General features: G+C 57.9%; 56 protein-coding genes and 5 tRNA genes (2 of these 61 cut by a window edge). 31 read left to right on the plus strand and 30 right to left on the minus strand.

From position 1 onward, the window contains the following. Both hypF and NQ230_RS05270 read left to right on the plus strand, forming a co-directional pair. On the plus strand, nt 1-848 hold the 3' end of the coding sequence (hypF, locus tag NQ230_RS05265) for a carbamoyltransferase HypF (protein WP_257260312.1). Its footprint begins 1,369 nt before the window's first position; the window shows 848 of its 2,217 coding nt (coding positions 1,370-2,217); its start codon lies off the left edge, out of view; it ends in the stop codon at nt 846-848. 1 nt (nt 849) lies between these two features. Continuing rightward, complete coding sequence (locus tag NQ230_RS05270) at nt 850-1,872, plus strand: HoxN/HupN/NixA family nickel/cobalt transporter (protein ID WP_257260313.1); 1,023 nt, start codon at nt 850-852, stop codon at nt 1,870-1,872. On the opposite strand, the gene NQ230_RS05275 is transcribed toward NQ230_RS05270, so the two are convergent. The 4 genes from NQ230_RS05275 to norV all read right to left on the minus strand — a co-directional run bounded on the left by NQ230_RS05275 (nt 1,845) and on the right by norV (nt 6,682). After that, nucleotides 1,845-3,509 (minus strand): SgrR family transcriptional regulator, encoded by a 1,665-nt coding sequence (locus tag NQ230_RS05275; RefSeq protein ID WP_257260315.1) that lies wholly within the window; start codon nt 3,507-3,509, stop codon nt 1,845-1,847. The two genes, NQ230_RS05270 and NQ230_RS05275, sit on opposite strands and share 28 nt — an antisense overlap. Nucleotides 3,510-3,670: 161 nt before the next feature. After that, nucleotides 3,671-3,829: a hypothetical protein gene (locus tag NQ230_RS05280; RefSeq protein ID WP_183078912.1), complete on the minus strand. Its 159-nt coding sequence runs from the start codon at nt 3,827-3,829 to the stop codon at nt 3,671-3,673. Nucleotides 3,830-4,106: 277 nt separating this feature from the next. Next, complete coding sequence (gene norW / locus NQ230_RS05285) at nt 4,107-5,240, minus strand: NADH:flavorubredoxin reductase NorW (RefSeq protein ID WP_257260316.1); 1,134 nt, start codon at nt 5,238-5,240, stop codon at nt 4,107-4,109. Continuing rightward, entirely contained in the window at nt 5,237-6,682 is a 1,446-nt protein-coding gene (gene norV / locus NQ230_RS05290) for an anaerobic nitric oxide reductase flavorubredoxin (RefSeq protein WP_193941900.1), read from the minus strand. Before norV ends, norW begins: the two co-directional genes overlap by 4 nt. 186 nt (nt 6,683-6,868) lie before the next feature. On the opposite strand from norV, the gene norR reads away from it, so the two are divergent. Next, nucleotides 6,869-8,383, plus strand: a complete 1,515-nt coding sequence (norR, locus tag NQ230_RS05295) for a nitric oxide reductase transcriptional regulator NorR (protein ID WP_257260319.1) — start codon at nt 6,869-6,871, stop codon at nt 8,381-8,383. On the opposite strand, the gene gutQ is transcribed toward norR, so the two are convergent. The 7 genes from gutQ to srlA all read right to left on the minus strand — a co-directional run bounded on the left by gutQ (nt 8,380) and on the right by srlA (nt 13,317). Beyond that, nucleotides 8,380-9,345, minus strand: coding sequence for an arabinose-5-phosphate isomerase GutQ (gene gutQ, locus NQ230_RS05300; protein WP_029742068.1), 966 nt, complete (start codon nt 9,343-9,345; stop codon nt 8,380-8,382). The genes norR and gutQ overlap by 4 nt on opposite strands. Beyond that, a complete protein-coding gene (srlR, locus tag NQ230_RS05305) occupies nt 9,338-10,111 on the minus strand; it encodes a glucitol operon DNA-binding transcriptional repressor SrlR (protein ID WP_257260322.1) in 774 nt (257 codons plus the stop codon). The genes gutQ and srlR overlap by 8 nt, the downstream gene beginning before the upstream one ends. A gap of 63 nt (nt 10,112-10,174) precedes the next feature. Then, nucleotides 10,175-10,534 carry a transcriptional regulator GutM gene (gene gutM, locus NQ230_RS05310; RefSeq protein WP_032660364.1) on the minus strand — a complete coding sequence of 120 codons (360 nt, stop codon included), beginning with the start codon at nt 10,532-10,534 and terminating at the stop codon, nt 10,175-10,177. Nucleotides 10,535-10,628: 94 nt separating this feature from the next. Then, entirely contained in the window at nt 10,629-11,408 is a 780-nt protein-coding gene (srlD, locus tag NQ230_RS05315; RefSeq protein WP_063144187.1) for a sorbitol-6-phosphate dehydrogenase, read from the minus strand. 14 nt (nt 11,409-11,422) lie between these two features. Beyond that, nucleotides 11,423-11,785: a PTS glucitol/sorbitol transporter subunit IIA gene (srlB, locus tag NQ230_RS05320; RefSeq protein ID WP_023308951.1), complete on the minus strand. Its 363-nt coding sequence runs from the start codon at nt 11,783-11,785 to the stop codon at nt 11,423-11,425. Between the two features lie 12 nt (nt 11,786-11,797). Further along, on the minus strand, nt 11,798-12,757 hold the full coding sequence (srlE, locus tag NQ230_RS05325; protein WP_257260324.1) for a PTS glucitol/sorbitol transporter subunit IIB: 960 nt from the start codon (nt 12,755-12,757) through the stop codon (nt 11,798-11,800). Continuing rightward, nucleotides 12,754-13,317 (minus strand): PTS glucitol/sorbitol transporter subunit IIC, encoded by a 564-nt coding sequence (gene srlA, locus NQ230_RS05330; RefSeq protein ID WP_023333189.1) that lies wholly within the window; start codon nt 13,315-13,317, stop codon nt 12,754-12,756. Before srlA ends, srlE begins: the two co-directional genes overlap by 4 nt. A 252-nt stretch (nt 13,318-13,569) precedes the next feature. Here srlA and mltB point away from each other — a divergent pair, with 252 nt between their 5' ends. From mltB to NQ230_RS05425, 19 genes are all read left to right on the plus strand, one after another. Next, nucleotides 13,570-14,670 carry a lytic murein transglycosylase B gene (mltB, locus tag NQ230_RS05335; RefSeq protein ID WP_201283073.1) on the plus strand — a complete coding sequence of 367 codons (1,101 nt, stop codon included), beginning with the start codon at nt 13,570-13,572 and terminating at the stop codon, nt 14,668-14,670. 301 nt (nt 14,671-14,971) lie between these two features. After that, complete coding sequence (locus NQ230_RS05340; protein WP_257260327.1) at nt 14,972-15,625, plus strand: metal ABC transporter ATP-binding protein; 654 nt, start codon at nt 14,972-14,974, stop codon at nt 15,623-15,625. Next, nucleotides 15,622-16,482: a metal ABC transporter permease gene (locus NQ230_RS05345; protein WP_032660373.1), complete on the plus strand. Its 861-nt coding sequence runs from the start codon at nt 15,622-15,624 to the stop codon at nt 16,480-16,482. Before NQ230_RS05340 ends, NQ230_RS05345 begins: the two co-directional genes overlap by 4 nt. Before the next feature lie 14 nt (nt 16,483-16,496). Beyond that, entirely contained in the window at nt 16,497-17,375 is an 879-nt protein-coding gene (locus NQ230_RS05350) for a metal ABC transporter substrate-binding protein (RefSeq protein WP_257260329.1), read from the plus strand. A 129-nt stretch (nt 17,376-17,504) separates the two neighbouring features. After that, nucleotides 17,505-18,002: a nicotinamide-nucleotide amidase gene (gene pncC, locus NQ230_RS05355; protein WP_023308944.1), complete on the plus strand. Its 498-nt coding sequence runs from the start codon at nt 17,505-17,507 to the stop codon at nt 18,000-18,002. Between the two features lie 89 nt (nt 18,003-18,091). Next, nucleotides 18,092-19,150, plus strand: a complete 1,059-nt coding sequence (recA, locus tag NQ230_RS05360; RefSeq protein ID WP_023308943.1) for a recombinase RecA — start codon at nt 18,092-18,094, stop codon at nt 19,148-19,150. 68 nt (nt 19,151-19,218) lie between these two features. Beyond that, nucleotides 19,219-19,719 carry a recombination regulator RecX gene (gene recX, locus NQ230_RS05365; RefSeq protein WP_257260330.1) on the plus strand — a complete coding sequence of 167 codons (501 nt, stop codon included), beginning with the start codon at nt 19,219-19,221 and terminating at the stop codon, nt 19,717-19,719. Between the two features lie 131 nt (nt 19,720-19,850). After that, nucleotides 19,851-22,478 (plus strand): alanine--tRNA ligase, encoded by a 2,628-nt coding sequence (gene alaS / locus NQ230_RS05370; RefSeq protein ID WP_121424497.1) that lies wholly within the window; start codon nt 19,851-19,853, stop codon nt 22,476-22,478. A gap of 241 nt (nt 22,479-22,719) precedes the next feature. Continuing rightward, nucleotides 22,720-22,905 (plus strand): carbon storage regulator CsrA, encoded by a 186-nt coding sequence (gene csrA / locus NQ230_RS05375; protein ID WP_000906486.1) that lies wholly within the window; start codon nt 22,720-22,722, stop codon nt 22,903-22,905. Between the two features lie 342 nt (nt 22,906-23,247). After that, nucleotides 23,248-23,340, plus strand: a tRNA-Ser gene (locus tag NQ230_RS05380). Between the two features lie 4 nt (nt 23,341-23,344). Next, nucleotides 23,345-23,421: transfer RNA gene (locus tag NQ230_RS05385), tRNA-Arg, on the plus strand. Nucleotides 23,422-23,485: 64 nt separating this feature from the next. Further along, nucleotides 23,486-23,562, plus strand: a tRNA-Arg gene (locus NQ230_RS05390). A 29-nt stretch (nt 23,563-23,591) separates the two neighbouring features. Then, a tRNA-Arg gene (locus NQ230_RS05395) sits at nt 23,592-23,668 on the plus strand. Between the two features lie 160 nt (nt 23,669-23,828). Continuing rightward, a tRNA-Arg gene (locus NQ230_RS05400) sits at nt 23,829-23,905 on the plus strand. Between the two features lie 117 nt (nt 23,906-24,022). Next, entirely contained in the window at nt 24,023-24,589 is a 567-nt protein-coding gene (gene yqaB / locus NQ230_RS05405; RefSeq protein ID WP_032648006.1) for a fructose-1-phosphate/6-phosphogluconate phosphatase, read from the plus strand. After that, nucleotides 24,586-25,014 carry a YqaA family protein gene (locus NQ230_RS05410; RefSeq protein ID WP_008499541.1) on the plus strand — a complete coding sequence of 143 codons (429 nt, stop codon included), beginning with the start codon at nt 24,586-24,588 and terminating at the stop codon, nt 25,012-25,014. The genes yqaB and NQ230_RS05410 overlap by 4 nt, the downstream gene beginning before the upstream one ends. A gap of 83 nt (nt 25,015-25,097) precedes the next feature. After that, complete coding sequence (gene gshA / locus NQ230_RS05415) at nt 25,098-26,642, plus strand: glutamate--cysteine ligase (protein ID WP_213823001.1); 1,545 nt, start codon at nt 25,098-25,100, stop codon at nt 26,640-26,642. Between the two features lie 152 nt (nt 26,643-26,794). Then, nucleotides 26,795-27,310: an S-ribosylhomocysteine lyase gene (gene luxS / locus NQ230_RS05420; RefSeq protein WP_047646219.1), complete on the plus strand. Its 516-nt coding sequence runs from the start codon at nt 26,795-26,797 to the stop codon at nt 27,308-27,310. A gap of 64 nt (nt 27,311-27,374) precedes the next feature. Then, nucleotides 27,375-28,139: an AraC family transcriptional regulator gene (locus tag NQ230_RS05425; protein ID WP_121424818.1), complete on the plus strand. Its 765-nt coding sequence runs from the start codon at nt 27,375-27,377 to the stop codon at nt 28,137-28,139. On the opposite strand, the gene leuA is transcribed toward NQ230_RS05425, so the two are convergent. The 13 genes from leuA to NQ230_RS05490 all read right to left on the minus strand — a co-directional run bounded on the left by leuA (nt 28,126) and on the right by NQ230_RS05490 (nt 42,969). Then, nucleotides 28,126-29,778, minus strand: a complete 1,653-nt coding sequence (gene leuA / locus NQ230_RS05430; protein ID WP_257260335.1) for a 2-isopropylmalate synthase — start codon at nt 29,776-29,778, stop codon at nt 28,126-28,128. The genes NQ230_RS05425 and leuA overlap by 14 nt on opposite strands. A gap of 197 nt (nt 29,779-29,975) precedes the next feature. Beyond that, nucleotides 29,976-31,523, minus strand: a complete 1,548-nt coding sequence (emrB, locus tag NQ230_RS05435) for a multidrug efflux MFS transporter permease subunit EmrB (RefSeq protein ID WP_038417314.1) — start codon at nt 31,521-31,523, stop codon at nt 29,976-29,978. A 16-nt stretch (nt 31,524-31,539) separates the two neighbouring features. Beyond that, complete coding sequence (gene emrA / locus NQ230_RS05440) at nt 31,540-32,712, minus strand: multidrug efflux MFS transporter periplasmic adaptor subunit EmrA (RefSeq protein ID WP_257260337.1); 1,173 nt, start codon at nt 32,710-32,712, stop codon at nt 31,540-31,542. 126 nt (nt 32,713-32,838) lie between these two features. Further along, nucleotides 32,839-33,369 carry a transcriptional repressor MprA gene (gene mprA / locus NQ230_RS05445; protein ID WP_023308933.1) on the minus strand — a complete coding sequence of 177 codons (531 nt, stop codon included), beginning with the start codon at nt 33,367-33,369 and terminating at the stop codon, nt 32,839-32,841. Nucleotides 33,370-33,682: 313 nt separating this feature from the next. Continuing rightward, nucleotides 33,683-34,867: an MFS transporter gene (locus NQ230_RS05450; RefSeq protein WP_257260339.1), complete on the minus strand. Its 1,185-nt coding sequence runs from the start codon at nt 34,865-34,867 to the stop codon at nt 33,683-33,685. Nucleotides 34,868-35,055: 188 nt separating this feature from the next. Further along, nucleotides 35,056-36,051 carry a glycine betaine/L-proline ABC transporter substrate-binding protein ProX gene (gene proX, locus NQ230_RS05455; protein WP_045260894.1) on the minus strand — a complete coding sequence of 332 codons (996 nt, stop codon included), beginning with the start codon at nt 36,049-36,051 and terminating at the stop codon, nt 35,056-35,058. Between the two features lie 9 nt (nt 36,052-36,060). Then, the gene (gene proW / locus NQ230_RS05460; protein ID WP_257260341.1) at nt 36,061-37,131 is read right to left on the minus strand and encodes a glycine betaine/L-proline ABC transporter permease ProW; all 1,071 of its coding nucleotides are present in this window, start codon (nt 37,129-37,131) and stop codon (nt 36,061-36,063) included. Continuing rightward, the gene (gene proV, locus NQ230_RS05465; RefSeq protein WP_257260342.1) at nt 37,115-38,326 is read right to left on the minus strand and encodes a glycine betaine/L-proline ABC transporter ATP-binding protein ProV; all 1,212 of its coding nucleotides are present in this window, start codon (nt 38,324-38,326) and stop codon (nt 37,115-37,117) included. The genes proW and proV overlap by 17 nt, the downstream gene beginning before the upstream one ends. 331 nt (nt 38,327-38,657) lie before the next feature. Continuing rightward, entirely contained in the window at nt 38,658-39,617 is a 960-nt protein-coding gene (nrdF, locus tag NQ230_RS05470; RefSeq protein ID WP_257260343.1) for a class 1b ribonucleoside-diphosphate reductase subunit beta, read from the minus strand. Nucleotides 39,618-39,626: 9 nt separating this feature from the next. Next, nucleotides 39,627-41,771, minus strand: coding sequence for a class 1b ribonucleoside-diphosphate reductase subunit alpha (gene nrdE, locus NQ230_RS05475; protein ID WP_257260348.1), 2,145 nt, complete (start codon nt 41,769-41,771; stop codon nt 39,627-39,629). After that, the gene (nrdI, locus tag NQ230_RS05480; protein WP_021241965.1) at nt 41,744-42,154 is read right to left on the minus strand and encodes a class Ib ribonucleoside-diphosphate reductase assembly flavoprotein NrdI; all 411 of its coding nucleotides are present in this window, start codon (nt 42,152-42,154) and stop codon (nt 41,744-41,746) included. The genes nrdE and nrdI overlap by 28 nt, the downstream gene beginning before the upstream one ends. Next, entirely contained in the window at nt 42,151-42,390 is a 240-nt protein-coding gene (nrdH, locus tag NQ230_RS05485; protein WP_159514764.1) for a glutaredoxin-like protein NrdH, read from the minus strand. The genes nrdI and nrdH overlap by 4 nt, the downstream gene beginning before the upstream one ends. A gap of 252 nt (nt 42,391-42,642) precedes the next feature. Continuing rightward, on the minus strand, nt 42,643-42,969 hold the full coding sequence (locus NQ230_RS05490; protein WP_023333166.1) for an ElaB/YgaM/YqjD family protein: 327 nt from the start codon (nt 42,967-42,969) through the stop codon (nt 42,643-42,645). A gap of 160 nt (nt 42,970-43,129) precedes the next feature. Between NQ230_RS05490 and NQ230_RS05495 the strand changes: the two genes are divergently transcribed. Further along, nucleotides 43,130-43,474, plus strand: a complete 345-nt coding sequence (locus tag NQ230_RS05495; RefSeq protein WP_023308923.1) for a DUF2002 family protein — start codon at nt 43,130-43,132, stop codon at nt 43,472-43,474. A 32-nt stretch (nt 43,475-43,506) separates the two neighbouring features. Here the strand turns inward: NQ230_RS05495 and alaE are convergent, their stop codons facing one another. Next, complete coding sequence (alaE, locus tag NQ230_RS05500) at nt 43,507-43,956, minus strand: L-alanine exporter AlaE (RefSeq protein ID WP_121424489.1); 450 nt, start codon at nt 43,954-43,956, stop codon at nt 43,507-43,509. 494 nt (nt 43,957-44,450) lie between these two features. On the opposite strand from alaE, the gene stpA reads away from it, so the two are divergent. After that, nucleotides 44,451-44,855, plus strand: coding sequence for a DNA-binding protein StpA (stpA, locus tag NQ230_RS05505; RefSeq protein WP_257260352.1), 405 nt, complete (start codon nt 44,451-44,453; stop codon nt 44,853-44,855). 38 nt (nt 44,856-44,893) lie between these two features. On the opposite strand, the gene NQ230_RS05510 is transcribed toward stpA, so the two are convergent. From NQ230_RS05510 to NQ230_RS05525, 4 genes are all read right to left on the minus strand, one after another. Then, nucleotides 44,894-45,073 carry a GDFGVC terminal motif YodC-like protein gene (locus NQ230_RS05510; protein WP_257260354.1) on the minus strand — a complete coding sequence of 60 codons (180 nt, stop codon included), beginning with the start codon at nt 45,071-45,073 and terminating at the stop codon, nt 44,894-44,896. A gap of 79 nt (nt 45,074-45,152) precedes the next feature. Then, nucleotides 45,153-45,674, minus strand: coding sequence for a rhodanese family protein (locus NQ230_RS05515; RefSeq protein WP_159514762.1), 522 nt, complete (start codon nt 45,672-45,674; stop codon nt 45,153-45,155). Nucleotides 45,675-45,683: 9 nt separating this feature from the next. Then, entirely contained in the window at nt 45,684-45,983 is a 300-nt protein-coding gene (locus NQ230_RS05520) for an ArsR/SmtB family transcription factor (protein ID WP_121424485.1), read from the minus strand. A gap of 37 nt (nt 45,984-46,020) precedes the next feature. Further along, a complete protein-coding gene (locus NQ230_RS05525) occupies nt 46,021-46,959 on the minus strand; it encodes a LysR substrate-binding domain-containing protein (RefSeq protein ID WP_148244896.1) in 939 nt (312 codons plus the stop codon). Between the two features lie 320 nt (nt 46,960-47,279). On the opposite strand from NQ230_RS05525, the gene NQ230_RS05530 reads away from it, so the two are divergent. From NQ230_RS05530 to NQ230_RS05560, 7 genes are all read left to right on the plus strand, one after another. Continuing rightward, nucleotides 47,280-47,885 (plus strand): ankyrin repeat domain-containing protein, encoded by a 606-nt coding sequence (locus NQ230_RS05530; protein WP_213823008.1) that lies wholly within the window; start codon nt 47,280-47,282, stop codon nt 47,883-47,885. A 107-nt stretch (nt 47,886-47,992) separates the two neighbouring features. Continuing rightward, nucleotides 47,993-49,534 carry an acyl-CoA synthetase FdrA gene (gene fdrA, locus NQ230_RS05535; protein ID WP_257260355.1) on the plus strand — a complete coding sequence of 514 codons (1,542 nt, stop codon included), beginning with the start codon at nt 47,993-47,995 and terminating at the stop codon, nt 49,532-49,534. Further along, on the plus strand, nt 49,534-50,949 hold the full coding sequence (locus NQ230_RS05540; RefSeq protein WP_257260356.1) for a YlbE family protein: 1,416 nt from the start codon (nt 49,534-49,536) through the stop codon (nt 50,947-50,949). Before fdrA ends, NQ230_RS05540 begins: the two co-directional genes overlap by 1 nt. An 11-nt stretch (nt 50,950-50,960) precedes the next feature. Further along, on the plus strand, nt 50,961-52,505 hold the full coding sequence (locus NQ230_RS05545) for a xanthine permease (RefSeq protein WP_213823011.1): 1,545 nt from the start codon (nt 50,961-50,963) through the stop codon (nt 52,503-52,505). Nucleotides 52,506-52,625: 120 nt separating this feature from the next. Further along, on the plus strand, nt 52,626-53,582 hold the full coding sequence (locus tag NQ230_RS05550) for a carbamate kinase family protein (RefSeq protein ID WP_257260358.1): 957 nt from the start codon (nt 52,626-52,628) through the stop codon (nt 53,580-53,582). Between the two features lies 1 nt (nt 53,583). After that, on the plus strand, nt 53,584-54,963 hold the full coding sequence (locus NQ230_RS05555) for an amidohydrolase family protein (protein WP_257260359.1): 1,380 nt from the start codon (nt 53,584-53,586) through the stop codon (nt 54,961-54,963). Nucleotides 54,964-55,087: 124 nt separating this feature from the next. Next, nucleotides 55,088-55,822, plus strand: coding sequence for a class I SAM-dependent methyltransferase (locus NQ230_RS05560; protein ID WP_257260360.1), 735 nt, complete (start codon nt 55,088-55,090; stop codon nt 55,820-55,822). Here the strand turns inward: NQ230_RS05560 and NQ230_RS05565 are convergent. Next, nucleotides 55,816-56,143, minus strand: the 3' portion of a protein-coding gene (locus NQ230_RS05565) for a short chain dehydrogenase (RefSeq protein ID WP_159514756.1). Its footprint extends 275 nt past the window's final position; only the last 328 of its 603 coding nucleotides appear in the window; its start codon lies off the right edge, out of view — the gene reads right to left on this strand; it ends in the stop codon at nt 55,816-55,818. The two genes, NQ230_RS05560 and NQ230_RS05565, sit on opposite strands and share 7 nt — an antisense overlap.

Genomic DNA, 56,143 nt, shown 5'->3' on the forward strand with positions numbered 1-56,143 from the left:
AACAATGGGCGCAGGCGCAGGGGCTGCCGGTCGAAACCGTACTGCACCATCACGCCCACGCGGCGGCGTGCCTGGCGGAGAACGGCTGGCCGCGTGAGGGCGGAGACGTTATCGCCCTGACGCTGGACGGGATCGGCATGGGCGAGAACGGCGCGCTGTGGGGCGGGGAGTGCCTGCGGGTCAACTATCTCACGTGCGAGCGTCTGGGCGGGCTGCCTGCCGTTGCGCTGCCGGGGGGCGATCTGGCGGCGCGGCAGCCGTGGCGCAACCTGCTCGCCCACTGCCTGGCGTTTGTCCCTGACTGGCAGCAGTATCCGGAAACGCGCGCGGTACAGCGCCAGAACTGGCCGCTGCTGGCGACGGCGATCGAGCGCGGCATCAACGCGCCGCGTGCCTCATCCTGTGGTCGCCTGTTTGATGCCGTCGCCTGCGCGCTCGGTATCGACGCGCAGTCCTGGGAGGGTGAAGCCGCCTGCAGGCTGGAAGCGCTGGCCTCGCGGTGCGCGGGCGTCGACCATCCGGTGACGCTGGACGCGGATAACCTCGCGCTTTTCTGGCAGCAGTGGCTGGCCTGGCAGGCTGAGCCGTGCGAGCGCGCGTGGGCGTTTCACGACGCGCTGGCTAAGGGGCTGGCGGAACTCGCCGCGCTCCATGCCCGGCGCTTATCGCTGTCGACAATCAGCCTCAGCGGCGGCGTGTTGCACAACCGTCTGCTGCGCGCGCGCCTGCGTCATTATCTTTCTGACTTTACGCTTCTTTTTCCTTCGCGCCTGCCCGCAGGTGACGGAGCGATCTCCTTCGGGCAGGCGGCGATCGCCGCCGCCCGGTTATGTTCACAAAGGATTTAAAATGTTACGACTCTTACGCAATGAACCTCGCGCCGCGCTTCTGCTGCTGGCTCTGGTAATGGCAAACCTGCTGGCCTGGGGATGGGCATGGCACGCCTTTAGCGGCAGCACGGCGCTGATGGCCGCCAGCCTGCTGGCGTGGTGCTACGGGCTGCGTCACGCGGTGGACGCCGATCACATCGCGGCCATTGATACCGTGACGCGTAAGATGATGCAGCAGGGCAAACGCCCGTCCGGCGTGGGGGCGTGGTTCTCGCTGGGGCACTCCACCATCGTGGTGCTGGCCTCGATTGCCATCGCCGCTACCGCGACGGCGTTTCAGAAAAACATGGAATGGTTCCACGAAACCGGCAGCCTGATTGGCACCGCCGTTTCCGCCACCTTCCTGCTGGCGATGGCGCTGGTAAACATGGTGATCCTGCGCGGCGTCTGGCGCAGTTTTCAGGCGCTGAAACACGGCAGGCCCGTGCAGGGCGACATCACGCTGCCTGCGCAGGGCGGCGTCATGAACTGGCTGTTTGGCAAAACCTTCCGCCTGGTGAATAAAAGCTGGCAGATGTACCTGGTCGGTTTCCTGTTTGGCCTCGGCTTTGATACGGCCACCGAGATTGGCGTGCTGGGGATCTCTGCCGCCAGCGCGTCCAGCGGGATGTCGGTGTGGTCAATCATGATCTTTCCGGCGCTCTTCGCCAGCGGCATGGCGCTGGTGGATACCCTCGACAACCTGCTGATGGTCGGTGCCTACGGCTGGGCATTTAACAAGCCGCAGCGCAAGCTCTACTACAACATGACCATCACCGGCACCTCCGTGGTGGTGGCGCTGTTTATCGGCGGACTGGAAGCGCTGGGCTTGCTGATGGACAAGTTCGCCCTCAGCGGCGGCATCTGGGATCTGATTGGCGCGGTGAACGACAACCTGGGTAACGCCGGGTTTGTGGTGGTCGGGCTGTTCGTTGCCTGCTGGCTGATCTCGATGGTCAACTACCGCTGGCGCGGCTACGACGCGCTGGTTGTGCGCTCCTGAGCCGGCGGCAGCCAGGCGCGGGTAAAATCAAGCCAGCCGCTGGCGGTCAGCACAATGTCCTGCACGTTTTCCAGGGTGTTAAGACGATAGCGGTAGTGGAACAGCGGCGTGCAGGCACCGCTTTCCAGCAGGTGCTGAAAAAAGGCGGGCAGGTGTTTTCGCAGGCTTTCTTCGCTTTCGCAATACGCCATCAGCGCCTGCTTCGCTTTTTGCCAGGCGGTCTGCCCCAGCGCGGTGGCCCACGCGGGCTCTTCGGTAAACCACTCTGCCAGCGCGAATTCCGCCGCTTCGCCCGCCAGATAATCCCCCAGTAAAATATCCCCCTGCGCCAGCGCGTCGGGGGCATGCCATGCCTCGCGGTCCTTCCGTTCAATGTTAACGCTACAGCCGCGCTTTTTCAGGCGCGTTTGCAGCATGCTGGCCAGATCGCACAGCCCCGGCGTGTCGTAACAGATCAGAGAAAGGGCCGCGGGGAGCGCCACGTCGGAGGCATCCGCAAACGCGGGCGTTGTGATGCCGGGCAGGATTTCCGTACGGGTATCGACATCCTCCCGGCGAAGGTGCTGCTGGTTAATATGCTGAATTTCCTGACGCAGCCAGGCGGCCAGCGGGTGCGGCAGCCCGGCATTCAGCATCAGCCAGGCAAACCCGCCGCTGGTGGAGGTGACGGACTCCCGGGCATTTTCGCCTTTACCCACGGTGATCCACGCCGATTTTTCCGCCTCGCTGCGGGTTCGCCAGAACTCAATCGCATGCAGCAGCGGGTGCGCCGCAAAGTACCAGGGCTGACGCTCAAGGCGCAGGTAGTGCGAGTGGTGATGGGCGATAGCAAAGGGACCCGCGCCGATAGTCGGCTGCTGCGGATGCGGCAGGCGACAGGCGTGATGCGCGAGTCGATGCGCCAGCATGGCATCGGGCGCGTTCAGCGCAATCTCCAGACACCAGGGGGCGACAAGCGACACCGTTTGAACGTGCGCGAACCCCGCGCCGCGCGCCGGATCGGCCAGCATCTGCTGCATCGCGCTGAGAACATCTTCATCGCTGATGGCCTGCCCGTTATGCCAGTGCGCGCCGCTGCGCAGGTAAAAGCGCCAGCGACGTTTGTCGTCATGGGTATCCCAGTGGTGGGCTAAATCCGCTACCGGCTGCGGGTGGCCGGGCGCGTAGCGCGTCAGCCCCGCGTGAACCGCGCAGATAATATGCTGTTCGGCGCGGCGGCGCTGAAGGGCAGGATGCAGCGAGGTCAGCGGGCGATACCACGGAATCCGCAGCGTCGGCTGATGCTTAAGCCATTTGCCGCCTAAAAACGGGGTGATGATGTGGTGCAGGCTGGCCGGATCGCCGTCGGCTAGCTGCAGCGCGCTCTGGTAATCCCCTTTCTCCAGGCAGGCGTGCATCAGCGGCGCGCTCAGCTCGCTGGTGGTGGTCAGGCAGTGCAGGGTGGCACGGTGCCCGCGCCCCGGCTGCGCGTCCCAGCTTAGCCAGCCGCTTTGTGCGAGCTGGCGCAGCAGGGTGCGCGCATGACGTTCGCTGCAGAGCGCAACCTCCGCGACTTCGGTAATGGTGGTGGGCGCAGGCGCTGCGCCGTAGTGCTGATAAAGCCGTTGATACTGACGGATTTTCTGAAGCTGGCGCATAGCGGCATACCGATGAAAAAGGGATGCTGAGAGTGTAGGATTTTTTTGCGGAAGAAAAAGTGCTGGTTTACGTAAAGTGTTCCGGTTTTTAACCCGGCGGCGCTACGCTTGCGCGGGCCTACGGGCTTTGTAGGCTGGGTAAGCGTAGCGCCACCCGGCAATTACCGCTCAGGTTCACTGACCGGCATCATCAGCTCACGCAGACGCTCAATGCGCGCCTCCGGGCTCAAATAAAGCCAGCGAAATAAAATGTGTTCCGCATGCTTCGCTTCTTTGAAATAGCGAGAAAGATAATTGAGTTCTTTATGAAAAGTCGCCATGATTTGTCTCCGGCTGATTAATACCTTTTCAGACTAAGCCGGATGTGAATAATAAAACAGGGTGATGTTTTTAAGCTGTTCCGCATTTAAGTATTAATGGAAATAATAAATAAGGGATTGATAGCGATGATATACCTGCTTTGCATTTATTTGATGAATAGAATGCGTAAAAAAAAGCCCCGGGACATCGGGGCGGTGGATAATCAAATCCAAAGGTTAAGTAAGCGTGGCCGTGCTGTAGGCCGGGTAAGCAAAGCGCCACCCGGCAAATCGAGGGTTAAGCAGGTAACAGTTTCAGCAGCGAGAAAGCCTCCTTCATCCGATCTTCACTGACGACAAAAGCGCGTAGCTGACCCTCATTATCGGCACCGCGCGCGACCATTCCCTGCGGTTCGAGGGTAATTTGCCAGTTCAGATCCTGACGCTGCGTTTCACCGGCAAGATGCAGCGGTAATTCCGGCGTTTTGACTTTAATTAGAATGGCGGGTAATTTCAGCGGCGCGCTGCCGCCGAGCAGGTTTTTCGCCAGATACATCGCGCTTAATTGTATCGGCTGCAGGAACGGAAGCACCTGACCGTTAATTTCAGCGCAATCGCCTAACGCGTATATATCGGGCTGGCTGGTTTGCAGATAGCTATTTACCTTTACGCCACGGCCTGTTTCGGCGCCTGCGCGATGCGCCAGCGCGGTTTCCGGGCGCAGGCCCGTCGCCGCGATAACCGCATCCACCTCAATGCTGCGGCTGCGGTCGAGCGTGGCACGAATACCGCCTTCAGTTTTGGTCAAACCCAGCAGCTGCGATTTGAGCAGCAGATGGACGCCCATGTCGGTCAGGCGATGCTGTAAGCGACTGCTTACTTCTGCGGGCATCAGTGACGACAGGATGCTCGCCGCATGGTCGACCAGGGTGACGGATTTGCCCGCCCGGCAGAAATCCATCGCCAGTTCGGTGCCTATCAGCCCGCCGCCGACAATCATCACGCGCTGCGCGTCGCGAAGCGCCGTTTCGCTGGCCTGGTACTCCTGCTGGCTGTTGAGGGTGAGCATCAGCTCGCGGCCCTCAATCGGCGGTACGAGCGCAGAGGCACCCGTGGCGAGCACCAGCCTGTCGTACTGCCAGGTCTTCTCTTTTGCTTTCACCACGCGGGCGGCGGCGTCGATATCGGTGACCCAGGTGTACGGGAACAGGCGCAGGTTAAACTGCTCTGCGAACTCCCCCGCCGTCTGACGGGTGAGGTCTTCGGCGCGCTGATTCTGGCTAATGACGTGGCTGAGATCGGGCTTGTTGTACTCGTCCATGCTGTCGGCGGCAATCACCGTCAGCGGCACGCTGGCATCCTGCTTGCGGATGTTTTTTACCAGCTGGCGGGCGGCAAAGCCCGAGCCGATGATGACGATACCGTTGCTCATTTTGCCTCCGTACCCAGTTCGTCAAAAACGTCTTTTCCGAGGGAACATTCCGGGCAGAGGAAGTTGTCCGGCACGTCGCGCCACGGCGTGCCCGGAGCAACATCCTGCAGCGGCTCGCCCAGCTCAGGATCGTAAATCCACTGGCAGACGCTGCACTGCATGCGCGGGCCGAGGTCAGCAGCCGCGGCTGCCGCACAGGCGCAGGCATCCTGCTGTTCGGATGGTTGTGCCGCTTGCGGAAGGGGGGCGAGCGCCCACTGACGGGCAATGTCGCGACCGTGCTGGCGGCAGATCTCCAGGGCGTCGATATCCGGACGCCATTTTGCCTTCAGGCTCAGGGACATTTCAAAACCGGCATCCTGCAGGCGGGTCGACAGACGGTCTACCGCGCCGCCGCTCCAGCCGTGGGAGCCAAAGGCGCTGGCGCGCTTGTTGCGAAAACGCAGGCCGGTCATCTCTTCTACCAGACCGGCAATTTTCGGCATCATCACGTTGTTCATGGTGGAGGTGCCCACCAGCACGCCCTTAGAGCGGAACACGTTGGTCAATACCTCGTTCTTGTCGCTGCGCGCCACGTTGAAGATTTTCACCGCCACGTTGGGGTCAACTTCGTTGATGCCCTGGGCAATGGCGTCCGCCATCATGCGGGTGTTGTTGGACATGGTGTCGTAGAAAATGGTGATGCGGTCTTCCTGATAGTCCGCTGCCCACTTCAGGTACAGCTCGACAATCTGGGTGGGATTTTCACGCCACACCACGCCGTGGGAAGTGGCAATCATATCCACCGGCAGGTTAAAGCCGAGGATCTCGGTGATTTTTGGCGTCACCAGGCGGCTGAACGGGGTCAGGATGTTGGCGTAGTAGCGCTGGCACTGTTCGAACAGTTCGGTCTGGTCCACTTCGTCGTTGAACAGGCGCTCGTCGCAGTAGTGCTGGCCGAAGGCGTCGTTGCTGAACAGCACCGCGTCGCCGGTCATGTAGGTCATCATGCTGTCCGGCCAGTGCAGCATCGGTGTTTCCACGAAGATCAGCTGTTTGCCGTTGCCGATATCCAGCGCGTCGCCGGTTTTCACGGTATGGAAGTTCCACTCCGGATGGTGGTGATGGCCGTTGATCGAGTCGATGGCGTTGGTGGTGCAGTAGATAGGCGTGTTCGGAATGTAAGACATCAGCTCGGTCAGCGCACCGGCGTGATCTTCTTCCGCGTGGTTGATGATGATGTAGTCGATGGCGTCCAGGTCGATTTCACTGCGCAGGTTCTGCACGAACTCGCGGCTGAACTTGTGATCGACGGTATCGATCAGCACGTTTTTTCCTTCGCGGATGAGATAGCTGTTGTAGCTGCTGCCGCGCAGCGTTTTGTATTCCGTCCCGTGGAAATCGCGCACTTCCCAGTCACGTTGACCGACCCAATGAATGTTATTTTTAACCAGAATAGACATAGCAACCTCTACGTAATACAGCATGTTCAAATAAGATGCTTTGCCTATATCAAGTTGCGTGCCAACTTTTAATATGTTGATTTTACTTAATTAATATTTTTATGAGCCGTAATGGGTAGTCATTATGACTATCAAGATTAGTGTCAATATGACAACATGCATTGTCAAAATGACAGCGAGGTCAATATGAGCTTTTCCGTAGACGTGCTGGCGAAGATCGCCATTGAGCTGCAGACCGGTATCAGCCATCAGGACCGCTTTCAGCGCCTGATCTCCACGCTGCGCCACGTGCTTGAGTGCGATGCGTCCGCGCTGCTGCGCTACGAAGGGCGGCAGTTTATTCCGCTGGCTATCGACGGGCTGGCGAAGGACGTGCTCGGGCGGCGTTTTACCCTTGAGGGCCACCCGCGTCTGGAAACTATCGCCCGCGCGGGTGACGTGGTGCGTTTCCCGGCGGACAGCGACTTGCCCGACCCGTACGACGGGCTGATTCCCGGACAGGAGAGCCTGAAGGTGCACGCCTGTATCGGCCTGCCGCTGTTTGCCGGACAAAACCTGATTGGCGCCCTGACCCTCGACGGCCTGTCGCCGGACCAGTTCGACACCTTTAGCGACGAAGAGCTGCGCCTGATTGCCGCCCTGGCCGCCGGGGCGCTGAACAATGCCCTGCTGATTGAACAGCTGGAGAGCCAGAACATTCTTCCCGGCAGCCCGGCGGCGTTTGAGCAGGTAACGCACACGGAGATGATCGGCCTTTCGCCGGGCATGGCGCAGCTCAAAAAAGAGATTGAGATTGTTGCCGCCTCAGACCTGAACGTGCTGATCTTCGGGGAAACCGGCACCGGTAAGGAGCTGGTTGCGAAGTCCATTCACGAAGCCTCGCCGCGCGCGGTGAACCCGCTGGTGTACCTCAACTGCGCCGCGCTGCCGGAAAGCGTGGCGGAAAGCGAGCTGTTTGGTCACGTTAAGGGGGCGTTTACCGGGGCCATCAGCAACCGCAGCGGCAAGTTCGAAATGGCCGATAACGGCACGCTGTTTCTGGATGAAATCGGCGAGCTTTCTCTGTCGCTGCAGGCCAAGCTGCTGCGCGTGCTGCAGTACGGCGACATCCAGCGCGTGGGGGATGACCGCAGTCACAGAGTGGACGTTCGCGTGCTGGCGGCGACCAACCGCGACCTTCGTGAAGCGGTGCTGGCCGGGGAGTTCCGCGCCGACCTGTTCCATCGCCTGAGCGTGTTCCCGCTTACCGTGCCGCCGCTGCGCGATCGCGGGGACGACGTGGTGCTGCTGGCGGGCTTTTTCTGCGAGCAGTGCCGCCTCAGAATGGGGCTTTCCCGCGTGGTGCTGAGCCCGGGGGCGAGATCGCATCTGCTGAGCTACGGCTGGCCGGGCAACGTGCGCGAGCTGGAGCATGCGATCCACCGCGCGGTGGTGCTGGCGCGGGCGACGCGTTCGGGTGACGAGGTGGTGATCCACGCGCGGCATTTTGCGCTGCAGGATGAAAGCGCACCGGCTGTTGCGCAGGCTGCGCCAGAGATAGCGAATGAAAATCTGCGTGAAGCCACGGAGGCGTTTCAGCGTCAGAGGATTACCCGCGCGCTGGAGCAGAATAACCGCAGCTGGGCGGCGTGCGCGCGGGCGCTGGAGATGGACGTCGCCAACCTGCACAGGCTGGCGAAGCGTCTGGGACTGAAGGGTTAGATAATGCCGGCCTGATAGAAGTCCTGCAGGTTGATAGCGCCGCACAGCCTGCCGGCATCATCCACAACCGGTGCGGCGGTGATTTTGCGCTTCATCAGCACCTCTTTGGCTTCAATGGCGCGGCTTTCGGCGTTCAGCGTCAGCCCGCCTTTGGTCATGGCGTCCGACACGTTGGTTTCCAGCCTGCCGCCGCCCACCAGCCAGCGGCGCAGGTCGCCGTCGGTGAACACGCCCTTGACGCTCCCGTTGTCATCGCACACCGCAACCAGCCCCAGACCGGTGCGGCTCAGCTCCAGCATCGCGTCCATGACGCTGGTATCGAGTTTGACCTGCGGAATGGCATCGTCGGTGCGCATAAGATGGTGCACTTTATTCAGCAGGCGTGCGCCGAGCGCACCCGCCGGATGCGAACGGGCGAAATCTTCTTCGTTAAAGCCGCGCGCCTGCATCACCGCCATTGCCAGCGCGTCGCCCATCATCAGGGTGTTAACGGTGCTGGAGGTCGGAGCGAGGTGCATCGGACAGGCTTCACGTTCAACGGAAATATCCAGCGTCGCTTTGGCGGCCAGCGCCAGCGGCGAGCGGGATTTGCCGGTCATCGCCAGCAGGGCGACCGATTTTTCCTGCAGGCGCGGAATAATCAGGTCCAGCTCTTTGGCCGAACCGGAGTAGGAGATAAACAGCATCACGTCGCGGCTTTCAATCATCCCCAGATCGCCGTGCAGCGCCTCAGCAGGATGCACGAAGAACGCCGGGGTGCCGGTGCTGGCGAGCGTCGCGGCAATCTTTTTGCCGATATGGCCGGATTTACCGATGCCCGCCACGATCACTTTACCTTCGCAGTGGATAATGGTGTTGGCGGCGCGGACAAAATCCTCGCCCAGACGTTCCGGCAGGCGGCTGGCTTCCTGCAGTTCCAGCATCAGCGTCTGGCGGCCCGTTTCTAACAGAAAATCACTCATCTCTTTCTCCGGTTACGATCACGTCGATACCTTTCTCTTTCAGCGCTTTCTTGAACGCCGGGTCGATACCCGCGTCGGTAATCAGCTTATCAACGCTTTCAAGGCTACAGACAATGTTGGGGCTTTTGCGGCCAAACTTCGACGAGTCTGCCATCAAAATGACTTCCCGCGCGGCGTTGCACATCGCTTTACTGACGCTGAATACCTCGTTGAAGGTCGTCACGCCCGCGTTCAGGTCGATGCCGTCGGTGCCCATAAACAGTTTATCAAAGCTGAAGTGCTCGAAGGCATTCTCCGCCAGCTGGCCGTGAAACGACGCCGATTTTTTGCGGAAGGTGCCGCCGGGCATCAGGATGGTCTGCTCGCTGTCGAACTCCGACAGGGCGTTGACGATGTGCAGGCTGTTGGTCATCACCGTGATGTTGTTAAAGCGGCTGAGCAGAGGGATCATCTGCAGGACGGTACTGCCTGCATCCAGAATGATGGAATCGCCATCGTGGATAAATTTTACGGCGGCTTCGGCAATCAGCGCTTTCTGGTGGGTATTGATCAGCGTTTTGTGATCGATAGGCGGGTCGGCTTCGTCTTTATTGAGCACCACGCCGCCGTAGGTTCGAATGACGGCGCCAGAGTTTTCGAGCAATACCAGGTCCTTGCGTATTGTCGTGCCGGTGGTGTCAAAGTAGTGAGCCAAATCCTCTACCGAACATTTTCCCTGCTTTTGCAGATGTTCGAGAATGGCCGCCTGCCGCTGACGAGGTTTCATAGGCGCTTCGTTCCTTAGGTTGCGAAATGATAATTTCGCAAGTCTATAGCTTTCACAACGAAATTATCCATGTTTCAGATTAAGCGCTAATGATAGTGCATTCTGACAGAGTGGATCATGGGGAAAGATCACATCCGGCCGTAATTCCTGCAGCGAAATGCCGTTGATTGCCTGGATTTTCACCGGACGGGCGAAGACGGTCATGCCGCGCATGATCAGGGAATCGCACACCTGGTCGTGCTCATCCAGCGCAACGGCGACGACCACGCGCGGTTTGAAGCGTCCGCCGGAACGACCGACCCCGACGCGACCTTTCTGGCACAGGGCATCAAACGCGCGGTTAAACTGGTGGATCTGCCAGCCGCCAAACGCCATCTGGCACAGCCAGGCGAGTGCGGCGACGGTGATGAGTGCGGTTACCATATTTCACTCCTTAATTGCCGGGTGGCGCCTGCGCCTTACCCGGCCTACGGGGGTTTTGTAGCCCCGGTAAGCGCAGCGCCACCGGGGAGTGAACTCAGAACATGACCTGCCCACCGGTGACGTTAATCGACTGCCCGGTGCAGTACGAGGCTTTCGGGCTGGCGTAGAACAGCAGCATGTTCAGCACGTCCTGATAATCGCACCCGCGCTTCAGCGGCACTTTATCGATGTAGTACTGCTCCACTTCCTCAGCCTTGATGCCAAGCTTGGTGGCGTACTGCGGCAACAGGGACTGGAACATCGGCGATTTCAGCAGGTTGCCCAGCATCAGCGAGTGAACAGTAATGCCGTACTCGGCCAGATCCAGCGCCAGAGACTGCGTCAGCCCCACGCCGCCAAACTTCGCCGCGCTGTAGCCGGAGTTATGCTTGCTGCCCACTTTCCCTGATTTGGAGTTGATCTGAATGATGCGCCCCTGAATGCCGTCGCGGATCATCAGGCGGGAAAACTCGCGGGCGCAGAGGAAATAGCCCACCAGATTCACCTGCAGCGAACGGTCAAAATCCCCCAGTTCGAAATCGCTGATAAAGGCCGCTTTCGCAATCCCCGCGCTGTAGACCAGCAGGTCGGTACGTCCAAAAATCTCGTCCACGCCGCGGGCCAGTGCCATCACGCTCTGCTCGCTGGTGGCGTCGGCACCAAACCCGTACGCCATCCCTTCACCAAACTCGGTGTTGAGGGTGTCCGCCACGCGGGCGGCTTTTTCACTCTGAATGTCCACTACCGCCACGCGGTAACCCTCTGCGGCAAGCCCACGGCAGAGGAACTCGCCTAAGGTTTGTCCCCCACCAATGACAACGGCAACCTGACTCATGTGTTTCTCCTTAATTACGCAACAAATTTTAACGTGCAGCCTGGGGTGACAGCCTGCGGAACCGGGCCCGCTACGTGAACCGTACCGGGATACTCGGCCTGCGGCTGGCCGTCGAAACGCAGGGTGATATGGCCCAGCTCGCGCAGGTTTTGCTCGGCCACGTCGCCGACGGCGGTGACGGCATAGCGCGCCTCGCCCAGCTCCAGCTGGCTTCCTGCCTTCAGCTCGCCCTTCAGCTCGCCGTGGCAGTGGATAAAACAAAACTCTTCGATATCCGCCGGGGCGCCTTCGCGGAAGGTGATCAGCATCTGGTCGCTCAGCGCGTCTGCTGCGCTCTGGCCGATGCGGGTAATGGTGGTCTGGTAAATCACGGTCATCGCAGGAACCTCTTATTGATAAATAAAGCCGGAGACAAACCAGGCAATCAGCACCGTCGGCGCGCCCGTCAGGAAGCGGCTCACCAGCACGGACGGCACGCCCACGCGCACGGTGTCCTGGCGCGCTTCGGCCAGCGACAGCCCAACGGGGATGAAATCGCACGCCGCCTGGGCGTTAATGGCAAACAGGGCGGGCAGGGCGAGGTGCGGGGGAATGTTCCCCAGACCAATCTGCACGCCAATCAGCACGCCGATGACCTGGGCAATCACCGCGCCCGGGCCGAGGAACGGCGACAGCAGCGGGAAGGAGCAGATCAGCGCCAGCGTGACCAGCCCGAGCGGGTGGCTGGCGAGCGGGGCGAGGCCGTGGGCAATCCAGTCCCCCAGGCCGGACGCCATGATGATGCCGATCAGCGCCGAGACGAACGCCATAAACGGCAGGATAGTTTTCAGCACCGTGTCGATGGTGTCGCGTCCGGACTGGAACAGCACCGCCACGGCGGAACCCATGCCCATCCCGACCTTTGCCAGCAGGCCGTCGCTCTGCTCGGTGATTTTCTTGCTGGTGTCGTACTCGCGCGGGGCCGCTTTTTGCGGCGCGGCAGTCCCATTCACCAGCGTGATGTTCTCCTCCTTCACGCCTGAGACGTAAATGTCCTCAAGGATGTACTGCGCCAGCGGGCCGGATTTTCCAGTGGAGTGAATATTCACCGTCGGAATGCGGCGCTTCGGATAGATGCCGCAGCGCAGCGTGCCGCCGCAGTCGATCACCGCCACGCCGATTTCCGCTTCCGGCGGCTCGCCTTCCTTGAAGCCGTCGACCGCTTCCCAGCCGGTCAGCTCGCGCAGCCTGTCGACGATCGCCGGGCGCGTCCCTGCGGTGATGTAGACGATCTTTTTGCCTTCGGTGGCGTCGAACTCCAGCGGGCCGCCCCAGCCGCCCGTGCCTTTCTCAATGCGGATCCGGTTCATGCTGTGGCTCCTGAAAGATGGACTTTTTGTTCAAGCTGGATGCCCATTTTTTTCTCAAAAATGGCGGTGGTGAGGTCGGTCACCCAGCCGCGGAAGAAGTTGGTGACCAGGCCGACCAGCAGATAGCTCACCGCCAGTGGGCCGAGCGGCAGGCCAAGGGTGGTGAGGCCGCTGGCGATCCCGAGATAGACAAACAGTTCGCCGGGGTTGATGTGCGGGAACAGGCCGTTCATGGAATGGCAGCTGTAGGAGGCGGCGGCGTAGTAGCTCGGCTTGTACTTTTCCGGCATGAAGCGACCGAGGCTTAAGGTCATCGGGTTACAGAACACGAAGGTACCGATGAACGGCAGTACCAGGTAGCGGGACAGCGGATTCCCGGCACAGCGCTGGGCGAAGCGTTCAATGCGCTGCTGGCCGATAAAGTTGATCAGCGCGTTCATGATCACCAGCAGGCTGATCAGCAGGGGCAGGATCCCGGTCACCATGCCGGTGAACACTTCTCCGCCTTTCTGAAACAGCCCGATGAACCACTCGGCGCCGTGGGTGATGGTTTCTATCATTCTTCTCTCCTGTGGGGCTTTTTTGTTTTTGTCTGACTGGGCTAATAATAATCACTTTGAAAGGTTTTAAAGTGTTAGTTAGATCTCACAATGAAAGAAAAATGGATTATTTTGAAAGTTTATTGATGAGTTGAATGATTTTCGGTGGAAAAAAGCGCGGATTTGCGTGGGGGAGGTGCGTACCGCTTCCTTGAGGTGTTGCGGATGCTTTACCATACTGGGTTCTTATCGAACCCGTTAAATGGATGTCTCATGTTCAAGCGTCGTTATGCAGCGCTGTTGCCTGCGCTTATTCTGCTGTCTGCCTGTAGTAGCAAACCTAAGACCGAAGCCGTTCAGCAAACGGCGGGCGCGCCTTCCGGAGGATTCCTGCTGGAGCCGCAGCACAATATGATGCAGATGGGCGGCGACTTCGCGAATAACCCGGCGGCCGAGCAGTTCATCGATAAAATGGTGAGCAAACACGGCTTTGACAGACAGCAGCTGCACGAAATTTTGTCTCAGGCAAAACGTCTGGACTACGTGCTGCGCCTGATGGACCGTCAGGCGCCGACGGCCCAGGTGCCGAGCGGGCCGAACGGCGCGTGGCTGCGCTACCGCAAACAGTTTATTACCCCCGACAACGTGCAAAACGGCGTGGTGTTCTGGAATCAGTATGAAGATGCGCTCAACCGAGCGTGGCAGGTGTACGGCGTACCGCCGGAAATCATCGTCGGGATTATTGGCGTGGAAACCCGCTGGGGCCGCGTGATGGGTAAAACCCGCATCCTCGACGCGCTGGCGACGCTCTCCTTTAACTACCCGCGCCGCGCGGAGTATTTCTCTTCCGAGCTGGAGACCTTCCTGCTGATGGCGCGCAGCGAGCAGGACGATCCGCTCGATCTGAAAGGGTCGTTTGCCGGCGCGATGGGCTACGGCCAGTTTATGCCGTCCTCCTATAAGCAGTACGCGGTCGACTTTAACGGAGATGGTCACATCAACCTGTGGGATCCGGTGGATGCCATCGGCAGCGTGGCGAACTACTTCAAAGCGCACGGCTGGACGCCGGGTGGGCAGGTGGCGGTGCAGGCCAACGGCGAGGCGTTTGGTCTGGAAAACGGCTTCAAAACCAAATACAGCGTCGCACAGCTGACGGCGGCAGGCTTAACGCCAACCCAGCCGCTGGGCAATGTCGATCAGGTGAGTCTGCTGCGTCTGGATGTGGGAACCGGTTATCAGTACTGGTACGGCATGCCGAACTTCTACGCCATTACCCGCTATAACCACAGTACCCACTATGCGATGGCGGTGTGGCAGCTGGGGCTGGCGGTGTCTCAGGCGCGCGTTCCGGCGGCGTCACCGTTTAGTCAGTAAGCCGCTCCGGCTGGTAGGCCGGGTAAGGCAACGCCGCCACCCGGCATGGCTGCGCGCACGGTGCGGCCTGATGCCCTCTCCCACGGGAGAGGGCAGCTTTGCAGAAACATTTCGCCACACTCCCTTTTCAAACCCGCCATTTACATATTAACCGCCTTTCATTATTGTTATGTTATAACATTTAAAGCGGTATCGACATGTCAACGTCCCTTTTTTCTCTCTCTGCTCTGGTTCGGCTTTTGCTGGCGCTGGTGCTGGTTGTCTTTATCGGGCTGGCCGTGCGCTGGGCGGTGGCACTGCCATGATCGTGATGAATGAACTGGTCGCGGGTTATGAACGCCAGCCCGTTACGCGGCCCCTCTCGGGCACCATTGAACGAGGAAGCATGACCGCCATTATCGGCGCTAACGGCTGCGGGAAATCCACGCTGCTGAAAACGCTGGCGGGGTTTATTCCTCCCGTCAGCGGCGGCTTCCGCTGGCAGGGTAAGCGCCCGGTAATCGGCTGGCTGGCACAGCGTCACGCGCTGGAGGCGCAGTTTCCGCTGACCGTACAGGACGTGGTAAGCATGGGCTGCTGGCCGGGCATTTCGTTTTTTTCCGGGTTTCGTCGCGAAACGCGGCTGCGCATTGCCAGCGCGCTTGAGCGCGTTGGGCTTGAGTCCATGGCGTTATCCACCATTGATGAACTCTCCGGCGGTCAGTTTCAGCGCATGCTCTTTGCCCGCGTCCTGGTGCAGCAGGCGCCGCTGGTGATGCTGGATGAACCCTTTACCGGGGTCGATGAAGCTACCTGCAGCGTGCTGATGGATTTGATGCTGGAGATGTATATGCAGGGGCAAACGCTGCTCGCGGTATTGCACGACAGCGAGCGCGTGTCGCGCCATTTCCCGCAGACGCTGCGGCTGGACGCTGACGTTCCCCAGTGGAAAACCGAGCGGGTGAGGGTGGCATGATCTGGCATCTCTTTTTTCAGCCGTTTATTGAGTACGGCTTTATGCGTCGCGCGCTGGTGGTTTGCCTGGCGCTTTCCGTCAGCACTACCGCGCTCGGCGTGTTTCTTCAGCTGCGTCGGATGAGCCTGATGGGCGACGCCCTTTCTCACGCCATTTTGCCGGGTGTCGCCGTGGGGTATTTGCTTAGCGGCATGTCGCTGCTGGCGATGAGTATTGGCGGTTTTATCGCGGGAATTACCGTGGCGCTGCTGGCCGGACTGGTCAGTCGACGCACGCCGCTGAAAGAAGATGCGAGCTTTGCCGGGTTTTATCTTGGCTCGCTGGCGCTGGGGGTCACGCTGGTGTCGCTGCGCGGGTCGAATGTCGATCTGCTGCATCTGCTGTTTGGCTCCATCCTCGCCGTGGACAACGACGCCGCGCTGTTTGTCACGGGCGTTTGTATGTTCACCCTTATTACGCTGGCGCTGTTTTATCGCGGGCTGGTTACAGAAGCGTTTGATACCGCCTGGCTCCAGGTGAACGCCCGCTGGCTGCCTGGCCTGCTGCACGGACTGTTTCTGGCGCTGCTGGTGCTTAACCTGGTGGCCGGTTTTCAGGTGCTCGGCACGCTGATGGCCGTCGGGCTGATGATGCTTCCGGCCGTGGCGGCACGCTGCTGGGTGCGCACGTTACCTGCCTTACTCCTGATGGCGGGTATCAGCGGTATTTTCTGCGCATGGCTGGGGTTGAGCCTCTCCTGGGCGATGAGTCTACCGGCCGGGCCATCCATCGTGCTCACCGCCAGCGCGCTGTTCTTTATTTCCATTTTACTGGGTACGCGAAGCAGGCTCGCTGGCAGCCTGCGCGCGCTTTTTTAACGCAAGGGGAAACGATGAAACGTACAGGAATTGTAGTGGCGCTCGCGCTGGGGATGATGTCGCACGGCGTGATGGCGAAAACGCTGAATGTGGTGACCAGCTTTTCGATACTGGGGGATATCACGCAGGAGGTAGGCGGTGACCATGTGAACGTGACGACGCTGGTCGGGCCGGACGGCGATCCGCATACCTTCGAACCGTCGCCGAAAGACAGCGCGGCCCTGAGCAAGGCTGATGTGGTGGTGGTGAACGGCCTGGGGCTGGAAGGCTGGCTTGACCGTCTGGTAAAAGCCTCCGGATTTAAGGGGCAGCTGGTGGTGGCTTCATCCGGGGTGAAAACCCACACCCTGGAAGAGGACGGCAAAACCGTCACCGATCCGCACGCGTGGAACAGCGCGGCGAACGGGGCGCGCTATGCGCAAAATATCCTGAACGGGCTGGTGAAAGCCGATCCGGATGACAAAGCCGCGCTGGAAGCCTCCGGTAAACCGTATATCGCCCAGCTTAACCAGCTGGATAACTGGGCCAAAACGCGCTTTAGCCAGATCCCGTCGGCGAAGCGTAAAGTGCTGACCAGCCATGACGCGTTCGGCTATTTCAGCCGCGCCTACGGCGTGACGTTCATGGCGCCACAGGGGTTGTCGTCTGAGAGCGAAGCCAGCGCGGCGCAGGTCGCTGAGATTATCAATCAGATTAAAGCCGACGGCGTGAAAACCTGGTTTATGGAAAATCAGCTCGATCCGCGTCTGGTTAAACAGATTGCATCGGCGACGGGCGCGCAGCCCGGGGGCGAGCTTTACCCCGAAGCGCTGTCGGTAAAAGGTGGGGTGGCAGACACCTACGTTAAGGCGTTTCGCCACAATGTGAACACCCTCGCTGACAGCATGAAATAACCTTTCCACCGCCGGTGCGTCCGTACCGGCTTTTTTCTGAAGCCCCCTCGTAAAACCTGAAGTGCATCCCCACATCTGACGAGAAAGTGCTATCTTGTGCAGCACGTTTTTCTGATGCCTGGAGCGAGAATGACTGACCATGAATTGATGCAGCTTAGCGAGATCGTTGGCCTTGCGCTGAAGCAGCGTGGCGCGACAATCACCACTGCGGAATCCTGTACCGGCGGCTGGGTGGCGAAAGCGATTACCGATATTGCCGGCAGTTCCGCCTGGTTTGAACGCGGTTTTGTGACCTACAGTAACGAAGCTAAAGCACAGATGATTGGCGTGCGTGAATCCACGCTTGAACAGCATGGCGCGGTCAGCGAACCGGTGGTGATCGAGATGGCCATCGGTGCGCTCAAAGAGGCGCGCGCAGATTACGCGATTTCCATTAGCGGCATTGCGGGCCCGGACGGCGGCAGCGACGTGAAGCCTGTCGGCACCGTCTGGTTTGGGTTCGCCACCTCCAAAGGGGAAGGGATCACCCGCCGGGAGTGCTTCAGCGGCGATCGCGAAAGCGTGCGTCGTCAGGCAACCGTTTATGCGTTAAAAACGCTCTGGCAACAATTTCTACAAAATACTTGATACTGTATGACCATACAGTATAATTGCACCAACAGAACAGAAATCCACGGTGAAGCACAGTCGCTTCTCCCGGCATGACAGGAGTAATAATGGCTATCGACGAAAACAAACAGAAAGCGTTGGCGGCAGCACTGGGCCAGATCGAAAAGCAATTCGGTAAAGGCTCCATCATGCGCCTGGGTGAAGACCGTTCCATGGATGTGGAAACCATCTCCACCGGTTCGCTTTCTCTGGATATCGCGCTGGGCGCTGGCGGTCTGCCTATGGGCCGTATCGTAGAAATCTACGGGCCAGAGTCCTCCGGTAAAACCACCCTGACGCTGCAGGTGATTGCCGCGGCACAGCGCGAAGGTAAAACCTGTGCGTTTATCGATGCCGAGCACGCGCTGGACCCTGTTTATGCTCGCAAGCTGGGCGTGGATATCGACAACCTGCTGTGTTCTCAGCCGGACACCGGTGAGCAGGCGCTGGAAATTTGTGACGCGCTGGCGCGTTCTGGTGCCGTTGACGTTATCGTGGTCGACTCCGTTGCCGCACTGACGCCAAAAGCCGAAATCGAAGGTGAAATCGGTGACTCTCACATGGGCCTCGCGGCACGTATGATGAGCCAGGCGATGCGTAAGCTGGCGGGTAACCTGAAGCAGTCCAACACGCTGCTGATCTTCATCAACCAGATCCGTATGAAAATTGGTGTGATGTTCGGTAACCCGGAAACCACTACCGGTGGTAACGCACTGAAATTCTACGCCTCTGTCCGTCTGGATATCCGCCGTATCGGCGCGGTGAAAGAGGGCGAGAACGTGGTGGGTAGCGAGACCCGCGTGAAGGTAGTGAAGAACAAAATCGCCGCACCGTTCAAACAGGCTGAGTTCCAGATCCTCTACGGCGAAGGGATCAACTTCCTCGGCGAGCTGGTTGATCTGGGCGTGAAAGAGAAGCTGATTGAAAAAGCGGGCGCCTGGTACAGCTACAACGGTGACAAGATTGGTCAGGGTAAAGCGAACGCGATCTCCTGGCTGAAAGAGAACCCGGCTGCGGCGAAAGAGATTGAGAAGAAGGTACGTGAGCTTCTGCTGAACAACCAGGACTCCAAACCTGATTTCGTGGTGGATGCCGCGGATGCTGAAGAAACTAACGAAGACTTTTAATTCTCTCGTTTAACGATGAAGGGCTGCTGATGCGGCCCTTTTTGCATTTCTGAATCAGCAGGTTTTTTATGAGTGAACCGACAACACGTCGACCCGCGTATGCACGCTTACTGGACCGCGCGGTGCGCATCCTGGCCGTTCGTGACCACAGTGAACAGGAGCTGCGGCGAAAACTGTCGGCTCCGGTGATGAGTAAAAACGGGCCGGAAGAGATTGATGCCACGGCGGAAGATTATGATCGCGTGATTGCCTGGTGCTATGAGCATCGTTATCTCGATGACGAGCGTTTTGCCTCACGATTTCTCGCCAGCCGCGGCCGCAAAAGATATGGGCCCGCACGCATCCGGCAGGAGCTGAATCAGAAAGGGGTGGCCCGGGAATCCATCGAAAAAGCGATGCGCGAATGCGATATTGACTGGTGCGAGCTGGCCAGAGAACAGGCGATACGTAAATACGGCGAACCGCTGCCGCGTGAATTTTCAGAAAAAGTCAAAATCCAGCGCTTTTTGCTCTACCGCGGCTTTCTCATGGAAGATATTCAGGATATCTGGCGTAATTTTGCCGATTGAACGCATGCGGGATTTTACTTCCCACTAAAGAAAACTTATCTTATTCCCACTTTTTCCAGTAGCTGGTCTGTCCAACGGTTTACCGATACAGGCTGGCTACGACATTTCGTTAGCTTGATTTCAGGATAATTATGAGCAAGAGCACCGCTGAGATCCGTCAGGCGTTTCTCGATTTTTTCCATAGTAAGGGACACCAGGTTGTTGCCAGCAGCTCCCTGGTACCGAACAACGATCCGACTCTGCTGTTTACCAACGCCGGGATGAACCAGTTCAAGGATGTGTTCCTTGGTCTCGATAAGCGTAATTATTCCCGCGCCACAACCTCACAGCGTTGCGTGCGTGCGGGCGGTAAACACAACGACCTGGAAAACGTCGGTTACACCGCGCGTCACCATACGTTCTTCGAAATGCTGGGTAACTTCAGCTTCGGCGACTACTTCAAACACGATGCTATTCAATATGCGTGGGAACTGCTGACCGGTGAAAACTGGTTCAACCTGCCGAAAGAGCGTCTGTGGGTTACCGTCTATGAAACCGATGACGAAGCCTACGAAATCTGGGAAAAAGAAGTCGGGATCCCGCGCGAGCGTATTATTCGCATCGGTGATAACAAAGGCGCGCCATACGCGTCTGACAACTTCTGGCAGATGGGTGATACCGGTCCTTGCGGTCCGTGCACCGAGATCTTCTACGATCACGGCGACCACATCTGGGGTGGCCCTCCAGGCAGCCCGGAAGAAGACGGCGATCGCTATATTGAGATCTGGAACATCGTCTTCATGCAGTTCAACCGTCAGGCCGACGGTACGATGGAGCCGCTGCCGAAGCCTTCCGTTGATACCGGTATGGGCCTGGAGCGTATTGCCGCGGTTCTGCAGCACGTTAACTCCAACTATGACATCGATCTGTTCAGCACGCTGATCAAGTCCGTCGCGGAAGTGACCGGTGCGACCGACCTCAGCAATAAATCTCTTCGCGTTATCGCGGACCACATTCGTTCCTGTGCGTTCCTGATTGCCGACGGCGTTATCCCGTCGAATGAAAACCGTGGCTACGTGCTGCGTCGTATCATTCGTCGTGCCATCCGTCACGGCAACATGCTGGGCGCGAAGGACACCTTCTTCTATAAACTCGTTGGGCCATTGATTGGCGTGATGGGTGCTGCCGGTGATGAGCTGAAACGCCAGCAGGCGCAGGTAGAGCAGGTTCTGAAAACCGAAGAAGAGCAGTTTGCGCGTACACTGGAGCGCGGTCTGGCGCTGCTGGACGAAGAGCTGGCGAAACTTAAGGGCGACACGCTGGATGGCGAAACCGCTTTCCGACTGTACGACACCTACGGCTTCCCGGTTGACCTGACGGCGGACGTTTGCCGTGAGCGCAACATCAAAGTTGACGAAGCGGGCTTCGAAGCCGCGATGGAAGAGCAGCGTCGTCGCGCGCGTGAATCCAGCGGTTTCGGTGCAGACTACAACGCGATGATCCGCGTTGATAGCGCGTCAGAATTCAAAGGTTATGACGCGCTGGAACTGACCGGCAAAGTGACCGCTCTGTTTGTTGACGGTAAAGCCGTGGACAGCATTAGCGCGGGTCAGGATGCGGTTGTCATTCTGGACAAAACGCCGTTCTATGCGGAATCCGGCGGTCAGGTTGGCGATAAAGGCGAGCTGAAAGGCAACGGCTTTAGCTTCAGCGTCAGCGACACCCAGAAATACGGTCAGGCGATTGGTCACCAGGGCAAACTGGTTTCCGGTTCTCTGAAAGTGGGCGAGGGCGTACAGGCTAACGTGGATGAAGCTCGCCGCGCGCGCATTCGTCTGAACCACTCTGCAACCCACCTGATGCACGCAGCCCTGCGCGACGTACTCGGTACCCACGTTGCACAGAAAGGTTCTCTGGTTAACGACAAAGTGCTGCGTTTCGACTTCTCGCATTTTGAAGCGATGAAACCGTCTGAAATCCGCGCGGTGGAAGATCTGGTGAACGCGCAGATCCGTCGTAACCTGCCAATCGAGACCCACATCATGGAGCTCGAGGATGCAAAGAAAAAAGGTGCGATGGCGCTGTTTGGTGAGAAATATGACGACCGCGTTCGCGTGCTGAGCATGGGCGACTTCTCTACCGAGCTGTGCGGCGGTACGCACGCATCGCGCACCGGTGACATTGGCCTGTTCCGCATTGTTTCCGAGTCAGGTACGGCGGCAGGTGTGCGTCGTATTGAAGCGGTGACCGGTGAAGGTGCGATTGCCAGCCTGCATGCGCAGAGCGATCAGCTGCACGACATCGCGCAGCTGCTGAAAGGCGATAGCCAGAACCTGGGCGAGAAAGTGCGCGTTGCGCTGGATCGCACGCGTCAGCTGGAAAAAGAGCTGCAGCAGCTGAAAGAGCAGGCTGCGGCGCAGGAGAGTGCAAACCTCTCCAGCAAGGCTGTAGACATTAAGGGCGTCAAACTGCTGGTCAGCGATCTGGCGGGCGTTGAGCCTAAGATGCTGCGTACTATGGTCGACGATCTCAAGAACCAGCTTGGTTCTACCGTTATCGTGCTGGCGACAGTGGCAGAAGGTAAGGTTTCTCTGATTGCGGGCGTCTCTAAGGATGTGACCGACCGCGTAAAAGCAGGGGAACTGATTGGTATGGTCGCTCAGCAGGTGGGCGGCAAGGGTGGCGGTCGTCCGGACATGGCGCAAGCCGGTGGTACGGATGCGGCGGCACTTCCGCAAGCTTTGGCCAGCGTTGAAAGCTGGGTAAGCGCGAAACTGTAATAACTACAAAGCACAAGCAGACGCCATAGCGGTAACGTTATGGCGTCTTGTTCACTGTGCTATCGATAACGATAAAGTCAGGTTGAGTTTGTGTATATCGGCTAAACTTACGTTTAACAGAATGTGATGCCGTGACTGCTTACACTTTACGTGTTTGTCATCGCTTACTTTTTGGCGTTATATGATGGATAATGCCGGGATACAAGAGACCCGACTCTTTTAATCTTTCAAGGAGCAAAGAATGCTGATTCTGACTCGTCGAGTTGGTGAGACCCTCATGATTGGGGATGAGGTCACCGTGACAGTTTTAGGGGTAAAGGGTAACCAGGTACGTATTGGTGTTAACGCTCCTAAAGAAGTATCTGTCCACCGTGAAGAGATCTACCAGCGTATCCAGGCTGAAAAATCCCAGCAGTCCAGTTACTGATATTGTCGCGTCTCGCTGTCGGGCGAGACGCAACCCTCCTGTCATTTTTCCTGCTCAACGTTACCGTTTAATTTCAAACGCTCTCTTTTTAACCACTCTGTCACCCTAAACTCGCCCTTACGCCGCCATTTCTGCAAAGGTTTTCTGTGAAGATGCCTGCAAAATCCGCTTATAAAACACCCTCTTTGCGGCTTTTACATGCGAATTGCGTGTGATTTGTGCAAACGATAAAAGCTTTTGGAAAATTGTTTGACTTATAAGTCCCAGAAAGTAATATATGCGCCACGCAGCGACGAGAAGCTCTTAACGAGTAACTCGAAGCACTCGAAAGAGGCGTTGTGTGGTGAGGTGGCCGAGAGGCTGAAGGCGCTCCCCTGCTAAGGGAGTATGCGGTCAAAAGCTGCATCCGGGGTTCGAATCCCCGCCTCACCGCCATTTTGCATCCGTAGCTCAGCTGGATAGAGTACTCGGCTACGAACCGAGCGGTCGGAGGTTCGAATCCTCCCGGATGCACCATCTATTACTTCATATTGCTTTAGAAGTGATATGAATATCGAGCAGTACAGTAGTAAATCCCGATGCATCCGTAGCTCAGCTGGATAGAGTACTCGGCTACGAACCGAGCGGTCGGAGGTTCGAATCCTCCCGGATGCACCATTTACTATTTCTGAAAGCAGTACCCTGATGCATCCGTAGCTCAGCTGGATAGAGTACTCGGCTACGAACCGAGCGGTCGGAGGTTCGAATCCTCCCGGATGCACCATATTCTCCGAGATAATAGCCACGCTGTTGTTTCAAGGTCTGCGAGTTAATCGCGAGCACCAGGGAGGATAACGTTGCTTCAGCAACGGCCCGCAGGGCGAGGCGCAGCCGAGTAATCCTCCCGGATGCACCATTATTATTTCTGAAAGTAGTTCCCTGATGCATCCGTAGCTCAGCTGGATAGAGTACTCGGCTACGAACCGAGCGGTCGGAGGTTCGAATCCTCCCGGATGCACCATCTTTCCCTTCTTTGTTTATTCCTTCGACGTTCCGTCAGCAATCACACTCTCAATCAGCGACAAAAATCACCATTTACGATAAAGTAATGCTTTGTTAATCGTTTAGCGAGAGCACGATGTACGCACAGTATGACGGTTTGATCTTCGATATGGACGGCACTCTCCTGGATACCGAACCCACGCATCGTCAAGCCTGGACTGATGTCCTGGGCCGTTACGGTATGCGTTTCGATCTTCAGGCGATGATTGCCCTCAACGGATCCCCCACCTGGCGTATTGCACAGGCCGTGATTGAACTGAATCAGGCCGATCTCGACCCGCACCTGCTCGCGCGCGAAAAAACCGATGCGGTAAAAGCCATGCTTTTAGATACCGTACGCCCTCTGCCGCTGATTGATGTGGTAAAAGAGTGGCACGGGCGTCGCCCGATGTCGGTCGGAACAGGCAGCGAAAGTGCGATTGCTGAGGCATTACTCAACCATCTTGGCCTGCGCCACTATTTTTCTGCCGTGGTCGCCGCCGATCATGTTAAACATCATAAGCCCGCACCGGACACCTTCCTGCTTTGCGCAGAGTTAATGGGCGTCCCGGCGGCAAAATGTGTCGTGTTTGAAGATGCCGATTTTGGTATCCAGGCCGCGCGTGATGCCGGAATGGATGCGGTGGATGTGCGCTTACTGTGAGTGACGCGCTGTCACTTGCCTCATTATTCGCCAGCAGTTTTTTAAGCGCCACGCTGTTACCGGGAAATTCGGAAGTGGTGCTGGTGGCGATGCTGTTGTCCGGCGTGAGTCAGCCCTGGCTGCTTGTATTAATAGCAACAATGGGTAATAGCCTTGGAGGGCTGACTAACGTTATTCTTGGGCGTTTCTTTCCGCTGCGCGAAAAATCGCGCTGGCAGGAAAAGGCAGTCGGCTGGCTAAAACGCTATGGCGCTGCCACGCTGTTATTAAGCTGGATGCCTGTAATAGGCGATTTACTGTGTCTGCTGGCGGGATGGATGCGCATCTCCTGGGGACCGGTGCTCTTTTTTTTGTGCCTTGGCAAGGCGTTGCGCTATGTTCTCGTGGCGTGGGCAACACTACAGGGTATGACGTGGTGGCACTAATTGGTGGAATGAATACGCGACCTTCAATCGTCAACCATTACAATTATGCTGAGTAACATTACTTTGACAGGCGGGAGGTCAATTTGATCCCGGACGTATCTCAGGCGCTGGCCTGGCTGGAAAACCACCCTCAGGCATTGAAGGGTATTCAGCGTGGTCTTGAGCGTGAAACGCTGCGCGTTAACGCGGACGGTAGCTTAGCGACGACGGGTCACCCGAAGGCGTTAGGCTCGGCGCTGACACATAAATGGATCACAACCGATTTCGCTGAAGCACTGCTGGAGTTCATCACGCCAGTAGAGGGTGATATTGATCATATGCTGACGATCATGCGCGATATCCATCGCTACACTGCGCGCAACATGGGTGACGAACGTATGTGGCCCCTCAGCATGCCGTGCTATATCGAGCAGGGCCAGGAGATTGAGCTGGCGCAGTACGGCACGTCAAATATCGGTCGGCTGAAAACGCTCTATCGCGAAGGGCTGAAAAACCGCTACGGCGCGTTGATGCAGACGATCTCGGGCGTGCATTACAACTTCTCGCTGCCTATGGCGTTCTGGCAGGCGAAATGCGGTGAAACGGATAAGGACGCGATCTCTGAAGGCTATTTCCGCCTGATCCGCAACTATTACCGTTTCGGTTGGGTGATCCCGTATCTGTTTGGTGCCTCCCCGGCGATCTGTTCTTCGTTCCTGCAGGGGAAACCGACCACGCTACCGTTCGAGAAGACCGAGTGCGGAATGTACTATCTCCCGTACGCGACCTCTCTGCGCCTGAGCGATCTCGGTTATACCAATAAATCGCAAAGCAATCTCGGTATTACGTTTAACGAATTGCACGAATATGTGGCAGGATTGAAGCGGGCGATCAAAACCCCGTCGGAAGAGTACGAGAAAATCGGCCTCGAAAAAGATGGCAAACGCCTGCAAATCAACAGCAATGTGCTGCAGATTGAAAACGAGCTGTATGCGCCTATTCGTCCTAAGCGCGTAACGCGCAGCGGTGAAACCCCGTCGGATGCGCTTCAGCGCGGCGGGATTGAATACATTGAAGTACGCTCGCTGGATATCAACCCCTTCTCACCGATTGGGGTTGATGAACAGCAGATTCGCTTCCTGGATCTGTTTATGGTCTGGTGCGTGCTGGCGGATGCGCCGGAAATGAGTTCAGACGAACTGCTCTGCACCCGCACGAACTGGAACCGTGTGATTCTGGAAGGGCGTAAACCGGGTCTGACGCTGGGTATCGGCTGCGAAACGGCACAGTTCCCGCTGACCAAAGTCGGCAAAGATCTGTTCCGTGACCTGAAGCGTGTTGCCCGGACAATGGACAGCATCGACGGCGGCGACGCGTATCAACAGATCTGCGATCGGCTGGTGGAAAGTTTTGATAATCCAGAACTGACGTTCTCAGCACGCATTCTGCGTTCTATGATCGATCAGGGCATTGGCGGCACGGGGCGTTCACTCTCAGCGGAGTACCGTGAGATGCTGATGCAGGAGCCGTTAGAAGTGCTGAGCGAAGCGGATTTTGTAGCGGAACGCGATGCGTCCGTTATGCGTCAGAAAGAAGTTGAAGCAGCGGATACCGAGTCGTTTGAGGCGTTTCTGGCGAAGCAGGCTTAAGCAGAAAAGAAAAAGGCCACATCGCTGTGGCCAAAATATACATCTCTGAATTCAGGGATGATGATAACAAATGCGCGTCTTTCATATACTCAGACGCGCATTCTGTAGAAGAGTTCAGTTTATTTTAAAAAAATCACTATCGGAGGTGACGTATGCCGTTATTAGATAGCTTTACTGTCGACCATACCCGTATGGAAGCACCTGCAGTTCGCGTGGCGAAGACCATGCACACCCCGCACGGCGACACGATCACCGTCTTCGATCTGCGTTTCTGCGTGCCAAATAAAGAAGTGATGCCAGAGAAAGGCATTCATACCCTGGAGCACCTGTTCGCCGGTTTCATGCGCGACCACCTGAACGGCAACGGCGTTGAGATCATCGATATCTCTCCGATGGGCTGCCGTACCGGTTTCTACATGAGTCTGATTGGTGTGCCTGACGAGAAACGCGTCGCAGATGCGTGGAAAGCGGCGATGGAAGACGTGCTGAAGGTGAAAGAGCAGAACCAGATCCCTGAGCTGAACGTTTACCAGTGCGGTACTTACCAGATGCACTCTCTGGAAGAAGCGCAGGAAATCGCGCGTCACATCATCGAGCGTGATGTTCGCGTGAACAGCAACGAAGAGCTGGCCCTGCCGAAAGAAAAACTGCAGGAACTGCACATCTAGTATTGTGCCTGTGGATGCCCGGTGGCGCTTCGCTTACCGGGCCTACATTGTGTTGGTGCCTCCTTTGACCACAACCGCAACCTTCTCCTTTACCCATCGTCCCCTCGTTCCGTTTGCCCATGATTATGATCATGGCGACAGCGAGCCGTGGCATGAGCACGACTGCGCGCAGCTGTTGCACACCCTGAGCGGCGTGGTACGGGTAGATACCGCATCGGGCTGTTGGGTAGTTCCTCCCGGTCGCGGCGTCTGGCTACCGGCGGGGACACAGCACTCGCTTCGCATCACCGGCAACGTGGCGGCGCGAACGCTGTTCATCGATCCGCTGGCGCGGGCCGATCTCCCGGCCACCTGCCAGATCGTGCAGATCGCGCCGCTGCTGCGCGAGCTGATCCTCGTCTCCCTTGCTTTACCTGAATCGTACTCACCCGGAAGCCGGGATGAGCGCGTCTATGAGCTCATTCTCGATGAAATCCGCACTATGCCGGTGCTGCCGTTTCATCTGCCGGAGCCGGAAAGTGAGGCGTTACGTCACCTGTGTCTGCAAATCCGGCAAAACGCGGGGGAAAGCTGGAGCAGCGCGCAGGCCGCGAGCATGACGAACATGAGCGAGCGCACCCTGAACCGCCATTTTCAGCAGCAGACGGGATTAAGCTACGGCGAGTGGTTGAGAAGGGCACGCCTGCTGGAAGCCTTAGTGCGGCTGGCGCAGGGCCAGCCGGTACTGCGCGTGGCGCTGGATCTGGGTTACGGCAGCCACAGCGCCTTTACGGCGATGTTTCGCCGGGTGATGGGCGTCTCACCCAGCGATTACTTTAAGAACGACTGACGGCGTTAAAAAGCGCCTGAAGCGACGCGCGCGCCACGTCGCTGTCGATGCCCACGCCCCAGCGGCTGCTCCCGTCCTGGAACAGGCAGCGGATGTAGGCCACCGAGCGGCTGTCGCTACGTTCGCCTAACGTATGCTCGTGATAATCCTTAATCACGAACGGAGCGTTTACCCAGCGGCTTAAGCCCTGAGCGGCGGCGGAGAGCAGACCGTTACCCTGACCTTCCAGCTGACGCGTCCCCCCCTGCGTAGAGATGCTTGCCGTCAAACGCAGCTGGCCGTCCTGCTGGCTATCGCTGCGGTAGGATTGCAGCGCATACTGCGGTGTCGCTACCAGGCCGTAGCGGGTGCGGAACAGCTGCCAAAGCGCATTCTGCGTCATCTCTTTTCCGTGGCGATCGGTTTCCTGCTGCACGTGCTGGCTGAAATCCTGCTGCAGGGCGCGGGGTAATTTCAGACCATGATTCTGTTCGATGAGCCACGCGCTGCCGCTTTTCCCCGACTGGCTGTTCACGCGGATCACCGCTTCGTAGGTGCAGCCGATATCCTGCGGATCGACGGGCAGATAGGGCATCTCCCAGCGCTCGCCAGGCCTGCGGGCATCAAAGCCTTTTTTGATCGCGTCCTGGTGCGAGCCGGAGAAAGCGGTATAGGCCAGCCGACCCGCCCACGGATGGCGCGGATGCACCGGCAGCTGGTTGCAGGCTTCCACTACTTCCACCACCCGGTTCATATCGCTAAAGTCCAGGTTCGGGCTAACGCCCTGGCTGTAGAGATTCATCGCCAGCGTCACCAGGCAGACGTTGCCCGTGCGTTCCCCGTTGCCAAACAGGCAGCCCTCCACGCGGTCTGCGCCCGCCATCACGGCCAGCTCGGCGCTGGCGACGCCGGTACCGCGGTCATTATGCGGATGCACGCTGATGCAGACGTCGCGGCGGCTGAAGTGGCGGCAGAAATACTCGATCTGATCGGCATAGACGTTCGGCGTGCTCACTTCGACGGTGGCCGGTAAGTTGATCACCATGGGCCGTTCGTCGCACGGTTGCCAGATCTCCGCCACGGCTTCACAAATCTCCAGCGCAAATTCCGGTTCGGTAAAGCAGAAGGTTTCCGGGGAATACTCATACTGCCAGCTGGTGTCCGGGTTCTCTTCACACAGCTGACGAATAAGCCGCGTGGAGCGCGTCGCCAGCTCGACGACTTGCGCTTTCTCCATGCCGAATACCAGGCGGCGGAACAGCGGGGCGGTGGCGTTGTAGAGATGGACGGTGGCCTGTTTCGCACCGCGCAGGGATTCGAAAGTGCGATGAATAAGATCTTCCCGCGCCTGGGTTAAGACCTGAATCGTGACGTCATCCGGGATGCGGTTTTCTTCAATCAGCTGGCGAACAAAGTTGAAATCCGTCTGCGAGGCGGAAGGAAAAGCGACCTCGATCTCTTTGAATCCGCAGCCCAGCAGCAGGTCCCAGAACTGCAGCTTGCGCGCGCTGTCCATCGGCTCGGCAAGGGCCTGGTTGCCGTCGCGCAGGTCGGTTGAGAGCCAGCGCGGCGCGCGGGTGATGCGTTGCTCCGGCCAGCGGCGGTCGGGCAGGGAAAGGGTCGGATAGGGCTGGTACTTGTCGGCGGGTGTGTTCAGCATGATGCGCTCCTGTTGTCTTTTCACTATCGTGAATTGATTTCAGGCGCGCTGCTTTATCGGAACTGACAATGGCTGTCGCGTTCTGGACAACCGGGGCGGTTGCCCGGTGGCGCTACGCTTACCGGGCCTACGGATGATGGCCCGGTTATCGTAGGCCGGGTAAGGCGTAGCCGCCACCCGGCATCCAGCGCACAGGATTAGTGCGCACCACCGCCGCCGCTACCGGCGCCAAACGGCGGTTTAGCAAACCACACCAGCCCCAGCAGGACGATAAAGATCCCCGCCGATATCCAGAAAATCTCGTTGGCCGAGATAATCAGCCCCTGGTTGGTGATCTGCTGGGCAATCCACCCTGACGCCTGCTGCTCCGTCATGCCCATTCCCTGCAGCTGGTTGTACATCTGCTGAGAGTTCGGGTTGAACGGATTCACCGCTTCGGTCAGCTGCGCATGGTGCATCGATTCACGGTTCGTCCACAGGGTGGTGGTGATCGACGTACCAATCGAGCCCGCCAGCGTTCGCGTAAAGTTCGACAGGCTCGATGCCGCCGCCATGCGCTCAGGCGGTAAACCGGAAAGCGTGATGGTGGTCAATGGCATAAAGAAACACGCCACGGCAAAGCCCTGAATAAACTGCGGCCACGCGGACGCGCCAAAGTCCATTCCCGGTTCGAACGTATACGCGCGCCAGTAGAAGCACACGGCGTACATGATAAAGCTGAACGTCACCAGCCTGCGCATGTCGAGCTTGTGGGCGAAGCGGCCAATAATCGGCGACAGCAGAACCGGAATCAACCCAACTGGCGCCGAGGCTAAACCTGCCCAGGTTGCGGTGTAGCCGTATACCTCCTGCAACAGCTGCGGCAGCAGTACAATCGCGCCGAAGTAGAGCATGTAGGCGAGGCTGATACACAGACAGCCTATGGTGAAGTTTCGCGACTTAAACAGCGACAGGTCGACAATCGGATTATCGTCCGTCAGCTCCCAGACAATCAGGAAGCTCAGCGACACCACCGCGACAATCGTCAGGATGATGATCTCCCGGGAGTTGAACCAGTCCAGCTCTTTGCCCTGGTCGAGCATGACCTGCAGGCTACCGATGCCGACAACCAGCAGTGCCAGGCCAATGGCGTCGATACGCCGCTGTTCCGTCCGGGTTTCTCTTCCGCGCAGCGACTGGAGAGTCAGCATTACCACGATGGCGCCAATCGGTACGTTGATGAAGAAGATCCAGCCCCAGTGATAGTTGTCGCTGATATAGCCGCCTAGGATAGGCCCGCAAATCGGCGCGACAATCACCGTCATCGACCACAGCGCCAGCGCGATGGAGCGCTTGGCGGGCGGGTAGTTGTTCAGCAGTAAGCTCTGCGACAGCGGAATCAGCGGCCCGGCGACAATCCCCTGAATAACGCGGAAGAAGATCAGCATCGTCAGGCTGCTGGACATGCCGCACGCCCAGGAGGCAAGAACGAACAATACCGTCGACCAGAGGAACAGCTTCACTTCACCGACGCGCTTTGCCAGCCAGCCGGTAATCGGAATGGAGATGGCGTTTGCCACCCCAAACGAGGTAATGACCCAGGTCCCCTGGCTCAGCGACGAGCCAAGGTTACCGGCGATAGTCGGGATCGCCACGTTTGCGATGGTGGAGTCCAGCACCTGCATGAATGTCGCCAGAGACAGCGCGATGGTCATAATGACCAGCTGCGCGCCTTCCAGCGGTTTTTGCGGCTTTTGCTGTTGCATAACGCTCACCTTCGGATTAACCGGCGTTTGCCTTCACGATGTCATCGATCAGCTTGTTGACCGGATCGAGGCTAATTTCACGGGCGTTACTTTCATAAGCCGGGCTGCTGCGAACCTGGCTTGCCAGGATCTGACCGTCGCGGTTGGCGGTGTCGACCGTCACCAGCGTAGAGAGGCCGATACGCAGCGGGTGATCCGCCAGCTGTTTGGCATCCAGCTCAATACGCACAGGCAGACGCTGAACCACTTTGATCCAGTTACCGGTGGCGTTTTGCGCAGGCAGCAGGGAGAAGGCGCTGCCGGTCCCCATATCCAGGCCGACCACTTTACCGGTGTACTTCACGTCGTCGCCGTAGATGTCGCTGACAACCGTCGCGGTCTGGCCGATACGCATATGGGCAAGCTGCGTCTCTTTAAAGTTGGCGTCTACCCACAGATTGTCTGCCGGCACGACCGCCATCAGCGGCGTGGTTGGGCTAATCTGCGCCCCTGGCTGGACGGAACGACGGGAGACGTAGCCGGTCATCGGGCTGACGATTTTGGTACGCTGCAGGGCAAGCCACGCGTTGCGCACTTCGGTCGCCGACTGCTGTACGGCGGGCTGGTTTTCCAGGCTGGTGCCCAGCACCATCGCCTGGTTGGCGTTGTACTGTTGAATGGCCACATCCAGCTGTGCCTGAGCGCTGGCGACGGCATCGCGGGCGTGCTGCAGCTCTTCACGGCCAATCAGGTTAGCCGTGCCGAGCGGTACGCGGCGGTTCAGGTCGCTCTGCGCCTGCGCCAGCGCCGTTTTCTGTACGTCGATGTTGGCCTGCAGCTGCTTGCTGTTGATCATCAGCTGGCGGGTCTGACGGACGCTGGAGGCCAGCGCGGTCTGTGCTTTTTCAAACGCCTGCTGGGCGTCGGTTGGATCGATGGTCACCAACACATCGCCTTTTTGCACAAAGTCGGTATTGTCAGCCCAGACTTTCGTCACGCTGCCCGACACCTGCGCCATAATTTGTACCTGGTTCCCTGCCACGTACGCGTCGTCAGTCTCTTCAGCATGACGCAGTACTAAAAACCAATAGATCCCATATGCCACGGCAATAATGATAAAGAGCAAGGTCAACAGAAGAAGGGCGCTCTTACGTTTGCCTTTCTTGTTGCCCGGCTGCTGCGGGGTAGTGCTCTCCGCATTTGCGCTCATTGTAGTTCTCCACGATCTTCTTATTTTCACATCGGCTGAGCCGACCTGTTGTCAGAAAGGCCAGCAGTGTGACGTGCTGGCCTGTCGGTTTTCTTATGAATCTGGAATGGTGAGCGTGTCGTCGCGTTAGCGCAGCGCCTCAAGAACGGCGCCGTCTTCATCCATCTGATCCAGACGGGTGAGCAGCTTGCGAGTGATGTGCTCAAGCTGGTCGCGCTCGGCGGTGCTGAGGGCAGACCAGAGTTTGTGCAGGCAATTGTGCTGAGGTGGCAGCACCTCACGCAGGAACTGGTGACCTTTATCGGTCAGTTGCAGATGCAGGCAGCGGCGATCGTTGTCGCTTTCACGGCGCTCAATCCAGCCACGCTTCTCGAGTTCATCGGCAATACGGGTCGCATTGGTACGGGAGGAGCCCAGCGCGCAGCTCAGTTCGGAAGGCTGAATGCTGTGATTTTCCTGAGACTCCAGCGTAATCAACGCCATAAACAACGTCTCGTTAATCCCTTGAGCTTTCAGCATTTTATTACGGTTTTCCAGCAGCTTACCCTGCATGTGCATGCACAAGCGGGTCAGCAGGATTTCCTGATACGGGAAGTCCTCATGGCGACTGGCGCGGAATTTAAGCATTTGTTCAATGGGCGTAAACGAACTATCCATTTGGGCATAACCTCATTAATTACAGCCGATATAGTAACGACGGTGACAAATAATGTAAATGAATTATTTGTGCGGTTATATCCGCCAAACTTATGTCACCATCAGAAAGCGCCGGGTAAGTCCGTGACCCGGTGAGCACAGAAAGCGTAGGGTATGAACCCGCTGAAGAGAGGATGTGAGGACGGGGGTCTGAACTATTCATGCCGATTGTAAATATGTCACCCACATTAAAATTTCTGGGATAAATGATTACGTTTACATTAACAGAGTGCAGGGCCTCTTAACACCCTAAGAGGCCAACGCAATGTAAAACTTAGTGAATTGCATCCTGACGATGGTAGCCGTGCCACCATACTAGCAGGTTAAGGGTGGCGACGATGGCCCCAATCGCACATACCCCAGACCAGCCCGCATGCTGCCACGCTGACGCGGAAATGAGCGAACCCGCAGCGCCGCCAATGAAGTAGCTGGTCATGTATCCGGCCGTCAGGCGGTTACGCGCCTCTGGCTTCACGCGATAGATGACGGTCTGATTGGTGATGTGAACACCCTGCACGGTGAGATCGAGTACCAGGATACCGACGATCAGCGCCAGCACCGAGATGTGTCCGTACCAGATCGCCGCCCAGGAGAGCAGAAGTAAAACCAGCCCTGCGGAGGTGGTCAGGTGGGATTTGCCCTTGTCGGCCAGCCCGCCAGCGGGACGCGCGCCCAGTGCGCCTGCGGCGCCAGCCAGGCCGAACAGGCCAATCACCCCTTCGGAATAATTGAACGGCGGCGCGGCCAGCAGAAACGCCATCGACGTCCACAGGATGCTGAAGTTAGCGAAGGTGAAACAGCCCAGCAGGGCGCGGGTGCGCAGAAGCTTATCCTGGGTGAACAGACTGAAAACGGAGGCCAGCAGCTGAGGATAGTTCAGGTGATTTTCCTGCTTCACCTTTGGCAGCCCGCGCCACAGCGCCATGGCCATGATGACCATCAGCACGCTCGCCACCCAGTATACGGTGCGCCAGCCGCCGAGGCTTGCCAGCAGCCCTGCAACGGTACGCGCCAGCAAAATCCCCAGCAGCAGGCCGCTCATGATGGTGCCCACCACCTTGCCGCGTTTTTCCGGGGAGGCGAGGGTCGCGGCGAGCGGAACCAGGATTTGCGCCACCACGGAGAACAGCCCCGTTAGCGCGGTACCGACGATCATCATCGTCAGCGACTGGCTGCTGGCGGTGATCAGCATCCCACCGGCGGCCAGAAGCGTCATGGAGACGATCAGCATTCGGCGTTCAAACATATCCCCGAGCGGCACCAGGAACAGCAGCCCGGCGGCATAGCCCAGCTGTGCTGCGGTAACGATAAAGCCTGCGGAGCTGGCGGAGAGATTGAACGCGCGGGCGATGGTGTCGAGAAGAGGCTGCGCGTAATAGTTGCTGGCGACTGCCAGACCCGTTGCCACGGACATTAAAAGGATGAGTGCGGGGCTAAGCCCCTGAGTTGTTTTTGTCATTAGTTTCAGGAATCGTTAGTTGAGTGATTATATTTCCGGAAACCATAATAACCAATGATGGTGAATGTTGGGGGATTGTTATGTGTGTGTTTGTGCTGTTTAACCCCTCACCCTAACCCTCTCCCGAAGGGAGAGGGAACGCTAACACCCTCTCCCTTCGGGAGAGGGCTGGGGTGAGGGAAAATGTTTTACTTCTGCGCCGCAAGCGCCTCTTTCACCCAGCCGTCAAACTGCTGCTGGTGGGCTTTGATCCAGCCGTCCACGTGGCCTTTCACATCCGCTTCAGACGATTTGCCCGCATGCATCATCGCGTTCTGGGCATTGATGTCCGCCAGCGGCAGCTTCATCACCGAGAATAGCTTCGCCGCCGCCGGGTTTTTCTCCGCCCAGGCTTTGTTGGCCACGATATGCATGGTGTTCACCGGGAAGCCGTAGTTCATGCCGTTCGGCAGTTTGGTGTCGATATCTTTCTGCTCGCCCGGCAGGGAGGAGAACGGCACCTGCAGCCACACCACGTCTTTACCCGGCTTCAGCACGTCGCTCACCCAGTATGGCGTCCAGGTGTAGTAGATCACCGGTTTACCCTCTTTGAAGCGGGCAATGGTGTCGGCCATCATCGCAGAATAGTTGCCATGGCTCACGTCGACCGTTTTCGCCAGATCGAAGGCTTTGTTCTGGTGGTTAATCACCGCTTCACAGCCCCAGCCCGGCGAGCAGCCCATCATGTCAGCCTTGCCGTCGCCGTTGGTGTCGAACAGCCTGGCGATCTTCGGATCTTTCAGCTGTTCAATGTTGGTGATGTGGTACTTATCGGCGGTTTTCTTGTCGATCAGATACCCCTGCGCGGCACCCGTCACGAAGGTCCCTTCGCGATAGAACTTCTTGTCGCCTCCGGCGGCGGCATACATGTCGTCGTGCAGCGGCTGCCAGTTCACCGCGGTAAAGGTGGCGTCACCGGAGGCAATCGACGTGTAGCCCACGTTGTAATCCACTTCGCTCGGCGTATTGACCGTATAGCCCAGCTTCTCCAGCGCGCGGCTGACGATCAGGGTCTGGAAGCTCTCTTCCGAAATGGTGCTCTGCACCGGCTGCACGGTAATGCCTTTGCCCGGCAGGTCTGCCGCAAACGCGCTGGTGGAGACAAGGGTGGCAAACGCGGTAGCAAAAAGTACGTTATGTCGCATCGTTGTTCCTTATTTTGATTTGGTGAAAGGGCGGGTGAGTAACCCGACAGGGCCAGTGGTATACCAGCGACGGTTGCCGCGACTGCGTGAATCACGACCGACGGCCTGGGTCAGGCGGTCAAGAATAATGGCGAGGATCACAATCCCGACGCCCCCGACGGTGGCCAGCCCCATGTCGAGACGGCCAATGCCGCGCAGCACCATCTGACCCAGACCGCCAACGGCGATCATCGAGGCGATCACCACCATCGACAGGGCCAGCATCAGCGTCTGGTTAACGCCCGCCATGATGGTCGGCATCGCCAGCGGGAGCTGAACTTTAAACAGCATCTGGCGCGGGCTGGCGCCGAACGAGCGTGACGCTTCGATCAGGTCCGCAGGCACCTGGTTGATCCCCAGAATGGTCAGACGAATAATCGGCGGCAGGGCGAAGATAATGGTCACCACCACGCCCGGCACGTTGCCGATGCCGAACAGCATCACGATAGGCACCAGATAGACGAACGCCGGGGTGGTCTGCATCGCATCCAGCAGCGGGCGAATAATCTTCGCCGCCCGCGGGCTGCGCGCCAGCCAGATCCCCATCGGTAAGCCGATGACAATGCAAAAGAGCAGGGCGGTCAGCACCAGCGCCAGGGTGATCATCGCCTGCGACCACGCGCCAATCGCGCCGATAGCGATCAGGGAGATCAGCGTGGCGATCCCCATCCCTGCGCTACCGAACTGCCAGGCGATCAGGGAGAACAGGATAATCGCCACCGGTGCCGGCATCCCCAGCATCAGCTGCTGGAAGCCGTTCAGGATGTAATCCACCGGGACGCGGATCCCCTGGAAGACCGGACGGAAGTGCGTGACCACCCAGTCGATCCCCTCCGTAACCCAGTTGTCCAGCGGGATTAGCGTTTTATGGAACGGATCCATGATGTTGAAGTGTTCTGGCGCAGGCGCGGGTGCGCTGTTCAGCCAGTCTGCCGCGCCGCCGCCATCGGCAGGAGCGGGCGTGGAACCCCACGCGTCGGCGGGTTGCGCAGCGCTGTCCGCTGCCTCAGTGGTGCCCCACGGGTTAGATTGATCGGTCATTGTTTGCCCCCTCGCGATCTAAAGCCTGCAGCAGCATCCGTTTTGAGATGATGCCGACGTACTGTTGTTCCTCACCGACGACCGGTACGGCGCACGGCGCCTGGCCCACGTGGGAGAGCAACTCGCTGAGCGGCGTTTCGGCGTCCACGGCAAGCGGAGCGTCAATTAACGCCGCATCGATTCCCTGGTTCTCAGTGAGAGCCGTTTTCAGGGAGTCGATGGAGACAATGCCAACAAATTTATTGCCGCGTTCAACCAGATATCCGTATTCACGGTCTTCGTCCTGCAGCAGCTTCAGCGCCGAGCGCGGGCCGAAGCCTGGCGTTTTACGGATAATGCCGTTTGGCGTTCGACGGGCAATATCTTTGGCGCTAAAGACCTGGCTAATATCCACGCCGCGGAAGAAGGTGCGGACATAATCGTTCGCCGGATTATTGAGAATTTCATCCGGCGTGCCGACCTGCACCACTTCACCGTTTTGCATAATGGCAATACGGTCGCCAATACGCATGGCTTCATCCAGATCGTGGGAAATAAAGACAATCGTTCGCTGATGTTTAGCCTGTAATTTTACCAGCTCATCCTGCATCTCGGTGCGAATTAACGGATCGAGGGCGGAGAAGGCTTCATCCATTAATAATATGTCTGGATTAATGGCTAATGCACGGGCTAATCCCACGCGCTGACGCATACCGCCGGAAAGTTCATCCGGGTACGCATGCGCATAATTTTCCAGCCCGACCTGATGCAGGGCATCAAGGGCTTTTTCCTGACGTTCCTGAGCCGGCGTGCCGGCTAATTCCATGCCGAAAGCGGTATTATCCAGCACCGTCATGTGCGGCATCAGCGCGAATGACTGGAACACCATTGCGATCTTCTTTCTGCGCACCTCGCGAAGCTCTGCGTCTGATATTCTGGCGATATCCACGCCGTCAATCAGTACCTGTCCGCGGGTGGGTTCAATCAGGCGATTGAGAAGGCGAACCATAGTGGATTTACCCGAACCGGATAATCCCATGATGACAAAAATCTCGCCTTCTTCAATGGCCAGACTGGCGTCTTTAACGCCAAGCGATAGCCCGGTTTTTTCCAGAATTTGCTCTTTCGTAAGGCCTTTCTCAATATATTTGAATGCGCGCTGCGGGTGCTCGCCAAATACTTTATAAAGATTTTTCACTTCTAATTTAATTGCCATGCAATAGAGAGTGTCCTGTTATTTGTTTATGCCGATATGATTACCATGGTAAATTGTTAACGGGCATAACCCTAACATACTGAGAATCTGAGACAACCCTGCGTCGAGCTGAGGGCGGAATTTTGACGCAAGCGAAACGGCTGAATTTCCCATGAATAAAGGGCTGAGGGCGGTTTGAATTTTTCTCAATTTTTTGCTGCTGCATCGGGAAATTTCGCCTGAATCGGAATGATTCAGGCGAATATGACGTGTAAATTACAGTGTAGTTGTTTTGTAAATATTAGAGAGGGAATTGTTGGGTTTATATTAAATTAACGAACGTTAGCGTTCATTAAAAATCCCAGTCTTCGTCCTCGGTTTCTACCGCTTTGCCCATCACGTACGATGAGCCCGAGCCCGAGAAGAAATCGTGGTTTTCGTCGGCATTGGGCGACAGCGCGGCCAGAATAGCCGGGTTCACCTCCGCCATCTCCGGCGGGAACAGCGCGTCGTAACCCAGGTTCATCAGCGCCTTGTTGGCGTTGTAGCAGAGGAAGGCCTTCACGTCGTCCTCCCAGCCGGTGCCGGCGTAGAGTTCTTCGGTATAGCTCAGCTCGTTGTCGTACAGATCCATCAGCAAATCGAGCGCGAAGCCTTTAAGCTCTTCGCGCTTCGCCTCGCTGACTTTCTCCAGCCCTTTCTGATACTTATAGCCGATGTAATACCCGTGCACCGCTTCATCCCGAATGATAAGCCGAATTAAATCGGCGGTGTTGGTGAGCTTCCCCCGGCTCGACCAGTACATGGGCAGCCAGAAGCCGGAATAGAAGAGGAAGGATTCCAGGAACACGCTGGCGATCTTCTTCTTCAGCGGCTCGTCGGCCCGGTAATACGCCAGCACCAGCTCCGCCTTTCTCTGTAGTGACTCGCTCTCTTCGCTCCAGGCGTAGGCTGCGTCCACGTCTTTGGTCTGGCACAGGGTGGAGAAAATCGAGCTGTAGGAGCGGGCATGCACCGCCTCCATAAAGCTGATGTTCGACATCACTGCCTCTTCGTGCGGCGTTAGCGCGTCGCTCATCAGCGCGGGGGCGCCGACGGTATTCTGAATGGTGTCCAGCAGCGTCAGGCCGGTAAAGACGCGGATCGTCAGCTGCTGCTCGGCGTGGCCGAGCGTTTGCCAGGCCGTAATATCGTTGGAGAGCGGCACCTTTTCCGGCAGCCAGAAGTTGCTGGTCAGGCGGTTCCACACCTCCAGGTCTTTGTCGTCCTGGATTTTGTTCCAGTTAACGGCACTCACGCGTGACAGTTTCATCCTTTCTCCTTACAGCGCGCAGGATACGCAGCCTTCGATTTCGGTGCCTTCCAGCGCAAGCTGGCGCAGGCGAATGTAGTAGAGCGTTTTGATGCCTTTCTTCCAGGCGTAGATCTGCGCTCTGTTGATATCCCGCGTGGTGGCGGTGTCCGGGAAGAACAGCGTCAGCGACAGCCCCTGATCCACATGTTTTGTCGCCTCCGCGTAGGTATCGATGATTTTTTCCGGGCCTATCTCGTACGCGTCCTGATAAAGCGCCAGGTTCTCATTGGTCATAAACGGGGCAGGGTAGTAAACGCGCCCGGTTTTGCCTTCCTTGCGGATTTCAATTTTCGACACGATCGGGTGAATGCTCGACGTGGCGTGGTTGATGTAGGAAATCGATCCGGTCGGCGGGACGGCCTGCAGGTTCTGGTTATAAATGCCGTAGCGCATCACGTCGTCACGCAGCTGCTGCCACATCTCGCGCGTCGGCAGGGTAATTCCCGCGCGAGCAAACAGTGCGCGCACTTTTTCGGTTTTCGGCTGCCAGTCGCCTTCCAGATACTGGCTGAAATATTCCCCGCTGGCGTAGCGGGACTGCTCAAAGCCCGCGAACCGCTGGTTGCGCTCACGCGCCAGCATCATCGAGGTGTGCAGTGCGTGCCAGGTAATGGTGTAGAAATAGAGGTTGGTGAAATCCAGCCCTTCCGGACTGCCGTAGGCGATGCCTTCCCGCGCCAGATAGCCATGCAGGTTCATCTGCCCCAGCCCGATGGCGTGCGACGCGGCGTTACCCGCTTCAATAGACGGCACGCTGCGGATGTGGCTCATGTCCGACACCGCCGTCAGCCCGCGAATGGCGGTCTCCACCGTGCGGCCAAAGTCTGGGGAATCCATGGTGTGGGCAATATTCAGCGACCCGAGGTTGCAGGAGATATCCTTGCCGATGTCCGCGTAGTCCAGGCTCTCGTCGTAGGCTGACGCGCTGTTGACCTGCAAAATCTCCGAGCACAGGTTGCTCATGTTGATTCGCCCGGCAATCGGGTTCGCGCGGTTCACCGTATCCTCATACATGATGTACGGATAGCCGGACTCAAACTGGATCTCCGCAAGCCGCTGAAAGAACTCGCGGGCGTTGATGGTCTTTTTGCGAATGCGATTGTCGGCCACCAGCTCGTTGTACAGCTCGCTGATGGCCACATCGCCAAACGCTTTGCCATAAATACGCTCAATATCGTACGGCGAGAAGAGCGCCATGTCGGCATTCTCCCTGGCCAGCTTAAAGGTGATGTCCGGGATCACCACGCCGAGCGACAGGGTTTTGATGCGGATTTTTTCGTCGGCGTTTTCGCGCTTGGTATCGAGAAAGCGCAGAATGTCCGGGTGGTGCGCGTGCAGGTAAACCGCCCCCGCGCCCTGGCGTGCGCCAAGCTGGTTAGCATACGAAAACGCATCCTCCAGCATCTTCATCACTGGGATCACGCCGGAGGACTGGTTTTCGATGCGCTTGATTGGCGCGCCCGCTTCACGCAGGTTAGAGAGCAGAAACGCCACGCCGCCGCCGCGTTTGGAAAGCTGCAGCGCCGAGTTCACCGCGCGGCCAATCGACTCCATATTGTCTTCGATACGCAGCAGGAAGCAGGAAACCAGCTCGCCGCGCTGGGCCTTGCCGCAGTTGAGAAAGGTCGGCGTGGCGGGCTGAAAGCGTCCGGAGAGGATCTCGTCGGTTAGCTGCTCCGCCAGCGCTTCATCACCCTGCGCCAGCGTCAGGGCCACCATCACGGTGCGATCTTCAAAACTCTCTAAGTAGCGCTTGCCGTCAAAGGTCTTGAGGGTGTAGCTGGTGTAGTACTTCCACGCGCCGAGAAACGTCTGAAAGCGAAAGCCGCTGGCGTGCGCGCGTTCAAACAGCGTCACCACAAAGGCGCGGTCGTAGCGGGTCAGCACGCGTTCTTCGTAGTAGCCTTCTTTAATCAGATAGTCGAGACGTTCATTCTGGCTTGCAAACGTCACGCTGTTGGGCCGCACGTGGGCGGCAAAAAAAGCATCCACCGCCTCACTGTCTTTATCGAACTGGATGCGCCCCTCCCGATCGTAGAGGTTAAGCATGGCGTTTAATGCGTGGTAATCCGGCGTCGCCTGAATCACCCGTTCTGCGGTTGTCGTTGCCAAAATTCGTTCACTCCTTTACGCACGTTTTCGACGTCCTGCTGTGTCCCCATCAGCTCAAAACGATAGAGATACGGCACGCCGCATTTTTGAGAGATGACATCCCCGGCGCGGCCAAAGGCATCGCCGAAATTGCGATTTCCCGCCGCGATAACGCCGCGGATTAGCCCGCGGTTATGAGGGTCATTGAGAAAGCGGATCACCTGACGAGGCACTGCTCCCGCCGTGCCGCCGCCGCCATAGCTGGGCACCACCAGAATGTACGGTTCCTCTACCCGGATCCGTTCCCGCTCGTTGAGCGGAATGCGCACCGCAGGCAGCCCGACGCGCTCAATAAAGCGGAGCGTGTTTTCCGAGCTGCTGGAGAAGAAAACCAGCCCACTCATGCCCGGGCGGCCTGCGCACTCAGGCGGTTAATCATGTCCGGGCGGAAGCCGGACCAGCTTGTCTCCCCGGCGATTACCACCGGAAGCTGACGAAAACCCTGCTTGCGCAGGGTATCTGCGGCCTCGGGGACCTGGTCAATATTCACCATCTCAAACGCTACGCCACGGCTTTCCATTGCCCGTTTTGTGGCGTGGCACTGAACACAATCGTTACGAGTGTAAATAATAATGCTCATGATTCGTATTTCCATTTAAAATAAAGGTGCGGCGCGAATCGTCGCGTCAGGTTGTGTGTATCCTGCTAAAAGGAATACTAGATGTAGTTGTCTTAAGTTTCAACCATACAAGATATGGGAAATTTAGATTAATGTTGCCCCTATGATGAGCACAGCGGGGCAGGGCAGGCTATGTGGGTTTTTCAGGCGAGAAGGCAAAGAAAAGCCCCGGCAGCCATTGGCCACCGGGGCTGAGAAACGTGCGAGAGGGGGTTATTTACGCAGGCTAAGCAAGGCACCCACGAAGATCCCGACGGCCGCGACCGTGCCCAGCGTGCAGAGCGGTTTTTCGCGCACGAAGGTCGTTGCGCAGCTGACCGCATCGCAGGCAGCCTGAGTCGTTCGCGTACGCCCGTTCAAACGCGCGCGGGTTTCACGGAGCAGAGACTGAGCCTTACGTTTTGCGGCATCCGCTTCGTCCTTCGCGTCAGTTCCCCAGGACTTCAGCACCTCTTCCAGAGTATCCGCTAATTGGCTGACATCATTACGAATATCCTGAGCGTCGTCATTAATATCGTTTCGGTTCGGTCTGTTAAACATACGATCCTCCGTAATTTTGTGTTCCCGTTCAGTTTAGTTCAGAAATTTAATATCTGAAGCGCGTCACGCGTTATCCGGCAGTTTATGGATTATTCTGAAAGCCCTGCTAATGCTGAATACTGTAAGGTGGCCGGGCAGGAAAAGATAACGAGGAAAAGATATGTATTTACGACCTGATGAGGTGGCGCGCGTTCTTGAAAAAGAGGGATTCACCATGGATGAGGTGACACCAAAAGCGTATGGATATCGCCGTGGCGAGAATTATGTTTACGTTAATCGCGAAGCAAGAATGGGACGTACCGCTCTCATTATTCACCCGACGCTGAAAGACAGAAGTCTGTCATTTGCTGAGCCTGCCTCGGATATTAAAACCTGCGATCATTATCAGCAATTTCCGCTCTATTTAGGCGGCGAACGGCATGAGCATTATGGTATTCCGCATGGCTTCAGCTCACGCATGGCGCTGGAGCGGTTTTTGAAGGGACTGTTTGGCGACGTACAGTAAATTCGCGACTGGCTTTCGCCAGTCGCTTCACATCACGCTTTTGCCTGGCTGTACTGGCTGACCTTAAACAGGCGGCGGCAGTAGTCGAGGAAATAGCCGTATACCGCACCCATCAGCATTGAAATCACAATATTCGAACTGACCGCCGCTGCGATCTGGTGCCAGTCTGCACCCACTGTCAGCAGTATGGCCACGTAAACCGGCGACTGGAACGTCACATACGCCAGGACGTCCGCCAGGTTTTTCGCCCAGCCTGCGGGGCTGATACGACGCGCGAAACGCATTACCGCATCGCGGTATAACCCGTAAGGCCATGCAATAATAATATTGACCGGGATTGCCACCAGACGAGAGGAAAGTGACTGCTCGAAGGACATTCCGGAGAGGAATATTTCGATCAGCATGTTCACAACGGAACAGTAGACAACCATCGCGAAAGTATCCGCCACGGCATGGCGAAGGCGTGATTGCGGTGAGAACATGTCTGAACTCCTTGAGAAGAACACAAAAGAAACGATTTTCCTGAAGCGGTCAGTGCTTTAGGTTGGTTTGTTTGACGTGTATAGCGTATATCTCTGAGTTTGAACTAACAACTAGTGATTAATTTTTATTTAATCGCCTTTTGTCCACAAAATTCTCTAAAGTTGGTTGTTTTTTGCCCGGTTCGTTATAATCTGTCTCGTTTGGTAATTTTTGCATGAAAATCAGCAGGTTGATGTTTATGGCGTCGAGGTGGGATTTGCTGCTTTTGCGTGTAGCGTAGGATGCTGAAATTTTGATTAAGGTTGACCATTTATATTGATGTGATGATTGAATCTTTGCGTATTCCACATTCGTCATAAGTTAATATTCACGGTGGAGTTTAACTATATTTACACTACTGGCAGAACGGCCCCGCAGGTAGATATTTCTATGGAAATGAATTATTCTGTCGGCGATTTATCTATTTACCCTAAAGAGAAGGTTTGCAAATAATATGTCTTTGACGTTACAGAATCTTAATAATATCCGAACTCTGCGCGCCATGGCGCGTGAATTAACCCTGGACGTTCTTGAGGAAATGCTGGAAAAGGTCAGGGTCGTTACTGAAGAGAAACGGAGTGAACAGACGGAATTAGAGCAGCAGCGTGCTGAGCAGCAGGAAAAAATTAATGCCCTGCTGGAGCTGATGAAAGCCGATGGTATTTCACCGACTGACCTGCTGGGCTCTGAACTGGCGCAGACGGGTAAGCCCGCGAAAAAGCGCAAGCCGCGTGAAGCAAAATATCGTTTTATTGACCAGAACGGTGAAGAGAAAACGTGGACCGGCCAGGGCCGCACGCCGAAGCCTATTGCCAGCGCGCTGGCAGACGGTAAATCACTGGATGATTTTCTGATCTAACAGGTTAGCCGGGCGGAACACGCCGCCCGGCTGGCTGTTCAGCAGACGCCGAAATCGCCTTCTTCGGTATACGGCGCCAGTTCGGCAGCTTTCAGGGTATATTTCTCGCCTTGCTCATTGCTGGCCTGGACCGCCACAATGCTGTCACCGTTCACTTCGAGCACTTTCAGTTTCGGGCCGCCTTTACGCGGTTGCACATAATTACCGACAGAAAACATATTACCTCCTCATCGTTTTAGCGATCTTCACCTTAGCCCACGCGTGACGCCGGGTACAGCGTATTTCACCGATTACTGCTTATGAGGTACGCCGGTTCCAGGGCATCACCTTGAGCAGTCGCGCCATACCGCAAAAGCCCGTCACTCCGGCGAACAACAGCCCGGCGCCGACAAAACCGCTGAGCAGGAAAAAGCCGCTGGAGACGCTATAGCCCAGCACTACGCCACAGAGTATCAAGAGCCCGGCGGCAATTTGCACCTGACGCATCAGCGGCAGCGGCTGGGATTTGTCTTCGACGGTCGGCAGCCCGGCCTGCTTCCAGCCCTGAATGCCCCCCTCGACCACAAAGGCCTGCGCGGGCGCGGCGGCCTGAGCAAGGCGGTCAGCATTCCCCGACGTCCGGGCGCCGGACTGGCAGTGAAAAATCACCGTATCCCCCGCCTGCGCGTTAAGTCCGCCGGGTAAGGTATCCAGCGGCACGGAGCGCGCGGCGGGAATATGCTCGCGGGCGTACTCATCGGCATCACGAATATCAATCAGTTTTGCGCCTTCAGCGACGCGGGCACTGGCCTGGCGCGGGGAAAGAAGAGGAAGAGACATGGCGGCTCCTTACGGACAATAAAGGGTTTTCAGGGTGCTGATCAGCTGATGTACCGCATCGTTTTTAATGAAATAGAGAATGCGCTGCGCGTCGCGGGTGCTGTCGATAAGCCCTTCCTCACGCATGCGCGCCAGATGCTGCGACGTGGCGGAAGGGCTTAGCCCCGTGGCTCGCGCCAGTTCCCCCGCGCTGGTGCCGGGCGCTCCGCACAGGGTGCAGAGGATCAGCAGGCGACGCGGGTTGCTCATCGCCTTTAAGAGTGTGGCGGCCTGTTCGGCGCTGGCCTGAAGCTGTTCAAGTTCGGTCATAATATTTTAGCATTTGCTTAATTAAGTAAATGCTAAACTAATTTGTGGCCTCGCGCCAGAGGAGATCGCTATAGATGTGGGTCAGCACCCCTGCAGGGCCAAACTGCTGTTTGATCCACCGCGTGACCTGGCCGGTTGCGGCATGCTGCGTGGCGAGCAGCATACGTGAGTCCTGACGCGGGTTATTAATACGTCGGGTAACCAGCAGCCCCGCGTCTACCGCCTCGCGGGTCATATATTCCGGTAAAAAACCTATCCCTTCGCCCAGGATCTGACACTGACATTTGGTGTTAAAGTCCGGCACCAGAATAGCCTCCTGCCCGTGCAGCAGCCATCCGACCTTTTTGTTAATGGTGTGCGCGGTATCTTCCACCATGATGTTGGGATACAGGCGCAGCTGGCTTTCCGCTATCGGCTCCGGGGTGAACGCCAGCGGGTGTTCCGGCGCGATGGCAAAGACCCAGCGGATGGCGCCGATCTCGGTGTAATCAATTCCGCCGCCGTCGAGCAGCGTGTCCGGCGCGCCAATCGCGATATTGGCCTGGTTGTTGATGATGGAGTCCCAGACGCCGTTGTAGACCTCGGTAGTGACGGTAATTTGACAGGTCGGAAACTGTTTTTTCAGCACCTGCAGCAGCCTGGCGGTGTGGCGCGGCGTGTATAAAAGCTGATTAATACAGATGCGCACCCGCGCCTCGATGCCCTGCGAAATGGTATCTATTCCGCGCTTGATGGCGTGGAAGTCGTTTAGCAGGTCGGTGGCCTTACGGTAAAAGTAAAACCCGGACTCGGTCAGCTCAATGCTGCGCGTGCTGCGGACAAACAGCACCACGTCCAGCCCGGTCTCCATGCGCTTAATGGTGTAACTGATGGCGGAGGTCGTCACGCCCAGCTCGGCGGCGGCTTTGCTGAAGCTGCCGAAGCGTGCGGCGGTAGTAAAGGCCAGCAGGTTCTCTTCGGTAAAGATGGAATTCATATCTCACTCCCTTCAGCCATCAGTTTTGAACATATTTTAACAGCGTTGTTACAACACATTTGAAGCCGATCACAGTTCTGACTCTTTGTCGAAAGCCGCACGCAGTAAGGCTTCGTCAGACATAAGCATAATGCAGTCTCGAGCGCTAAAACGTGGGGAAACATAAGAAAAAGATTGCACAGACGCACGTTTTGACCGGTTTGTTGAATTTAACTCAACAATGAATTGACTGTCGATGAATCATTTTTAAGCGGATTCTTTTATGACCAGGCTGTTGCTATTCTCAGGTCAACAGAAATAAAAACATCGGGAGTCTGAATATGTCTGCGAACGAACTCGTTACTGAATTTCTGCTGGCGGCAGAAGAGGGCAATAGCGATGCGCTAAAAGCCTGCCTGGAAAAAGGCGTGGATATTAACGCCACTAATCGACAGAAAAGAACCGCCGTTATTATTGCCAGCCTGAAAAAACATTATCCCTGCGTGGAGTTATTAATTGCCGCCGGGGCGGATATTGATAAACAGGATCAGACCTGCTTTAACCCCTTCCTGATTAGCTGCCTGACCAACGATATTACCCTGCTGCGCATTGTCCTTCCGGCAAATCCGGATCTCGACCGCCTGACGCGTTTTGGCGGCGTGGGCATTACGCCAGCCAGTGAAAAAGGGCACGTGGAGATCGTGCGCGAGCTGCTGGAAAAAACCGATATCAACGTCAACCACACCAACTTTGTCGGCTGGACGCCGCTGCTGGAAGCGATCGTGCTCAACGACGGCGGCGCGAAGCAGCAGGAGATCGTCAAGCTACTTTTGGATCACGGCGCAAACCCGCACATGACCGATAAATATGGCAAAACCCCGCTCGAACTGGCGCGGGAAAAAGGTTTCGATGCGATAGCTGACCTGCTGCTGGCGGCGGGCGCATAACGTATTCGGCCAGCCTTTTCCGGCTGGCCGTTAATTCAAAAGTATTTTTTACCGACGTGCATTTTGCACGACGGCGGCCCCCTTTTATCCGCTTTCAGGAGAAAATAATGCCAACGAAAATCGTCATAAAAAAGAACACCTATTTTGACTCCGTCTCATTAATGTCCGTTTCCACCAAAGCCAATAAATTGCCGGGCGTCGAGCAGGCGTTTGTGGCCATGGCGACGGAAATGAATAAAGGCGTCTTAAAAAACCTCGGGCTATTAACGCCGGAATTAGCGGAAGCCAAAAACGGCGACCTGATGATCGTCATTAAAGGCGACGCGGCGAATGATGAAACGCTGGCCGCTATTGAAGCGCTGTTCACCCGTAAAGAGAGCGCAGGCTCCCATGAAGCGCGCTACGCGACGATTGCCAGCGCCAAAACCCATCGTCCTGACAGCAACCTTGCAGTGATTTCCGTCAACGGCACCTTCGCCGCCCGCGAAGCGCGCCAGGCGCTGGAAAACGATCTTAACGTGATGCTCTTTTCCGATAACGTATCGCTCGACGACGAGCTGGCGCTGAAGCAGCTCGCGCACCGGAAAGGGCTACTGATGATGGGGCCGGACTGCGGCACCGCCATCATCAACGGCGCGGGGCTGTGCTTTGCCAATGCGGTGCGCCGCGGGCCGATTGGCATCGTCGGCGCATCCGGCACCGGCAGCCAGGAGCTGAGCGTGCGCATTCACGAATTCGGCGGCGGCGTGTCGCAGCTGATTGGCACCGGCGGGCGCGATCTCAGCGAGAAAATCGGCGGCCTGATGATGCTCGACGCCATCGACATGCTGGAAGCCGACGAGGACACCCAGGTTATCGCGCTGATCTCCAAGCCGCCCGCGCTAGCGGTGGCAGAAAAGGTGCTAACCCGCGCCAGAGCCTGCCGCAAGCCGGTGGTCGTCTGCTTCCTCGGCCGCAGCGAACCGCCCGCCGATGAAGACGGCCTGCAGTTTGCGCGCGGCACTAAAGAGGCGGCCCTGAAGGCGGTCCTGCTCACCGGCATCAAAAAAGAATCCCTCGATCTGCATCCGCTCAACTGGCCTTTGATTGAAGAAGTGCGCGCTCGCCTGACGCCGCAGCAGAAGTACATTCGCGGCCTGTTCTGCGGCGGCACCCTGTGCGACGAGGCGATGTTCGCGGCGCTTGCGAAATTCGACGACGTCTACAGCAACATCCAGCCGGATCCGGCTAAGCGCCTGAGCGACATCAGCGTCAGTAAAGCCCACACCTTCCTCGACTTTGGCGACGACGACTTCACCAACGGCAAGCCGCACCCGATGATCGATCCGACCAACCGCATCAGCCGCCTGCTGCAGGAGGCGCGCGATCCGGAGGTGGGCGTCATCGTGATGGACTTCGTGCTGGGCTTCGGCGCGCATGAGGATCCGGTCGGCGTGATGATCGACGCCATCAAAGAGGCACAGGCGATCGCACAGGCCGATAACCGTCCTCTGGAAATTCTCGGCTACGTGCTCGGCACCGACCAGGATCCGCAGTCGCTGGCGCAACAGTGTCAGCTGCTGACCGACGCAGGCGTCATCTGGGCCAGCAGCAGTACCAATACCGGATTACTGGCACGCGAATTTGTTTGCAAAGGGGAGAAAGCATAATGACGACCTTATTCAACCAGCCGCTGAACGTCATTAACGTCGGCATTGCGATGTTCAGCGACGACCTCAAAAAACAGCACGTTCCCGTCACCCAGCTCGACTGGACGCCGCCGGGGCAGGGCAATATGCAGGTCGTTGAGGCGCTCGACCAGCTGGCGGAAAAACCGCTAGCGGAGAAAATCGCCGCCGCTAACCAAATCGCCCTTGAGCGCATTATTCAGTCTCATCCGGTGCTGGTGGGCTATGACCAGGCCATTAACGTTGTGCCGGGCATGACCCGCACCACCATTCTGCACGCCGGTCCGCCCGTCTCATGGGAAAACATGTGCGGGGCGATGAAGGGTGCGGTCACCGGGGCGCTGGTGTTTGAAGGGCTGGCGAAAGATCTGGACGACGCGGCAAGGCTGGCGGCCTCTGGCGATATTACCTTCTCGCCGTGCCACGAGCATGACTGCGTGGGCTCGATGGCGGGCGTCACCTCCGCGTCGATGTTTATGCACATCGTTGAAAACAAAACCTACGGCAACCGCGCGTTCACCAACCTCAGCGAGCAGATGGCGAAGATCCTGCGCATGGGCGCTAACGACCAGAGCGTGATCGACCGCCTGAACTGGATGCGCGACGTGCTCGGCCCGATGCTGCGCGACGCGATGAAGATTATCGGCGAAATCGACCTGCGCCTGATGCTGGCCCAGGCGCTGCACATGGGCGACGAGTGCCACAACCGCAACAACGCGGGCACCACGCTGCTGATTCAGGCGCTGACGCCGGGGCTGATTCAGGCGGGCTATCCGGTAGAGCAGCAGCGCGAGGTGTTCGCGTTTGTCGCCAGCAGCGACTACTTCTCCGGCCCGACGTGGATGGCGATGTGTAAGGCCGCGCTGGACGCCGCCCACGGTATTGAGTACAGCACCGTCGTCACCACCATGGCGCGCAACGGCTACGAGTTTGGCCTGCGCGTTTCCGGCCTGCCGGGGCAGTGGTTCACCGGCCCGGCGCAGCAGGTGATTGGCCCGATGTTCGCAGGCTATAAGCCGGAAGACTCCGGGCTGGATATCGGCGACAGCGCCATCACCGAAACCTACGGCATCGGCGGGTTTGCGATGGCGACGGCCCCGGCGATTGTTGCGCTGGTAGGCGGGACGGTGGATGAAGCCATCGACTTTTCCCGTCAGATGCGCGAAATCACCCTCGGCGAAAACCCGAACGTCACCATTCCGCTGCTCTCGTTTATGGGCATCCCAACCGCCATCGACATCACCAAAGTCGCGGGCAGCGGCATTCTGCCGGTGATTAACACCGCCATTGCCCATAAAGACGCGGGCATCGGCATGATTGGGGCGGGCATCGTTCACCCGCCGTTTAGCTGTTTTGAAAAGGCGCTGTTGACCTTCCGCGATCGCTACTTTTTATAAGGCAAGCATCCATGAAAAACATGAAACTGGAGTGGAAAAGAGGTGACTGGGCGGCCTATTTCGGGTTGATGACCAACAACCTGACCAATTTGCTGACCATGATGGGGCTGCTCATTTTTGTCGTCGGCATCCCGAAGGAGATTGTTTATGGACGCATCGCGCCGGCCTTCGGGCTGGCGGTGCTGGTGGCGAGTATTTGCTACGCCTGGTTCGGTATGCAGATGGCGCGCGCCACCGGGCGAACGGATGTGACCGCGCTGCCGTCCGGCCCGAGCGCGCCGTCAATTTTTACCGTGACCTTCCTGGTGCTGATGCCGGTTTATCAGCAAACGGGCGATGCGGAGTTCGCGATCCAGATTGGCCTGGTGTGGTGCTTCGTGGAGGCGATGATCCTCGCGGGCGGTTCGTTTTTAGGGGAAACCATCCGCAAGATGATCCCGCGTACCGTGCTGCTGTCGTGCCTCTCCGGTTTGGGTCTGCTGCTGCTGGCGATGAACCCGATGCTGCAGGCGTTTGAAGCGCCGACCGTGTCGTTTATCGTGCTGCTGCTGATCTTCATTAACTGGTTTGGCAAAAAGCCGATTTTCGCCAAAATCCCGACCGGCCTGCTGCTGCTGATAGCCGGTACCGCACTGGCGTGGATCTCCGGCCTGCAAAGCCCGGAAGCGATTAAAGCGTCCATGTCATCCTTCGGCTTTAATCCGCCGCAGGTGCACGTGGAAGGCTTCCTGCAGGGCCTGCCGCACGCGCTGCCGTATCTTGCCTCTGCCGTGCCGCTGGGGCTGGCGAACTACATCTTTGACCTGGAGAACATCGAAAGCGCCCACGCGGCGGGGGATGAATACCCGACGCGCAAGGTGATGCTGGCAAACGGTCTGGCCTCCATGCTCGGCTGCCTGATGGGCAACCCGTTCCCGGTCACGGTCTACGTCGGCCATCCCGGCTGGAAAGCGATGGGGGCGAGCATCGGCTACACGCTGGCCTCGGGCGTGACCATGTTCATCGTGCCACTGTTCGGGCTGGGGGCGTTTATGCTCGCCATCATACCGATGACCGCCATCGTGCCGATTCTGGTGTTTATCGGTGTCGTGACGGCCAATCAGGTGGTCAGGGAGACGCCGAAAGTGGAGGTGCCGGTGATCTTCATCTGCCTGTTCCCGTGGATCGCCAACTGGGCGCTGACCATGATGAACAGCGTGATGGGGGCGGCAGGCACCAGCGCGGCCAAAATCGGCACCGAGGTGCTGCACAGCAAGGGGATTTACTACGAGGGATTAGTCCATCTGGGGAACGGCGCACCGCTCGCCAGCATGTTGTGGGGCTGTATCGCCATCTTCGCCATCATCAACAAACCGCTGCGCGGGGCCGTTGCGGCTGCGGGTGGGGCGCTGCTGGCGCTGTTTGGGGTGATCCACGCCCCGGTGGTGGGATTTGCCGAAGGCAGTTCGCTGATGTTCGTCACCGCGTATCTGATGATGGGCGGCATGTTTGTGGTGAAGCATTTCCTCGATAGCCGGGAAGCAGCGAGCGCTGCGGCACCGGTTTCTGAAGCTTAAAACATTTCCCCTCACCCTAACCCTCTCCCCAAAGGGGAGAGGGGACGTTAACTCCCTCGCCCCTTTGGGGAGAGGGCCGGGGTGAGGGGAAACATACCGCACCGATGTGAAGGAAAGCATATGAAAGAGCTTATGGTCGTCGCCATCGGCGGCAACAGCATTATCAAAGACAATGCCAGCCAGTCGGTTGAACATCAGGCGCAGGCGGTGAAAGCGGTGGCAGAGTCGGTGCTGGAAATGCTGGCCTCCGACTATGACATCGTGCTCACCCACGGCAACGGCCCCCAGGTGGGGCTGGATCTGCGCCGCGCCGAAATCGCCCACGAGCGGGAAGGGCTGCCGCTGACCCCTCTGGCCAACTGCGTGGCGGACACCCAGGGCGGCATCGGCTACCTGATCCAGCAGGCGCTCAACAATTGTCTGGCCGCGCGCGGGGAGCAAAAAGCGGTCACGGTCGTCACGCAGGTGGAGGTGGATAAAAACGATCCCGGCTTTACCCACCCGACGAAACCTATTGGTGCGTTCTTCACCGAGGGGCAGCGCGACGAGCTGCAGCGCGCGCACCCGGACTGGCGTTTTGTTGAGGACTCCGGCCGTGGCTATCGTCGCGTGGTGGCTTCACCCCAGCCGCTGCGGATTGTTGAAGCGGATGCCATTAAGACGCTGACCCAAAAAGGGTATGTCGTGATCGGCGCGGGCGGCGGCGGGATCCCGGTCGTGCGCAGCGAACAGGGGGATTACCAGAGCGTCGACGCGGTGATTGATAAAGATCTCTCCACGGCGCTGCTGGCGCGGGAGATCGGTGCCGACGTACTGGTGATTACCACCGGCGTGGAAAAGGTGTGCGTCAACTTCGGCAAGCCAAACCAGCAGGCGTTGGACACGGTAAACGTGGTGCAGATGACGCGTTATCTGGAAGAAGGCCACTTCCCGGCGGGCAGCATGCTGCCCAAAATTGTCGCCTCGCTGGAATTCTTACACCACGGCGGCAGGAGGGTGATCGTCACCTCGCCGGACTGCCTGCCCGCCGCGCTGCGCGGAGAAACCGGCACCCATATCGTTAATGAAGGAAGATAAGATGAGTGAAAATAAAAGCCGCCGCGAGTTTATTAGCCAGAGCGGCAAAATGGTTACCGCCTGCGCGCTGTTTGGCGCGACCGGATCCGTCGCGTATGCTGCGGATACTGCAAAGCCAACCTGCGAGACGGGTAAACCGATGAGCATCACCGCAAAACACTATTACCTCGACAACGTGCTGCTGGAGGCCGGGTTCAACTTCGACGGCGGCGTGGCGACGAGCACCCGTACCGAACTGAAGACGCTGGAGATTAAAGACGGGAAGATTGTCGCCCTGCGCGACAACAAGAGCCACGCCGACGCCACGCTGCCGCACTATGATGCGGGCGGTAAGCTGATGCTCCCGGCGATGCGCGACATGCACATTCACCTGGATAAAACCTTCTATGGCGGCCCGTGGCGCTCCCTGAACCGTCCGGCGGGCACCACGATTCAGGACATGATCCGCCTGGAACAAAAAATGCTGCCGGAGCTACAGCCCTATACCCAGGAACGTGCGGAGGCGCTTATCGACCTGATCCAGTCGAAAGGCTCCACCATCGCCCGCAGCCACTGCAACATTGAGCCGGTTTCCGGCCTGAAAAACCTGGAAAATTTGCAGGCGGTGCTGGCGCGCCGCAAAGCGGGTTTTAACTGCGAAATCGTCGCCTTCCCGCAGCACGGCCTGCTGCTGTCGAATTCCGAAAAGCTGATGCGCGAGGCGATGCAGGCGGGGGCGCACTACGTGGGCGGGCTGGACCCGACCAACGTCGACGGCGCGATGGAGAAATCCCTCGATCTGATGTTCCAGATTGCGCTGGACTACAACAAAGGGGTGGACATTCACCTGCACGAAACCAGCCCGGCGGGCGTGGCGGCGGTGAACTATATGGTCGAAACCGTGGAGAAAACGCCGGAGCTGAAGGGCAGGTTAACCATCAGCCACGCCTTCGCGCTGGCGACGCTCAACGAGCAGCAGGTGGATGAGATCGCCACCCGCATGGCGGCGCAGCAGGTGACCATCGCCTCCACCGTGCCGATTGGCACCCTGCATATGCCGCTGAAGCAGCTGCGCGAGAAGGGCGTGTTCGTGATGACGGGGACCGACAGCGTGATCGACCACTGGTCGCCGTACGGTCTGGGGGACATGCTGGAGAAAGCGAATCTCTATGCGCAGCTCTATATTCGCCCCAACGAGCAGACGCTCTCCCGCGCGCTCGGTATCGCCACCGGCGACGTGCTGCCGCTGAACGACAAAGGCGAACGCGTATGGCCAAAAGCGCAGGACGACGCCAGCTTTGTGCTGGTGGATGCCTCCTGCTCCGCCGAGGCTGTGGCGCGCATTTCGCCGCGTACCGCGACGTTCCATAAGGGCAACCTTGTCTGGGGCTCGGTGGGCTAATGTGGTGCCGGGTGGCGCTGCGCTTACCCGGCCTACGGTTCACGGTTTTGTAGGTCGGGTAAGGCGAAGCCGCCACCCGACAATGCAGTATACTGCTATGCACATTCTTAAAGAGGGATCTGCCATGGCACAAAACATCTACGACAACCCGGCGTTTTTTGAAGGCTACGCCCAGCTTCCGCGCTCGGTTCAGGGTCTGGACGGCGCGCCGGAGTGGCCCGCGCTTAAGGCCATGCTGCCGGATTTAACCGGCAAATCGGTTGTCGATCTCGGCTGCGGCTACGGCTGGTTCTGCCGCGCAGCCCGTGAGCTGGGCGCGTCTGAAGTGACCGGCGTTGATATCTCAGAAAAGATGCTCGCCCGCGCGGCGGAGCTTACCGCTGACCCACAGGTTCACTATCAGCGTAGCGATCTGGAATCTCTCAAGCTCAGCGAGAACAGCCTCGATCTGGTCTACAGCTCGCTGGCGCTGCACTACCTGCCGGAGCTGGACTCCCTGTTTGCTAAGGTTCAGCGCGCGCTCAAGCCCGGCGGCAGCCTGGTCTTTTCGATGGAGCACCCGATATACACCTGCGCCTCCCGTCAGGGCTGGCTGACCGACGATAGCGGCGAGCGGTTCTGGGGCGTGAACCATTATCAGGAAGAAGGCAAGCGCGTCAGCAACTGGCTGGCGGACGGTGTTATCAAGTATCACCGCACGCTGGGCACCACGCTTAACGCGCTGATCGGGGCCGGGTTAACGATAAGCGAGGTCAACGAGTGGGGGCCAACGCAGGCGCAGATTGACGCCTGGCCCGCGCTGGCCGAAGAGGCAGAGCGCCCGATGCTGGTGCTGATCGCCGCCCGTAAGGCTCAGTAGCCCACCTTATACACCCGCCCGCTCTGCACGCCTTCCACGCTGCGGCGGTAGGCCTGCGCCACGGTCGCGGCGGGAACGCTTTCAAAGCCCGGGAAGAATCCGTCGTACGCTTCGGCGGATTCGGTGAGTACCGTCGGGCTAATCAGATTGATGCGGATCCCGCGCGGCAGCTCGCAGGCGGCAGCGCGGACAAACCCTTCCAGCGCCGCATTTACCGTGGTGGCATTCACCCCCTGCGCAATCGGCTCGTGCGCCACAATTCCGCTTATCAGCGTAATCGAGCCGCCTTCGTTCAGATAGTGCTGGCCGGTCAGCGCCAGG

The organism is Enterobacter asburiae, from assembly GCF_024599655.1.
GTDB classification, from domain to species: domain Bacteria; phylum Pseudomonadota; class Gammaproteobacteria; order Enterobacterales; family Enterobacteriaceae; genus Enterobacter; species Enterobacter asburiae_D.

Excerpts from the sequence above, each read along its gene's own strand:
- srlR (WP_257260322.1), bottom strand. The coding sequence starts at position 10,111 with ATGAAACCTCGTCAGCGGCAGGCGGCCATTCTCGAACATCTGCAAAAG.
- NQ230_RS05450 (WP_257260339.1), bottom strand. The coding sequence starts at position 34,867 with ATGACAAAAACAACTCAGGGGCTTAGCCCCGCACTCATCCTTTTAATG.
- NQ230_RS05525 (WP_148244896.1), bottom strand. The coding sequence starts at position 46,959 with ATGAATTCCATCTTTACCGAAGAGAACCTGCTGGCCTTTACTACCGCC.
- NQ230_RS05550 (WP_257260358.1), top strand. The coding sequence starts at position 52,626 with ATGAAAGAGCTTATGGTCGTCGCCATCGGCGGCAACAGCATTATCAAA.
- norW (WP_257260316.1), bottom strand. The coding sequence starts at position 5,240 with ATGAGCAACGGTATCGTCATCATCGGCTCGGGCTTTGCCGCCCGCCAG.
- alaE (WP_121424489.1), bottom strand. The coding sequence starts at position 43,956 with ATGTTCTCACCGCAATCACGCCTTCGCCATGCCGTGGCGGATACTTTC.
- mprA (WP_023308933.1), bottom strand. The coding sequence starts at position 33,369 with ATGGATAGTTCGTTTACGCCCATTGAACAAATGCTTAAATTCCGCGCC.
- proX (WP_045260894.1), bottom strand. The coding sequence starts at position 36,051 with ATGCGACATAACGTACTTTTTGCTACCGCGTTTGCCACCCTTGTCTCC.
- emrA (WP_257260337.1), bottom strand. The coding sequence starts at position 32,712 with ATGAGCGCAAATGCGGAGAGCACTACCCCGCAGCAGCCGGGCAACAAG.
- NQ230_RS05560 (WP_257260360.1), top strand. The coding sequence starts at position 55,088 with ATGGCACAAAACATCTACGACAACCCGGCGTTTTTTGAAGGCTACGCC.
- NQ230_RS05540 (WP_257260356.1), top strand. The coding sequence starts at position 49,534 with ATGACGACCTTATTCAACCAGCCGCTGAACGTCATTAACGTCGGCATT.
- srlE (WP_257260324.1), bottom strand. The coding sequence starts at position 12,757 with ATGAACCGGATCCGCATTGAGAAAGGCACGGGCGGCTGGGGCGGCCCG.
- fdrA (WP_257260355.1), top strand. The coding sequence starts at position 47,993 with ATGCCAACGAAAATCGTCATAAAAAAGAACACCTATTTTGACTCCGTC.
- proV (WP_257260342.1), bottom strand. The coding sequence starts at position 38,326 with ATGGCAATTAAATTAGAAGTGAAAAATCTTTATAAAGTATTTGGCGAG.
- nrdF (WP_257260343.1), bottom strand. The coding sequence starts at position 39,617 with ATGAAACTGTCACGCGTGAGTGCCGTTAACTGGAACAAAATCCAGGAC.
- recX (WP_257260330.1), top strand. The coding sequence starts at position 19,219 with ATGAGTGAACCGACAACACGTCGACCCGCGTATGCACGCTTACTGGAC.
- proW (WP_257260341.1), bottom strand. The coding sequence starts at position 37,131 with ATGACCGATCAATCTAACCCGTGGGGCACCACTGAGGCAGCGGACAGC.
- NQ230_RS05495 (WP_023308923.1), top strand. The coding sequence starts at position 43,130 with ATGTATTTACGACCTGATGAGGTGGCGCGCGTTCTTGAAAAAGAGGGA.
- alaS (WP_121424497.1), top strand. The coding sequence starts at position 19,851 with ATGAGCAAGAGCACCGCTGAGATCCGTCAGGCGTTTCTCGATTTTTTC.
- NQ230_RS05345 (WP_032660373.1), top strand. The coding sequence starts at position 15,622 with ATGATCTGGCATCTCTTTTTTCAGCCGTTTATTGAGTACGGCTTTATG.
- NQ230_RS05270 (WP_257260313.1), top strand. The coding sequence starts at position 850 with ATGTTACGACTCTTACGCAATGAACCTCGCGCCGCGCTTCTGCTGCTG.
- stpA (WP_257260352.1), top strand. The coding sequence starts at position 44,451 with ATGTCTTTGACGTTACAGAATCTTAATAATATCCGAACTCTGCGCGCC.
- NQ230_RS05530 (WP_213823008.1), top strand. The coding sequence starts at position 47,280 with ATGTCTGCGAACGAACTCGTTACTGAATTTCTGCTGGCGGCAGAAGAG.
- leuA (WP_257260335.1), bottom strand. The coding sequence starts at position 29,778 with ATGCTGAACACACCCGCCGACAAGTACCAGCCCTATCCGACCCTTTCC.
- yqaB (WP_032648006.1), top strand. The coding sequence starts at position 24,023 with ATGTACGCACAGTATGACGGTTTGATCTTCGATATGGACGGCACTCTC.
- emrB (WP_038417314.1), bottom strand. The coding sequence starts at position 31,523 with ATGCAACAGCAAAAGCCGCAAAAACCGCTGGAAGGCGCGCAGCTGGTC.
- srlD (WP_063144187.1), bottom strand. The coding sequence starts at position 11,408 with ATGAGTCAGGTTGCCGTTGTCATTGGTGGGGGACAAACCTTAGGCGAG.
- NQ230_RS05340 (WP_257260327.1), top strand. The coding sequence starts at position 14,972 with ATGATCGTGATGAATGAACTGGTCGCGGGTTATGAACGCCAGCCCGTT.
- mltB (WP_201283073.1), top strand. The coding sequence starts at position 13,570 with ATGTTCAAGCGTCGTTATGCAGCGCTGTTGCCTGCGCTTATTCTGCTG.
- norR (WP_257260319.1), top strand. The coding sequence starts at position 6,869 with ATGAGCTTTTCCGTAGACGTGCTGGCGAAGATCGCCATTGAGCTGCAG.
- NQ230_RS05275 (WP_257260315.1), bottom strand. The coding sequence starts at position 3,509 with ATGCGCCAGCTTCAGAAAATCCGTCAGTATCAACGGCTTTATCAGCAC.
- NQ230_RS05515 (WP_159514762.1), bottom strand. The coding sequence starts at position 45,674 with ATGTCTCTTCCTCTTCTTTCCCCGCGCCAGGCCAGTGCCCGCGTCGCT.
- gutM (WP_032660364.1), bottom strand. The coding sequence starts at position 10,534 with ATGGTAACCGCACTCATCACCGTCGCCGCACTCGCCTGGCTGTGCCAG.
- luxS (WP_047646219.1), top strand. The coding sequence starts at position 26,795 with ATGCCGTTATTAGATAGCTTTACTGTCGACCATACCCGTATGGAAGCA.
- NQ230_RS05555 (WP_257260359.1), top strand. The coding sequence starts at position 53,584 with ATGAGTGAAAATAAAAGCCGCCGCGAGTTTATTAGCCAGAGCGGCAAA.
- csrA (WP_000906486.1), top strand. The coding sequence starts at position 22,720 with ATGCTGATTCTGACTCGTCGAGTTGGTGAGACCCTCATGATTGGGGAT.
- NQ230_RS05280 (WP_183078912.1), bottom strand. The coding sequence starts at position 3,829 with ATGGCGACTTTTCATAAAGAACTCAATTATCTTTCTCGCTATTTCAAA.
- pncC (WP_023308944.1), top strand. The coding sequence starts at position 17,505 with ATGACTGACCATGAATTGATGCAGCTTAGCGAGATCGTTGGCCTTGCG.
- recA (WP_023308943.1), top strand. The coding sequence starts at position 18,092 with ATGGCTATCGACGAAAACAAACAGAAAGCGTTGGCGGCAGCACTGGGC.
- NQ230_RS05545 (WP_213823011.1), top strand. The coding sequence starts at position 50,961 with ATGAAAAACATGAAACTGGAGTGGAAAAGAGGTGACTGGGCGGCCTAT.
- srlB (WP_023308951.1), bottom strand. The coding sequence starts at position 11,785 with ATGACCGTGATTTACCAGACCACCATTACCCGCATCGGCCAGAGCGCA.
- nrdH (WP_159514764.1), bottom strand. The coding sequence starts at position 42,390 with ATGAGCATTATTATTTACACTCGTAACGATTGTGTTCAGTGCCACGCC.
- norV (WP_193941900.1), bottom strand. The coding sequence starts at position 6,682 with ATGTCTATTCTGGTTAAAAATAACATTCATTGGGTCGGTCAACGTGAC.
- nrdI (WP_021241965.1), bottom strand. The coding sequence starts at position 42,154 with ATGAGTGGGCTGGTTTTCTTCTCCAGCAGCTCGGAAAACACGCTCCGC.
- NQ230_RS05520 (WP_121424485.1), bottom strand. The coding sequence starts at position 45,983 with ATGACCGAACTTGAACAGCTTCAGGCCAGCGCCGAACAGGCCGCCACA.
- srlA (WP_023333189.1), bottom strand. The coding sequence starts at position 13,317 with ATGATAGAAACCATCACCCACGGCGCCGAGTGGTTCATCGGGCTGTTT.
- NQ230_RS05490 (WP_023333166.1), bottom strand. The coding sequence starts at position 42,969 with ATGTTTAACAGACCGAACCGAAACGATATTAATGACGACGCTCAGGAT.
- NQ230_RS05510 (WP_257260354.1), bottom strand. The coding sequence starts at position 45,073 with ATGTTTTCTGTCGGTAATTATGTGCAACCGCGTAAAGGCGGCCCGAAA.
- NQ230_RS05350 (WP_257260329.1), top strand. The coding sequence starts at position 16,497 with ATGAAACGTACAGGAATTGTAGTGGCGCTCGCGCTGGGGATGATGTCG.
- gutQ (WP_029742068.1), bottom strand. The coding sequence starts at position 9,345 with ATGAGTGATTTTCTGTTAGAAACGGGCCGCCAGACGCTGATGCTGGAA.